Below are 48,470 nucleotides of genomic sequence, written 5' to 3' on the forward strand. Positions count from 1 at the left end.
CCGTTCCCATACCGAACACGGAAGTTAAGCTCTCTAGCGCCGATGGTAGTTGGGACCTTGTCCCTGTGAGAGTAGGACGTCGCCAAGCAAGATAAAAACACAAGTCTTTTGACTTGTGTTTTTTTGTTTTTAAACGGTACATGAAAGAAGTAAAGGGAATACATAAGTAATACAAACACGTTGCCCAAGAATAAATCATATTATATAAGAAATTGATGTATATTTTCCAGAAATTTGTTAAGGAATAGAGGTATATAATATGTTTATTTAAAAAGGGAGGAAAGATTATGAAATTACCAAGTGAAATTTGCATCGTTTGTGAGACAAAAAGAGGGGAAGGAATATATGTATATAATAATTTAATATGTTACGAGTGCGAAAGAAATCTGGTGAATACTGAGACAAATGACCCGAAGTATATACATTATTTAAAACAACTGCGAAAACTAGAAGTATCATATTTTTAAATAGGCATTATGCCTATTATTTTTTTTGCCCTAATATCTGTATAATAGATACACAATGAATAATAAGGAAGAGATATATATGAATCAAAATCGTATGCCTTTATATGAGGCGCTAATGGAATTTAAAGAAAGGCGACTACTATCTTTTCATGTTCCGGGTCATAAGAATGGTTTAAACTTCCCTCAGAAAGCTTCAGGGGGGTTTAAGGACATATTATCAATTGATGTAACAGAGTTAACAGGATTAGATGATTTACATAGCCCGTTTGAATGTATAGATGAAGCACAGCAATTATTAGCTGAAGTATACGGCGTGCACAAAAGTTATTTTTTAATTAATGGTTCAACAGTTGGAAATTTAGCAATGATTTTATCTTGCTGCGGCGAACATGATATTGTCCTCGTACAAAGAAATTGTCATAAATCGATCATTAATGGTTTGAAATTAGCAGGGGCGAATCCGGTCTTTTTAAATCCATGGATTGATGAAGTACATAACGTACCAGTAGGTGTTCGTGATGAAGTTATTAAGGAGGCAATTACAAAGTATCCAAATGCAAAAGCACTTATTTTAACACATCCTAATTACTATGGTATGGGCATTGATTTAGAGGCAAGTATCGCTTACGCACATGCACATAAAATTCCTGTTCTAGTAGATGAAGCCCATGGGGCGCATTTTTGTATAGGGGACCCCTTCCCGAAGTCAGCATTAGTTTATGGTGCGGATATTGTGGTTCATTCCGCACATAAAACATTACCTGCGATGACAATGGGATCTTATTTACATATAAATAGCCATTTGGTGAGCGAAGAAAAAGTTTCCTCCTATTTAAGTATGCTACAATCTAGTAGCCCATCGTATCCAATTATGGCTTCTCTTGATATAGCACGTTTTGCAATAGCGGTTATAAAGGAAGAGGGCCATGATGAAATCGTTGAGTTTTTACGCCGATTTAAGGAAGGATTGCGATCTATCCCACAAATAGCCATTTTGCAATATCCATCGCAAGATGAATTAAAAGTTACGGTGCAAACTCGCTGTCAGTTATCGGGGTATGAATTACAGTCTGTATTTGAAAAAGTCGGTATATATACGGAAATGGCAGATCCATATAACGTCCTACTTATATTACCGTTACAAGTAAATGAGGGGTATATGAAAGCTATAGAGATCATTCGATTAGCTATGCAGCAATATAAGGTAAAAGACAAGACAGCATCAATTCGTTATACTTATAAAGGGGAGATTTCCTCTTTACCGTATACGTATAAACAATTAGAGAGATACGAAACGAAGTTAGTATCTATAGAAGAAGCCGTTGGTATGATAGCTGCAGAAATGGTGATTCCGTATCCACCTGGAATTCCATTGATCATGTATGGAGAGAGAATTACTCAAGAACATACAAAGCAAATTACTCATTTAGAGAAAACAGGGGCTCGTTTTCAAGGTAGTACGAAATATATGAACGTGTATGATATAGAAAGTAGGTTTTAGGATGAAGGGATTATTTGTAACAATTGAAGGGCCAGAAGGTTCGGGTAAAACAACATTAATTAAAAGTTTATTACCATATTTTGAGCAAAAGGAACAAAAGGTAATGGCGACCAGAGAACCGGGTGGTATTGCAATTTCTGAAGATATTAGAACAATTTTACATAAACAAGAGTATACGATGATGGAAGCACGTACAGAGGCGCTCTTATATGCTGCTGCACGTAGACAACATTTAGTGGAAAAAGTTATGCCGGCACTTGAGGAAAAATATCTTGTACTATGTGATCGTTTTATAGATAGCTCTTTAGCATATCAAGGATATGCAAGGGGCTTAGGTATGGATAAAGTATTTGAAATTAATCGTTTCGCAACGGAAGATTGTATGCCTAGTTTAACAATCTATTTAGATATTGAGCCAGAGGTAGGTTTAGCACGAATTGGAAAAGATGCAGGACGTGAAGTAAATCGACTAGATATGGAAGATATCTCTTTCCATAAACGTGTGCGTGAAGGGTATTTACAAGTTGTAGAGCGTTTCTCTAATCGCATTGTATTAGTAAATGCTGATCAACCAATGAAAAAACTTATAGAAGAAGTTGTTCAGATTATAGAAGATAAATTGTTATAATAGAAGGAAAGAATGAAATAAGTGAGGTATGCAGTATGATAAATACGTGGGAGCAGCTTTCTGTTATACAGCCCATCGGTGTCAAAATGTTGATGAATAGCATTGCAAAAGAGCGTATATCCCACGCTTACTTGTTAGAGGGAGGGAAAGGGACTGGGAAGTTCGCCACAGCAATTCAAATGGCAAAAAGTTTTCTCTGTTCACAAAGAAATGGTGTAGAGCCTTGTCATGTATGTACGAATTGTCGCCGAATTGATTCAGGTAACTACCCAAACTTACATATTGTAAAACCAGATGGATTATCTATTAAAAAACAGCAAATTCATGATTTACAAGAAGAGTTTTCAAAAACAGGATTAGAAGCAAATAAAAAAGTATATATTATTGAGCATGCAGATCGTATGACAGCAAATGCAGCGAATACGCTCTTAAAGTTTTTAGAAGAACCAAGTAGTGATACAACAGCTATTTTACTTACTGAACAAAGTCATCAGATTTTAAATACAATCTTATCTCGTTGTCAAGTTGTTACGTTTAGGCCGTTGCCTACAGAATCTTTAATTAAGAGGTTAGAGGAAGAAGGTATTACAGTTTCTTTATCTACACTTGCTGCGCAGCTTACAAATAGTTTTGAAGAAGCTTTATTAATGTGTAATGATGAATGGTTTGCACAAGCGAGAGCTTTAGTGATAAAATTATGTGAAGCGCTCGAAAAAGATAAGGCCTCTATTTTTTTTGTACAAGAAAAATGGGGGAAGCACTTTGGAGAGAAAGAACAATTACAGCAAGGCTTAGATATGTTACTCCTTATTTATAAGGATTTATTATATGTTCAACTTGGAGAAGAAGATCGTCTTGTTTTTCATGAGCAGAAAGAGATGTTTGAATCCTTTTCTTATGCTCAGAAGCGCATTGTATCAGCTCTCTTTAATATATTAGAGGCAAAAAATAGAATCAACGCTAATGTAAATGCGCAGCTTGTGTTCGAACAGTTAGTGTTGCGGTTGCAGGAGGGATGACCGTTTTGTATGATGTAGTAGGTGTTCGCTTTAAGAAGGCCGGAAAGGTATATTACTTTGATCCAAATCAGTTCGATATCTCAGAAAATGAGTTTGTAATTGTAGAAACGGTAAGAGGTATTGAGTACGGAAAAGTAGTTATTACCAAAAAGCAAGTTGATGAAAATGACGTTGTATTACCGCTAAAAAAAGTTATTCGTATTGCAAATGAAAATGATCGTACCATTGTTGAAGAGAATAGGCATGCTGCGAAAGAAGCATATCAAGTTTGTCAACAAAAGGTAGGAGAACATAATCTTGATATGAAGCTTGTAGATGTAGAGTATACGTTCGATCGTAATAAGATTATTTTTTACTTTACTGCGGATGGCCGGATTGATTTCCGGGAACTAGTGAAAGACTTAGCGGCAATTTTTAGGACAAGAATTGAGCTGAGACAGATCGGCGTTCGTGACGAAGCAAAAATGCTTGGTGGTATTGGTCCATGTGGTCGTATGCTTTGTTGTTCTACTTTTTTAGGAGATTTTGAACCTGTATCCATTAAAATGGCAAAGGATCAAAATTTATCATTAAATCCTGCAAAAATCTCTGGTTTATGTGGTCGCTTAATGTGTTGCTTAAAATATGAGAATGATGAATATGAGGCAGCAAAGGAACAACTTCCTGATTTAGATCAACGTATACAAACACCGCACGGTACTGGCCGTGTTATCGGATTAAATATTTTAGAAAGATTAATTCAAGTGGAACTAGTAGACAAGGAACGGATAGTAGAATATACGTTAGATGAATTAATGAATAAAGGGGTCGTTTCGAGTCAAACCACAGATTAATGAGGTGGGTGCTTGTGGAGAAAAAGGATATTTTTGCATCGGTTTCTAGTATGGAAGAGCAAATTGGACATTTATACAAACAGTTGGGAGAATTAAAACAACATCTTGCAGAATTATTGGAAGAAAACCAACATATAAAAATGGAAAATGAAAATTTGCGACATCGTTTTGAAGAAGTGCAGAACAAGGAAAAACAAAAAACTCAAAAACGCAAAGAAATGAAGGCGAAGACAGATATTGGTGAAGGCTACGATAATCTAGCGAGACTATATCAAGAAGGTTTTCATATTTGCAATCTACATTATGGAAGTGTACGTAAAGAGGGAGATTGTTTATTCTGTCTGTCATTTTTAAATAAAAAGTGAGATTACCTTTCCAATATAATTGGAAAGGTAATTTTTTATACATGAGAGTAGAATGAAATTTATTTTTACATTAATAGAAGATGAAATAGGATAGGTTAAGTGTAAGAAAGGAAGCAATATATGAATTTATATGAAGATGAGCGTTTAGATTACTTATTAGCGCAAGATATGAAGATTGTACAAAGTCCATCAGTATTTAATTTTTCTTTGGATGCTGTTTTACTTGCAGATTTTGCTTGGGTGCCAATTCAAAAAGGTAATTTACTTGATTTGTGTACAGGTAACGCAGTTATCCCTCTTTTATTAAGTACAAGGACAAAAGGGAAAATTACAGGTGTAGAAATTCAAGAGCGCTTATATGATATGGGAATAAGAAGCGTTCAATACAATAATTTAGAAGAAAGAATTCATTTAATCCATGGAGATTTGAAAGATATGCCGGAGAAACTTGGACGTCATCAATATGATGTTGTAACATGTAATCCTCCTTATTTTCAAACACCACAAACTTCTGAGAAGAATATGAATGAACATTTAGCGATAGCTCGTCATGAAATTATGTGCACACTAGAAGATGTTGTATACGCAAGTAGCCAGCTAGTGAAACAGGGTGGGAAAGTAGCATTTGTACATCGTCCAGGTCGTTTGCTCGACATCGTCACATTAATGCGTAAATACAAAATTGAACCGAAACGTGTGCGATTTGTTTATCCTAAGGCTGGTAAAGAAGCGAATACATTGTTAATTGAAGGAATTAAGGATGGGAATGCTGATTTAAAAATCTTACCACCTCTTTTTGTATATGAAGAAAACAATGAATATACAAAGGAGCTTCGTTCAATTTTATATGGAGAAGAATAAGCATTGTTTTTATGTGGTGGAGTGTTCTGATGGAAGTTATTATGCTGGATACACGAATCATATAGAAAAACGGATTCAGACCCATAATAGTGGAAAAGGTGCTAGATATACACGCGCTAGACTTCCAGTTGTTTTAAAATATGTAGAGGATCACGAGGATAAACGAACGGCTATGCAAGCTGAGTATCACTTTAAGCAGTTAACGAGGAAAAAAAAAGAAGAATATATGCAAAAAGGAGAACGCTATGTGGCAGCAAAAAAGCTTTCAGCAAAATGAAAAGGGAGTTTTATATTTAGTACCGACTCCAATCGGAAATTTAGAGGATATGACATTTCGTGCAATCCGAATTTTAAAAGAGGCAGACATTATTGCAGCGGAAGATACAAGGCAAACGAAGAAACTTTGTAATTACTTTGAAATTGAAACACCAGTTATGAGTTATCATGAGCATAATAAAGGAGTAAGTGGACGGAAAATTTTAGATAAGTTAGAAGAAGGTAAGACTGTAGCCATTGTGAGCGATGCAGGTATGCCATGTATTTCAGATCCTGGTTATGATATCGTTGTAGAGGCTGTAGCAGAACAATATCATGTTATCCCGCTTCCTGGGGCAAATGCAGCCCTTACAGCATTGATTGCATCAGGACTTGAGACAAAACATTTTTATTTCTATGGTTTCCTGCAAAGAAATAAAAAGGGACGTAAGCTTGAATTAGAAAAACTACGCTATATTCCAACTACAATGATGTTTTATGAGGCGCCACATCGTTTAGATGATACTTTAATCTCTATGCAAGAAGTATTAGGAAATAGGGAAATCGTATTATGTCGTGAGCTAACGAAAAAATTTGAAGAGTTTATTCGTGGAACAATTGAAGAAGCGATTGAGTGGACGAAGCAAAATGAAGTTCGTGGTGAGTTTTGTATTTTAGTAGCAGGTTCAACAGAAGAACCTACTCCAGAAGAAAAATGGTGGGAAGCTATTTCAGTATATAATCATATTGAACATTATATAAATGAAAAAGGTATGAATTCAAAAGAAGCGATAAAAACAGTCGCTAAAGACCGAGATTTGTCGAAACGAGACGTATATCAAATCTATCATGTGGATAAAAAATAAGCTTCTCATAATTGAGAAGCTTATTTTGCTGTTTCGATATAATCTTGAAGTTCGTTTAAGACTTGTTCAGCGCCTTCTTTACTTAAGATAATTTTACCTTCAGCTAAAGATAGGTTACCATCAGATACTTCACCAGTTACTTGGCAAGTCATGTTTGGTTTATATTTCTTTAAGATGATTTTTTCATCATCAACGTAGATTTCAAGAGCATCCTTTTCTGCAATACCTAAAGTACGGCGTAATTCGATTGGAATTACTACACGACCCAATTCATCAACTTTACGAACGATACCAGTAGATTTCATAATTCTTTTCCTCCTAAATAAATAGTTTATAAGTTTCGAGTCTATTTTTTTGATTCGTCATTTTTCGACAAAATACCCTATGGACATATGATACCAATCATTTACATTTCCGTCAATTATTAAATTCTATATTTTAAAAAAAGATTTATAGATTTTTATACTTCTTATATATGATAGAATGTAAGTCATTTCTACAATTGTTTTGTATTATTTTTTGTAATATTTATACTTTTCGGGAAATATATTGTATATTTTTTGAATATGAGTAATAGATGATAAAGATATCGAGCATTAACTCGTTTTATCCCGCTATTTGCGAGCAGTAAGACTCCCACTTCAAAATTTAGCCGGAGCAAAGAAGTTAAGTGGGAGTCGGGCTGCTCGTAAAAGCCCGATTGGTGTGGGCTAATAATCCATGGGGGATGAACCCTCTCCACGGATTAAAGTTTCACTTTATATATGAGTTTTTGATATACTGTTTATAAATACATATGAGGTTATTCGGGAGGTCCAAAACGATGAAAGAGGAAAATAAGTCCTTTTATATTACTACCCCAATTTATTATCCAAGTGGAAAGTTACACATTGGACATGCTTATACGACAGTAGCAGGAGATGCGATGGCACGATATAAGCGTATGCAAGGATACAATGTTCATTATTTAACAGGAACTGATGAGCATGGACAGAAGATCCAAAAGAAAGCAGAAGAACTAAATGTTACACCACAGGCATATGTGGATAACATTGTATCAGGGATTAAAGAACTTTGGGAGAAGATGGATATCTCTTATGATGATTTTATTCGTACAACTGAAGATCGTCATAAAGATGTTGTTGAGAAAATCTTCAAGCAGCTAGTAGATCAAGGCGATATTTATCTTGATGAATATGAAGGTTGGTATTCTGTACAAGATGAAACATTCTATACAGCGCATCAATTAGTAGATCCAATTATGGAAGGTGACAAAGTAGTTGGTGGAAAAAGCCCAGATAGTGGTCACGCTGTAGAACTTGTTCGCGAAGAGTCTTATTTCTTTAGAATGGGTAAATATGTAGACCGACTATTAAAGTTCTATGAGGATAACCCTCATTTCATTCAGCCGGAGTCCCGTAAAAATGAAATGATTAATAACTTCATTAAACCAGGATTAGAAGATTTAGCGGTTTCTCGTACTTCATTTGACTGGGGAGTTCGTGTTCCAGGTAACCCAAAACACGTTATTTACGTATGGGTAGATGCGTTGTCTAATTACATTACTGCATTAGGATATGGAACAGAAAATGAAGAGAAGTATAAAAAATTCTGGCCAGCAGATGTCCATTTAGTTGGGAAAGAAATCGTTCGTTTCCACACAATTTATTGGCCAATTATTTTAATGGCTTTAGATTTACCACTTCCGAAGAAAGTCTTTGCTCATGGCTGGATTTTAATGAAGGATGGAAAAATGAGTAAGTCAAAAGGAAACGTAGTAGATCCAGTTACATTAATTGATCGTTACGGATTAGATGCATTGCGTTACTACTTACTTCGCGAAGTTCCATTTGGATCTGATGGAGTATTCACACCAGAAGGATTTGTTGAACGAATCAACTTTGATTTAGCGAATGATTTAGGTAACTTATTAAATCGTACAGTAGCTATGATTGATAAATACTTTAACGGGGAAATCCCTGCATTTAAAGCAAATGTAACTGAGTTCGATGAAACGTTAGTGACATTTGCCGAAGATACATTGAAAAAAGTAGAAGAGGCAATGGAGAATATGGAATTCTCTGTAGCGCTAAGTTCCATTTGGCAATTAGTTAGCCGTACGAACAAATATATTGATGAAACGCAGCCGTGGGTATTAGCGAAGGATGAGAATGATCGTGAAAAACTTGCGTCTGTAATGTCCCACTTAGCTGAGGTACTTCGTCAAACAGGTATTATGCTTATGCCATTCCTAACAGTAGCACCAAGTAAGATGTTTGCTCAACTTGGACTTACTGAAGAGGCGCATAAATCTTGGGAAAGCCTATCTACAATTGGATGTATTCCAGCTGGAACAAAAGTAGAAAAAGGAAACCCAATTTTCCCTCGTTTGGAAATGGAAGTAGAAGTGGGATATATTAAAGAACAAATGCAAGGTTCTGCTCCTAAAGTAGAAGAGAAAAAAGCAGAAGAACCAAAGGCAGAAGAAATTACAATTGATGATTTCTTTAAAGTAGAATTACGAGTAGCTGAAGTAATATCCGCTGAACCTGTGAAAAAAGCAGATAAGTTGTTAAAAATTCAGCTTGATTTAGGTACAGAGAAGCGCCAAGTGGTTTCTGGGATTGCTAAATTCTATTCCCCAGAAGAACTAAAAGGTAAAAAGGTTATTTGTGTAACGAATTTAAAACCTGTAAAATTACGTGGTGAATTATCACAAGGTATGATTTTAGCAGGTGAAGAGAATGGCGTATTGTCATTAGCATCAATTGACCAGAATTTACCAAATGGTACAAAAATCAAGTAATTGAGACAAGAAAAGAGATGTTTCACGTGTAACATTGGTGAAGCGTCTTTTTTCTTTTTACATTCCGTTTTTTGCATTAAAATTGAAGTATTGTTATCGTTAAGTTAGAAAGAGTGTAGTTTTTCTATGAGAGAATTGATTTCAATATAAAAGGAGTTATTTATTATGTTGTTTGATACACATTCACATTTAAATGCAGAGCAATTTGAAGAAGATTTACAAGAAGTTATCGCGAGAATGAAAGAAGCGGGAGTTACATATACAGTTGTTGTTGGATTTGATGAAGTAACGATAAAGAAAGCAATTGAATTAGCAGAGGCTTATGATTTTATTTACGCTGCAGTTGGATGGCATCCTGTTGATGCAATCGATATGAAAGAAGAACATTTAGCTTGGTTAGAAGAATTAGCGGCTCATCCTAAAGTAGTTGCAATTGGGGAAATGGGATTAGATTATCACTGGGATAAGTCTCCAAAGGAAATACAGAAGGAAGTATTCCGTAAACAAATTGCATTAGCGAAAAAGGTGAAATTACCGATTATTATACATAACCGCGATGCAACTCAAGATATTGTTGATATCCTAGAGGAAGAGAATGCAGCTGAAGTAGGGGGCATTATGCATTGCTTTAGCGGTAGTGTAGAAGTAGCGCAGCGATGTGTCGATATGAACTTTTTAATTTCATTAGGTGGGCCAGTAACATTTAAAAATGCCAAGAAACCGAAGGAAGTTGCTATGGAGATTTCGTTAGAAAAATTATTGATAGAGACAGATTGCCCGTATTTAACACCACATCCATTTCGAGGGAAACGAAATGAACCTAGTTATGTAAAACTGGTAGCAGAAGAAATTGCGAATTTAAAAGGAATTTCTTATGACGAAGTAGCACAAGTAACAACAAAGAATGCCAAAGCCTTATTTGGTGTTGAATAAAAAAGAATGGGGAGTCCCATTCTTTTTTTGTTTTTTGAGAAGAGAGATAATAGAAGTGATAAGAACCCACTATTTACGCATAACATAAGTGTAGAAATACTGCGGATAAATTAAGATGGAGATAGAAGTGTTACAATAAGGATAGTGAACAAAGATTTTTCTCTTCTACTTTTTAAAATGTAAGATTGGGAAAATAATAATGGAAAAGTCGTCATTTTTTTGTTTTACTAAGTAGAGATGAAAAGAGTGTGGAGGCAAGCATGAAAATTAAAGAGATTATCGTTGTAGAAGGTAAAGATGATACAGTTGCGATTAAACGTGCTGTTGATGCGGATACAATCGAAACGAACGGTTCAGCAATCGGTGATCACGTTATTGAGCAAGTTAAATTAGCGCAGCAAAAACGAGGCGTTATTATTTTCACAGATCCGGATTATCCTGGAGAGCGTATTCGAAAAATTATTTCTGACAAGGTTCCTGGATGTAAGCATGCTTTTTTAACGAAGGAAGAAGCACTTGCTAAAAGGAAAAAAGGTGTTGGAATCGAACATGCTTCTAATGAGTCGATTCGCCGTGCTTTAGAGAATATACATGAAGAAATGGAAGCTTACACAAGTGAAATTAGTTGGAGTGATCTAGTCGATGCGGGCTTAGTGGGCGGAGAAATGGCAAAGAGTCGCAGAGAAAGAGTGGGTAAGCTATTAAAGATTGGTTATACAAACGCAAAACAGTTACATAAACGTTTACAAATGTTTCAGGTTTCAAAGGAATCATTTGCAGAAGCTTATAAGCAAGTAATACAGGAGGAAAAAAAATGAAGGATATCGCAACACCAAATCGTACGAAAGACATTGTTGAAAAGTATGGATTTTCATTCAAAAAAAGTTTAGGACAAAATTTTTTAATTGATACGAATGTATTAAATCGTATCGTTGATCACGCAGAAATCGGTTCAGAAAGTGGCGCAATTGAAATTGGACCAGGTATTGGTGCGTTAACAGAGCAATTGGCAAAGCGTGCTAAAAAAGTAGTGGCTTTTGAAATTGATCAGAGATTATTACCAATTTTAGACGAGACGTTAGCTCCATATAGCAACGTTACAGTTATAAATAAAGATGTACTAAAAGCAGATGTACATGAAGTGTTTAGTGAGCAATTTGAAGAAGGACAAGATGTAATGGTAGTAGCTAACTTACCATACTATATTACAACGCCAATTTTATTTAAATTGCTTGAAGAAAAATTACCGGTTCGTGGATTTGTTGTTATGATGCAAAAAGAAGTTGGGGATCGTTTAGCTGCTAAACCAGGAACGAAAGAGTATGGTTCTTTATCAATTGCCATTCAGTATTATACAGAGGTAGAAACAGTTATGACTGTACCGCGTACAGTGTTTGTGCCACAACCAAATGTTGATTCTGCGATTATCCGTCTTCTAAAGCGTCCTAAACCAGTTGTAGAAGTGACAGATGAAACTTTCTTCTTTGAAGTAGTACGAGCAAGTTTCGCACAGCGTCGTAAAACTTTAATGAATAATTTATCAAATAATTTAAATGGTTTCCCGAAAGATAAAGAGCTGTTGGATCGAATTTTGACAGAAGTAGGAATTGATCCGAAGCGAAGAGGCGAAACGCTATCTATCGAAGAGTTTGCAACATTAAGTAATGCATTAATTCTTCATAAATTGTCATAAGAATATGAAAGGGACAGTTCAACTTGAGCTGTCCCTTTTGTCACCTTTCCTTTCCTAAATTCATACTTTAAAAACAGGTAAGATGGCCTAACGAGTTTGGAGTTTGGAGGTAGGAGAATGGCTTTACATGTTGGAGAATTAGTTGAACGATATTCTCATAATAGGGATATTCTTTTTCGTATTATAGAAATAAAAGGCGATATGGCAATATTATTTGGAGAGGAAATTAGACTTGTGGCGGATGCACCACTTGCAGATTTAGTTAGTATAGATCAACGAGAACATAAAAATAGAGTGAAGCGTGAAACAGAAACGATGGAGCGTACTTACCGGTTGTTTCAGCAAGATTACGTGTTGATGAAACAAAGACATGAACATACTTCAACTGGTGGATATACAAGTGAAGTGAATTATTTTCAAATGCCAGGACGTGTATTGCATATAGATGGAGATCCTTTATATTTGCGCAAGTGCTTAGATTTATATAATAAAATAGGCGTTCCTGTTCAAGGTATTCATTGTAAGGAAACGGAGATGCATGAAAAGGTAGTAGACTTAATAGATCATTTTCGCCCAGACATTTTAGTTATTACAGGACATGATGCATATACAAAGTCAAAAGGAGTTATGGGAGATTTAGCGGCATATAGACATTCTAGACATTTTGTACAGGCTGTTCGAGAAGTGCGAAAAAAATATCCATCATTGGATCAACTCGTTATTTTTGCTGGAGCGTGTCAATCACACTTTGAGGCGTTGATTCGAGCAGGTGCTAATTTTGCTAGTTCACCGTCTAGAATTAATATTCATGCTCTAGATCCTGTATATGTAGTTGGCAAAATTAGTTTCACTTCATTTATGGAAAGAGTAAATGTATGGGACGTTGTGCGTAATACAATTACTGGCGAAAAGGGACTAGGCGGAATTGAAACAAGAGGGATTTTACGAACAGGATTGCCCTTTCAACATTATGACGAATGAGCAAGGTACATACGTATCTTGCTTTTTTATGTGGAAATGATTTAAATGAGTCTGGATAAAAAGCGTCAAGAACGTGCAGACTATACAATGATACTTTTAGAATATAGTATTTCTTCTATCTATTTGAACGCATGATGCTTTTATAATGATATTGTCTGTGAATTGCGGTTAATAATTGGGATAGATATATCGTGTTTTAAGTGTTCAATCTAAATTACAGCGAGGTGTAGCAAAGTATATGTCAAAACGTTTAGATGAAATTAAAAGCGAATTAGATCACCATCTTGGACAGCGACTTATGTTAAAGGCAAATAGTGGGAGAAGAAAAACTGTGGAGCAATCAGGTGTACTTGCAGAAACGTATCGTTCTGTGTTTGTTGTACAATTAGACCAGCAAGAAGATGCATTGCAACGTGTATCTTATAGTTATGCAGATGTTTTAACAGAGACAGTAGAGCTAACATTTTACGATGAATCTCAAAATGAAGTATTTTATAATTAATGTATTTTTTTGTTACATATATTCCCATAAATGAAAAGCTATATTATTTTGCATACTAATTATACCGTAGCAAAATAAGGAGGGACTCTGCATTGAGTAGACGAAGAGGAGTCATGTCAAATCAATTTAAAGAAGAGCTTGCAAAAGAGCTTGGCTTTTATGATGTTGTTCAGAAAGAAGGATGGGGCGGAATTCGTGCGAAAGATGCTGGTAATATGGTGAAACGTGCTATAGAAATTGCAGAACAGCAATTAATGAAACGAAACCAGTAGTTGTAAGATACTTTCTATGCTACGGTAGCCGAGGAGAGATTCCTCGGCTTTTTGCACGCTAAAAGGTGCCATCATTTGACATAAGTAGTTTCATTCTGAATGCTTTTCGATATAATTAGGGAAGTGTCATCGTCTTACTATAAATTTATGGTAAAATAAACGATAAAAGATTGAGTACATAGAGTGGGTGAATAGATTGAAGCTACTAGTGAAAGCACCAGCAAAGATTAATCTGTCGTTAGATGTACTGGGAAAAAGACAAGATGGATATCATGAAGTGAAAATGATTATGACAACAATCGACTTGGCAGATCGTTTAGAGCTAACGGAATTAGCAGAAGACCGTATTGAAATTTTGTCCCATAATCGGTATGTCCCAGACGACCAACGCAATTTAGCTTATCAAGCAGCGAAATTATTAAAAGTGAAGTTTAATGTAAAAAAAGGTGTGTCTATTACTATTGAAAAAACGATTCCAGTAGCCGCTGGATTAGCAGGTGGAAGTAGTGATGCAGCAGCGACATTACGTGGCCTTAATAAGTTATGGAATTTAGGGCTAACAATCGATGAATTAGCAAAGCTTGGCGCAGAAATTGGGTCAGATGTATCGTTCTGTGTATATGGTGGAACTGCTATTGCCACTGGAAGAGGAGAAGAAATTGAACATATAAAGACTCCGCCTTCTTGTTGGGTTGTTTTAGCAAAGCCCCACATTGGTGTATCTACTGCTGACGTGTACGGAAATTTAAAATTAAATCGTGTTACTCATCCAAATGTAGATAAAATGGTTGAAGTCATTAACCATGGCGATTATAAAGGAATTTGTGATACTGTTGGTAACGTTTTAGAAGATGTGACGTTTGCGATGCATCCCGAGGTTGCACGTATTAAATCACAGATGAAACGCTTTGGGGCAGATGCCGTATTAATGAGTGGAAGTGGCCCAACTGTATTTGGTCTTGTACACCATGATTCGCGAATGCACCGCATATATAACGGGTTAAAAGGATTTTGCGAGCAAGTATATGCAGTGCGTTTATTAGGAGAGCGAGAAACGCTTGAATAAAGACGTATAATACGTTATGATTTGTTTAGAATATTCGTGATTTGAGGTGAGAGTATGAAAATTAGACGAAGTACAAGATTGGTCGATCTGACGTATTACTTGTTACAAAATCCTCGTCAGCTAGTTTCTCTCACTTTTTTTGCTGAAAGGTATCAATCGGCCAAATCTTCCATTAGTGAAGATTTGGTTATAATTAAGCAAACGTTTGAACAACAAGGTGTCGGCACATTGCAAACGGTACCAGGAGCAGCAGGAGGAGTGAAATATATTCCCTATATAAGTGAAGAAGAGGCAAATCTGATTATTAACGAGCTTTGTAGCTTATTTGAAAACCCAGACCGTATTTTGCCTGGCGGTTACTTATATATGACGGATCTTTTAAGTAATCCTCGCCAGATTAATGGCGCAGGTCGTTTATTTGCTTCTGTTTTTGCTAGGCAACCAATTGATGCGGTTATGACGGTAGCGACAAAAGGAATTCCGCTTGCTTATGCAGTAGCGAACTACTTAGATGTACCGGTAGTAATTGCGAGAAAAGATAATAAGGTAACAGAAGGACCCACTGTTAGTATTAACTATGTATCAGGTTCCTCTAAGCGAATCCAAACGATGACTTTAGCAAAGCGTAGCCTTCCAGAAGGGTCCAATGTTTTAATTATTGATGACTTTATGAAAGCTGGCGGAACCATTCAAGGTATGATGAGCATGCTAGAAGAGTTTAAAGCTAATGTTGTTGGGATTGGCGTATTAGTAGAGTCTACGGATATTGAAGAAAGACTTATTAATAACTTTGTATCATTAATTCGTTTGTCAGAAGTTGATGTGAAAGAAAAAGCGATTCAAGTGGAAAAGGGGAATTATGCACTTGCACCATTTGATAAAGGGCTTGTAGAGGCTGAGTAAAAAGGTAAAGCAGATAGCTTTACCTTTTTTTATTCCTATTTATAAATTACAAAATAGATGGACAAACTGCCTTTGGTACACTATTTTTAAAGAGTAAAAATAAATAATAAAAGGGTGAAAAGTATGAAAGTTGTTCAAACAAGCAAAGCACCACAGGCAATCGGACCATATTCACAAGGGATTATTGTAAATAATATGTTCTATAGTTCAGGACAAATTCCGTTAACGGCAAGTGGAGAACTTGTAACAGGAGATGTAACAGTACAAACAGAGCAAGTATTTGAAAATTTACAAGCGGTATTAGCAGAAGCAGGTGCTTCATTTGATACAGTGGTAAAAACAACAGTATTCTTGAAGGATATGGATGATTTTAATGCTGTTAATGAAGTATACGGTTCTTATTTCTCTACTCATAAACCAGCGCGTTCTTGTGTACAAGTAGCAAAATTACCGAAAGATGTTTCTGTTGAAATCGAAGTAATTGCCCTAGTTAAGTAACTCTTTGTAAGCGATAACCTCTACTAATCCTTATATTCAACTACAATAAAAATTTTTATCTTAAAAATTTTTAAAAAATTAAAGGGAAAATAGAAAATTTGTGGAATTTATACAAATATATCGCTTATTTAGAAAAGGGTGGTGAACACAAGATGGAAGTGACTGACGTAAGATTACGCCGCGTAAACACAGAAGGCCGCATGAGAGCAATTGCCTCTATTACTCTAGACCATGAATTTGTTGTTCATGATATTCGTGTAATTGATGGTAATAATGGATTATTTGTAGCAATGCCAAGTAAACGTACTCCAGATGGAGAATTCCGTGACATTGCACATCCAATTAATTCTAATACACGCTCTAAAATTCAAGATGCGGTTTTAACAGAGTATCATCGTTTAGGCGAGTTAGAAGAGGTTGAGTTTGAAGAAGCAGGCGCTTCGTAAAATTCGAATGAAAAGGGCTTTTGAAAGAAAGTCTTATAATTTTGTAGCAAACTCCTGTAAGCATTTACAGGAGTTTGTTTTTTTTTTTGAATAATACACGTTTCTAATTATAAAAATTCATATTTTGAAAAAATAAAGATGAAAAACTTCTAATTTTTTCATCTTTATTTAAAATAGTATAGCTTATTCCTTAAAAAAGATACTAAAGAGTAAAACATCTTATAAGAATTATGGTAAAATTTAATAGTTATAATGTGTTTCTTGAAATATATGATGATTTAGGATAATATCGTTAATGGATAAATAGGTTGCGATGGAGGGTCTATATGTCAAACAGATTTGCAGTGATTCTAGCTGCAGGTAAAGGCACACGTATGAAGTCCAAGCTATACAAAGTGCTGCATCCTGTATGTGGAAAACCAATGGTACAACATGTAGTCAATGAAGTATCTCAATTAGGATTGCAGAAACTTGTAACAGTCGTTGGACATGGTGCTGAAAAGGTACAAGAACAGCTAGGAAACGTAAGTGAGTTTGCATTACAAGCAGAACAACTTGGTACAGCTCATGCTGTCGATCAAGCTGCAAGTGTACTTGCAAATGAAGAGGGAACAACTTTAGTTATTTGTGGTGATACACCTCTAATAACTGCTGAAACGATGGAAGCATTACTTCAGCAACACGAAGAAGCGGGAGCAATGGCGACGGTACTAACAGCGTACATAGAAGAGCCTGCTGGATATGGCCGTATCGTTCGTAATGAGAATGGTCATGTTGAAAAGATTGTTGAGCATAAGGATGCGAATGAAAAAGAATTAGCTATTAAAGAAATCAATACAGGTACGTATTGTTTTGATAATAAAGCTTTATTTGCTTCACTTTCTAAAGTTTCAAATGATAATGTACAGGGCGAATATTACCTTCCGGACGTTATTGAAATTTTAAAAAATGAAGGTCATATTGTATCAGCTTATCAAACAGAGCACTTCGATGAAACGTTAGGTGTTAACGACAGAGTCGCTCTATCGCAAGCGGAAATTATTATGAAAAATCGTATCAACAGAAAGAACATGGTAAATGGTGTTACAATTATTGATCCAAGTAACACATACATTTCTGCGGATGCAATTATTGGTAGTGATACAGTTCTTCACCCAGGAACGGTTATTGAGGGGAACACTGTAATTGGTTCTGATTGTGAAATTGGACCGCATACAGTAATTCGCGATAGTGAAATTGGAGATCGTACGGTAATTCGTCAATCTACTGTACATGACAGCAAACTTGGTACAGAAGTATCAGTTGGTCCATTTGCACATATTCGCCCAGATTCAGTTATTGGAGATGAAGTGCGCGTTGGAAACTTCGTAGAAATCAAAAAAACTGTTTTTGGTAATAGAAGTAAAGCTTCACACTTAAGTTATATCGGGGATGCACAAGTTGGAGAAGACGTGAATCTTGGTTGTGGTTCAATTACGGTGAACTACGACGGCAAGAATAAATTTAAAACTGTAATTGGTAACGGGGTATTTATTGGATGTAATTCAAACCTTGTTGCTCCTGTAACAGTTGAAGATGGTGCTTATGTGGCAGCAGGCTCTACAATAACAGAGAATGTTCCATCAAAAGCATTATCAGTAGCACGTGCACGTCAAGTTAACAAAGAAGACTATGTTGATCAATTGCTGAATAAGAAAAAATCATAATGTGGAGGGTTAATCTAGATGTCGACTCAATATCTAAATTCTAATTTGAAAGTATTCTCTTTAAACTCTAATAAGGAACTTGCTGAGCAAATCGCAAAGCATATTGGAGTAGGACTAGGAAAATGTTCTGTTGATCGTTTTAGTGATGGAGAAGTTCAAATTAACATTGAAGAAAGTATCCGTGGTTGCGATGTATTCATTATTCAATCTACAAGCTTCCCAGTAAACGAACATATCATGGAATTACTTATTATGATTGATGCATTAAAACGTGCATCTGCAAAAACAATTAATATTGTTATTCCTTACTATGGTTATGCGCGTCAAGACCGTAAAGCGCGTTCTCGTGAACCAATTACATCGAAACTTGTAGCAAACTTGCTTGAAACAGCAGGTGCAACTCGTGTAATCACTCTAGATTTACATGCTCCGCAAATTCAAGGATTCTTTGATATCCCGATCGACCACTTAATGGGTGTACCGATTCTTTCAGACTACTTTGAAGCAAAAGGCCTTAAAGATATCGTAATCGTATCTCCTGATCACGGTGGTGTAACGCGTGCTAGAAAAATGGCGGATCGCCTAAAAGCGCCAATCGCTATTATTGATAAGCGTCGCCCTCGTCCGAATGTATCTGAGGTAATGAACATTATCGGTAACATCGAAGGCAAAACAGCAATTTTAATTGATGACATCATTGATACAGCTGGTACAATTACATTAGCGGCAAACGCTCTTGTTGAGAACGGTGCTTCTGAAGTATATGCTTGCTGTACACACCCAGTATTATCTGGTCCAGCAATTGAGCGTATTCAAAATTCGAATATTAAAGAGTTAGTTGTAACGAACTCTATCGTATTACCAGAAGAGAAGAAAATTGATAAAGTACATGAACTTTCAGTTGCTCCATTAATCGGAGAAGCAATCATTCGTGTATACGAAGAAGAATCTGTAAGTGTATTATTCAATTAATTGGATAGAATGAGACGTAACCAAGCTTGGTTACGTCTTTTCGTATCGAAAAAAGAAAGTAGTGGTACAAGAATGAAATTAATAGTAGGACTTGGGAACCCAGGTAGAGAATATGAATTAACAAGGCATAATATTGGATTTATGGCAATCGATGAACTTGCAAAACGTTGGAGTATTTCTTTGAATGAACAAAAGTTTAAAGGGGTATTTGGCGCAGGCTTTGTTAATGGGGAAAAAGTAATCTTACTAAAGCCACTTACATATATGAATTTATCTGGGGAAAGTATCCGTCCGCTCATGGATTATTATAAAATTGATGTCGAGGACTTCATTGTTATGTACGATGATTTAGATATTCCTGTAGGTAAATTACGCCTTCGCATGAAAGGTAGTGCGGGTGGACATAATGGTGTGAAATCAACAATTTCACATTTAGGAACACAAGAATTTCAACGTATCCGCATGGGAATCGATCGTCCGAAAAATGGGATGAAAGTAGTGGATTACGTATTAGGACGTTTTACATCTGAAGAAATATCTGGCGTTAATCAATCCATTGAAAATGCAGCAGATGCATGTGAGGAATGGTTAAATAAACCTTTTCTCCAAATCATGAATACTTTTAATAGTTAAGCGCACAATCAGGAATATTTTATTTTGTTTTATCCCATACTAGTAGCAATTGGATATTTAGGAGGCTAGTATGGAAGGTTATTATTACTGTAGACATTGTGGAAGTAATGTGGGCTCCATTATCGCAGAAAAAGTATATAGCGACGTTTTGTTTCAACTAACAGAGCAAGAAGTAGTGGATATGATTCATTTTCATGAGAATGGAAATATATATATAAAAACGATTTGTGAATCGTGTCAAGAAACGCTCGCATCTTATCCTGAGTATTATGAATATGAAAAATTTCTGCAATAAAATGTTGTCGCTTTGGCGTGTCCAAAGCATTTTTCTGTTTTCTTTTTCCAAAATATTTGCATAAAATATAGTAACTTGCTCTTTATGTTGAGAGGAGTTTTGAAAATGATAGGTTTATTAGAGCAATTTTATAAAAATGAAGAAATACAATCGGTTATTAATGGGCTAGAAGATGGGTTGAAAGAACAACTTGTATCGGGTATGGCAACATCCTCTCGTTCATTATTAATGGCAGCTTTATATAAAAAGACAAAGCAATCACAACTTATCGTGACGCACAATTTATACCAAGCACAAAAAGTACATGAAGATTTAGTGGCGTTACTTGGTGAAAAAGATGTTTGGCTATATCCGGTAAATGAATTGATAGCATCGGAGGTTGGTGTTGCAAGTCCAGAATTGAAGGCACAGCGTATTGAAGTGTTAAATCGCTTAGCTGCAGGAGAGAATGGGATTATTGTAGCGCCAGTTGCAGGGCTGCGTAGGTTTTTACCAATAAAAGAATTATGGAAGCAAAGGCAAATTGAAATCAATCTAGGGCAAGAGATTGATTTAGATGCACTCTTGCATACCTTACATCATATTGGTTATGAGCGTAAGTCGATGGTAGAAGCTCCAGGAGATTTTAGTCTACGCGGGGGAATATTAGATATTTACCCATTAACTGAAGAATTACCATTTCGTATTGAATTCTTTGATACACAGGTTGATTCTATTCGATTATTTGATGTGGAAGAACAGCGCTCTCAAGATAAAAGGGAAAGTGTTCGTTTTGGTCCGGCAACAGAGTTTTTATTTTCACAGGAAGAATTGAAATCGGGAATTAAGCATCTTGAAGAAGGTTTGACTAAGACGATGCAAAAGCTTTCCGATGATAAATTAAAGACTACTGTGCTTGAGACGGTTAGTCATGAACTTGAAATGTTGAAAAACGGGCAAAGTATAGAACAAATGTTTAAATATTTATCTATTTTCTATAAAGAACCTGCTAGTCTGATAGATTATTTACCAGAAAATGGTGTTGTGATTTTAGATGAGATTTCCCGTATTCAAGAAACAGCATCACATCTTGAAACAGAAGAAGCGGAATGGTATATCTCACTTCTTGGCGAAGGAACAATTATTCAGGATTTATCTTTCTCCCACTCGTTTGAGGAGTTTCTTCATAATAAAAAAAGAAGTTTTGTATATTTAACGTTATTCTTACGCCATATAGCACACACACATCCTCAAAATATTGTGAATGTGACATGTAAAACGATGCAAGATTTCCACGGACAGATGCATTTGTTAAAAACTGAAATTGATAGATGGAATGAAGGTAATTTTACGACCGTTGTGCTTGGAACAGATGATGAACGTGTAAAAAAACTACAACATATTTTAAGTGATTATGATATTGATGCAGACATTGTAGAGGCGACAGATATCTTATTGCCTGGAAGGTTACAAATTGCTGTAGGTGATTTACATGCAGGCTTTGAAATGCCGATGCAAAAGTTTGTTGTCATTACTGAAAAGGAGCTTTTTCATAAGAAGGTTAAAAAATCACAACGTAAGCAAAAGTTATCTAACGCTGAACGTATTAAAAGTTATTCGGAATTAAAAGTTGGAGACCATGTAGTTCATGTAAATCATGGTATAGGTAAATTTTTAGGTATTGAGACATTAGAGATTAATGGTGTTCATAAAGATTATTTAAATATTAAATATCAAGGTAATGATAAGTTATACGTTCCAATTGAACAAATTGATCAAGTGCAAAAATACGTAGGGTCTGAAGGTAAGGAACCAAAAGTTTATAAATTAGGCGGAAATGATTGGAAGAAGGTCAAAACGAAAGTTGAAAAATCTGTACAAGACATTGCAGATGACCTAATTAAATTATATGCCGAGCGTGAAGCCTCAAAAGGTTATGCATATACACCAGATACGGCAGAGCAACAAGAGTTTGAATCTTTATTCCCATATCAAGAGACAGAGGATCAATTACGTTCTATTGAAGAGATTAAGAAAGATATGGAACGCGGACGTCCGATGGATAGGCTTCTTTGTGGTGACGTAGGATATGGAAAGACTGAAGTAGCTATTCGTGCGGCATTTAAAGCAATTATGGATGAAAAACAAGTTGCGATTTTAGTACCAACAACAATCCTTGCACAACAACACTATGAAACAATTCGAGAGCGTTTTCAAGATTACCCGATTAATATAGGGTTACTAAGTAGATTCCGCACACGAAAACAACAAAATGAAACGATTAAAGGTTTAAAAGATGGAACGGTGGATATTGTAATCGGAACGCATCGTATTTTATCTAAAGATGTTACTTATAAAGATTTAGGACTTCTTATTATTGATGAAGAACAGAGATTCGGCGTTACACATAAAGAAAAAATTAAACAATTAAAAGCAAATGTTGACGTGTTAACATTAACGGCAACTCCGATTCCACGTACACTTCATATGTCTATGCTTGGTGTGCGCGATTTATCTGTTATTGAGACACCACCAGAGAATCGTTTCCCAGTACAAACATATGTAGTAGAGTATAATCCGGCGTTAATGCGAGAAGCGATAGAGCGAGAGTTGGCAAGAGGCGGTCAAATTTACTTCCTATATAACCGTGTGGAGGATATTGAAAGAAAAGCAGATGAAATTTCGATGTTGGTTCCAGATGCTCGTGTAACATACGCACATGGGAAAATGAATGAAGGTGAATTAGAGTCTGTTATGCTATCGTTTTTAGAAGGGCAGCATGATGTTCTTGTAAGTACAACAATTATTGAGACGGGTGTAGATATTCCGAATGTAAATACATTAATTGTATTTGATGCAGATCGTATGGGATTATCACAGTTGTATCAGCTTCGTGGTCGTGTTGGACGTTCTAATCGCGTCGCGTATGCATACTTTGCATACAAACGTGATAAAGTGTTATCGGAAGTTGCAGAGAGGCGTCTGCAAGCAATTAAAGAGTTTACAGAGCTTGGATCTGGTTTCAAAATTGCGATGAGAGACTTATCAATTCGTGGTGCGGGTAATTTGTTAGGGGCAGAACAACATGGATTTATTGATTCTGTTGGATTTGATCTATATTCTCAAATGTTAAAAGATGCAATTGAGCAACGTAGAGGAACAGACGGAGTTGAAAATACCGTTAATGTTGAAATTGATTTAGAAGTAGATGCATATTTACCGGATGCGTACATTTCAGATAGTAAACAAAAAATTATGATGTATAAACAATTTAGAGGTATTTCTGCAATTGAAGATATTGAAGAGTTGCAGGAAGAGATGATCGACAGATTTGGTGATTATCCACAAGAAGTTGGTTATTTATTACAAATTGCAAACATTAAAGTGTTGGCAATGAAAGAACAAATTGAGTTAATTAAGCAAAATAAATTTGAAGTAACATTCCTGTTTTCTGAACAAGCGAGCCAAAATATAGATGGTGGAAAATTATTCATGCTAGGAAGTAGTTTTGGCCGTATGATCGGTCTTGGTATGGAGGGGTCACAATTGAAAATTGTGATGAAAACGAATGGATTAGAGACGTCGAAATGGTTAACAATTGCTGAAAATTTATTAAAAGGCTTGCCAGATGTAAAAAAAGAAGTAATAAATGCCTAATATAAGATAAAAAATACAATTCGACGTGCATAGAAGAACTAATGTGTAAAATACTATGTTTAATAGTTGGTGATTTTTACATGAACAGGTAAATTCACCACTTTGATCATCAGTAGAAAGTGAGGCAGCATTAGAATGAAAGCAACTGGAATCGTACGTCGAATTGATGATTTAGGCAGGGTAGTAATTCCGAAGGAAATTCGTAGAACTTTACGTATTCGTGAGGGAGATCCACTAGAAATATTTGTTGATCGCGATGGAGAAGTGATTTTGAAAAAATATTCTCCAATTAGTGAACTAGGTAATTTTGCAAAGGAATATACGGAAGCTTTATACGATAGCTTAGGACATAATGTGCTTGTATGCGATCGTGATTCTATTATCGCAGTAGCAGGCGCATCTAAAAAAGAATACTTAAATAAAAGTGTTGGCGATTTAATTGAGAAGACAATGGAAGAGCGTAAGTCTGTAATTATGACAGATGAAAGCGAAATTTCAATTATTGATGGAGTAACAGAAAAAGTGAGCTCTTATACAATTGGCTCGATTATTGCAAATGGAGATCCAATCGGAGCTGTCGTTATCTTCTCTAAAGAGGCTATTATAAGTGAAGTAGAGCATAAATCAGTAAATACAGCTGCAAGCTTTTTAGCGAAACAAATGGAGCAGTAGCGAAGTGTAATTTCTATAAGTAGCAATCTTTCCTAATTATGATATTTCTATTTGAGAAATTAACTATTTGGAGATATAAGTATATTGAACGAAGGTAGCGCTTTGCTACCTTTTTTCATTGAATATTTTTGCTGTTGAAAGAAGTCAGTGAATGTAAGGAATATGAAGGAGAGCCAGTTTTTCTTTGTGATATAATACGAGGGGTGAGAATAGAAAAAGGAGTTTTCTTGTATGGAAGCGAAGAAGTACCAAGCCTTTTGGCGTGGGGCTATTATATTAACAATCGCAAGTTTTGTTACGAAGGTATTAAGCGCTTTTTACCGTATTCCATATCAAAATATAGCGGGTGATGTTGGTTTTTATATTTACCAACAAATTTATCCGTTTTATGGATTTTGTTTGATTTTAGCTACTTATGGGTTTCCCATTATTATTTCAAAAATGGTCGCAGAAAGATTAGAACGAGGAAAACAAAAAGAAGCAGAAGAAATTATTTGTGTATCTTTTTGGTTTTTATTAGGAATTGGCTTTATAGGATTTTTCACATTATTCTTTGGGGCCAAAACAATTGCATCGGCTATGGGCGATATACATTTAGATAAATTATTACGTGTTATTTCGTTTTCATTCCTACTAATGCCATTTTTATCTGTAGCGAGAGGATATTTTCAAGGTTTCAATAATATGATGCCGACGGCTGTTTCGCAAGTAATTGAACAAACGATTCGTGTTTCTATTATTGTATTTTTATCACTATTCCTTATTGCTCATGGATTTGATTTATATACAGTTGGTGCGGGTGCCATGCTAGGTTCAATTGCAGGCGGGCTTATTGGGATTATCGTACTTTTACTTTATATGCGTCATGATTTCCATGCTATTTTCTTCAAAGGATGGAAGGGAATTAGAAATAAAAAAGGGATTGTTCGAATCCTTTTTTGGCAGGGATTAGCGATTTGTGTTAGTAATTTAGTCCTTATTTTTATACAAATGGCGGATTCTATTTCCTTGTATACTTTGCTTATTCGTGCGGGAGAGCAAGTTGAAAATGCAAAGGTACTAAAAGGTGTTTATGATAGAAGTATCCCGCTTATGCAATTAGGTACTGTTGTGACAACTTCTTTCTCATTGTCACTTATTCCTATTATTACAGCGGCGAAAGAAAGAGGAGATCTTTCTTTTATTCAAGAAAAGGTAAAGTTAGCAATGAAAATAACATTCGTTATTGGATTTGCAGCTGCTATTGGATTAACTTGTATTATTCAACCTACAAATATTATGTTGTTTGAAAATAGTGATGGATCAGATGTGTTATCGATTTTATCTTTATCTATTTTATTTAGCTCATTGTCAATTACAACTGCTTCTATTTTGCAAGGGTTGGGACAAACATTAAAACCAGCAATATTCGTTGTATTTGGAGGTTGTTTGAAGCTAGCTTTAAACTATATATTAATGCCTTATTTTGGTGTGAAGGGAGCTGCAATTGCAACTTTAGTTGCGCTTATTGTAATTGCCTTGCTAAATAGTGTGTTGCTTATGCGAGCTGTATCAGATCCGCTTATTGATAAGCGGAATATGTTAGGTGTAGTTATTAGTGGTATCTGTATGGGGTTTGTATTAATAATCTTTATGCGTGTGTTGCGAATGTCTGGATTAGTAATTGATACAGGACATAGAGGAATTGCGACGCTTGAAGCGCTGCTAGGTGTAGCTATCGGCGGATTAGCATATATGTTTTTAATTTTAAAATTACGTGTATTTACAAAAGAAGAATTAGGAACCGTTATGAAACAAGAGAAAAAAGAAGGTTCATTGAAGAAGAGTGGATAGAGGTGACTGGTTGTGAGTGGAATCATTACTGTTTTAGGATTAGGTGCTGGTGAGTTAGATCAGTTAACGATGGGTGTATATCGAAAGATAAAAGAAGCAGACCATATGTTTGTTAGAACGAAGGAACACCCAGTTATAGAAGAATTGGAGAAAGAAGCTATAAAGTATACGGCCTTTGATAATGTATATGAGGCACATGATACATTTGAAATCGTATATGAAACAATCGCGAATACATTGCTAGAACAAGCTAAAGGCGCAGAAATTATTTATGCTGTTCCAGGTCATCCGCTTGTAGCAGAAAGAACAGTTCAGCTACTTTTGGAAAAAGGAGAAGCAGCAAATATTGAAGTGCGAATTGAAGGTGGACAAAGTTTCCTTGATCCGATGTTTGCAAGTCTAAAAATTGATCCGATCGAAGGGTTCCAATTAATTGATGCTACATCATTTGAAAGAGGGCAATTAGAATTACGTCAACATTTAATCTTTTGCCAAGTGTATGATGCATTCGTTGCTTCAGATGTGAAGCTAACGTTAATGGAGATTTTGCCAGATGATTACGAAGTGTATATCGTAACAGCTGCAGGGACTTCATTCGAGCAAGTGAAAAAGGTATCGTTATACATGTTAGATCACGAAACAGAATTAAATAATTTAACGAGTGTGTATGTACCGCCGGTTAAGGAACGTGCGTCCTTATATCAGCAGTTTGATGTGCTTAGAGCAATTATTGCTGATCTTCGTGGACCGAATGGTTGCCCATGGGATAAAAAGCAAACTCATCAATCTTTAAAGAAATACTTAATTGAAGAAGCGTATGAAGTGCTAGAAGCAATTGATGAAGAGGATGATGATCATTTAGTAGAAGAACTAGGTGATATATTATTACAAGTTATGCTTCATGCCCAAATTGGAGAGGATGAAGGTTGGTTCTCTATAGATGACATTATTCGGACTTTAGCTGAGAAAATGGTTCGTCGTCATCCGCATGTGTTTGGGGATACGGATGTAAATAATGCTGATGAAGTGATTGCAAATTGGGAAGAAATTAAAAAACAAGAAAAGGGATTCGTGAAAGAATCTGTTTTAGCGGGTATTCCAAAAAGCTTGCCACAACTAATGCGTGCTTATGAAATTCAGAAGAAAGCTGGAAAGGTTGGATTTGATTGGGTTGATGTGCAGCCGATGATAGAGAAGGCCTTAGAAGAATGGCAAGAATTCCAACAAGAAGTTGTAAACATGGATGAGAAAAAGATGCTAGGTGAATTTGGTGATTTACTATTTGCATTTGTTAATATAGCTCGTCATTATAAATTAGATCCAGAAGAAGCGTTACGTTCAACTAATGAGAAATTTATGGCTCGCTTTTTATACATGGAAGCAAAAGTAGCTGAAATGAATAAGGAAATGCAAGATTTATCATTAGAACAGTTAGATGTTTTATGGGAAGAGGCAAAACAAACAGAGCGTTAATAGGGGGATTTGATATGCGTCTAGATAAATTTTTGAAAGTATCACGTTTAATTAAAAGAAGAACATTAGCAAAAGAAGTGTCTGACCAAGGAAGAATTTCGATTAATGGCCAAGTGGCAAAAGCGAGTTCAGATGTGAAGGTAGAGGATGAATTAACAATTCGTTTCGGGCAAAAAATAGTAACTGTGAAAGTAAATGAATTGAAAGAAACAACTAAAAAAGAAGATGCAGCAAACATGTATAGTCTTGTTCGTGAGGAAAAAGTGAAAGCGGAAGAAGGCTTGTTCTAAAATAGGTTAGCCCTTCATACATTACTATTAGCTAGTATAAAGCTATGGGGGGATTTTCGTGAATAATGGTTACTCACCTATGTCTTCTAATCAACAAAATGTTTCTGTAGAGCATGATATTATCATGCGTGGCAGGCGTGTAATCGATATTACTGGTGTAAAGCAAGTAGAGAGTTTTGATAGCGAAGAGTTTTTACTCGAGACTGTAATGGGTTTTTTAACAATTCGTGGTCAAAATTTGCAAATGAAGAATTTAGATGTAGAAAAGGGTGTTGTATCAATTAAAGGGAAAGTTCATGAAATGTTGTATATTGATGAGAACCAAGGGGAGAAAACTAAAGGCTTCTTTAGTAAGCTGTTTAAATGAGCCTAACAATTCAGTTGTATACAATGCTTTCGATGATTGGAATGGGTGCTTGGATTGGTGCTTCTTTAGATACATACCAACGGTTTTTAAAACGCCAAGAGCGTAAACGTTGGCTTGTATTTATACATGATATACTATTTTGGATTGTCCAAGCATTATTCGTTTTTTATGTATTACTGCGTGTAAATGAAGCCGAACTACGTATATATGTATTTTTGGCGTTACTATGTGGTTTTGCAGCATATCAAAGCTTATTGAAAGTACTATACATGAAGATGTTAAATTTTCTCATCTATATTTTTGTACAAACAACACAATTTTTTGTTCGAATTATACAGCTACTCATGATAAAACCTGTTATTATTATAGCACAGCTATTTATTGCATTTATATTATTCTTATTTCGTATACTGCTTTCAATTGGACATGTGTTATGGAAAATGGTGATTTGGATATTACTTTTCATATGGAAAGTTTTTTTCTCGCCTGTTCGGTTTATTGCTTCGCTCATATGGAAACTTCTCCCTAATCGTGTTAAACTTTTTATAATGAAGCATGTAGGGTTCCTGCAATATGTAGCAAAATTGAAGGGACATATCTTCCAATTATGGGTGCGTATAAAAAAGAAGTTAGGGGGACCTCGGAAATGAGGGAACTGAGACAAAGAACAATCGAAAAACAGAGTCCAAATCCTGTTAAAGAACATATAATACAAACGGATGAGAACAGGAAGCGACTTTATCGCCGTTTAGCGGTTTTTCTTGTCTTTGCTTTTACAATTATTGCTAGTATTAGTGTGACGTTTTATCAACAAAACAGTTCCATTAAAGCAAAAGAAGCAAAAGTTAAGGACATGAAAAAAGAACTGGATTCATTAACGAAAAAAGAAAAGAATCTAAAAGATGAAGTTCAAAAGTTGAATGATGAAGAGTACGTTTTAAAGATTGCTAGAAGGGATTATTTCTTCTCCGGAAAAGGGGAGATAATTTTTCCTGTTTCTAAGTAGAGTATGTCTTATTGACACTACATTTTAGGATTATATATAATAAAGTAAAATTTGACTTTTTAACCACTAAGGAGGAGCATTTTTTTTATGTCAATCGAGGTAGGCAGCAAGTTACAGGGTAAAGTAACAGGTATTACAAATTTTGGGGCTTTTGTGGAGCTGCCAGAAGGCTTAACAGGTCTTGTTCATATTAGTGAAGTTGCTGATAATTATGTGAAAGATATTAACGATCACTTAAAAGTAGGCGACCAAGTAGAAGTAAAAGTTATCAATGTTGAAAAAGATGGCAAAATTGGCCTATCTATTAAGAAAGCGAAAGAACGTGAAAAAACAGAAGGAGATCGTCCGCGTGGTGAATACCAACGTGGTGGTGATCAACAACGTTCTGGACGTCCACAACGTAATAATAATCGTTCTTCCAACAGAGATAACCGCGGTGGCGGTAACGAACGAGCTCCAAAAGAAACATTTGAGCAAAAGATGGCACGCTTTTTAAAAGATAGTGAAGATCGTTTAACTTCTTTAAAGCGTAACACAGAATCTAAACGTGGTGGTCGTGGCGCACGTCGCGGATAATAAGTCCGTTTAATTCTTAACATATAGAGAGGTACCCAGAGTAATTACTCGGGTACTTTTTTATGTGAGAGAATATATTTTTAAAAAAGTTTTTGAGATGTATTGACTTTAAAATATATCTGATGTAATATACTAATTGTCCGTTAAATACGACGACATGGCGGTGTAGCTCAGCTGGCTAGAGCGTACGGTTCATACCCGTGAGGTCGGGGGTTCGATCCCCTCCGCCGCTATATTTAATTTAACGGCCCGTTGGTCAAGTGGTTAAGACACCGCCCTTTCACGGCGGTAACACGGGTTCGAATCCCGTACGGGTCATCTAAAAAGATCATGCAAACTTGCATGGTCTTTTTTTGTTAAATATAAATTAAGACGTACAATACTTCTACAAAATCACCCTATATTTTCTGAACATTCTTTCAACTATCTTTAAATAATTTAAATACTATGTATATATGTAGATTTATTTCGAATAAAAAGTCGAACGATTATAAAAGTCAAAACTGTTGTTTTGACAAAAAAACCAATAATCATCTTTTATAATAACAGTAATTAAACTATGCAGGTGGTGTTAAAAATATGCCTAAAGCAGGAAGGAATACTATGAATACAAGTGCATTGGCGATGAATGAAAGTCAGCTTGGAACAATAAAGTGGACGAGTAAGTTGCGAATGAAGTTTGAAAAAGTTTTCTTTAGATGGGGATTCATTATTGCTGTTATTGGTTTTCTTTTGGGACGAGCATATATATTAACAAACATTTTACCGTTTGCATTGCCGTTTTTTGCTGCTGTTTATGTTATGAAGCGAGATAAAATGCCGCTCGCGTTCTTAGCCCTAATGGGGGGAGCACTTTCAGTTTCAATAGATAATTTATTTTTTACTTTTGCATCTATCTTTACCTTCTTTATTTATAATATCTTCTTTAGTCGGTTTACACGTAAAACTGTTGGACTTGTACCATTCCAAGTATTTATCTCCGCATTAACCGCACATTTAGTTGTTGTATATTTTGCACAGCAAACCGTCACCATGTATGATCTGCTCGTCAGTACGATCGAAGCGGGGCTTAGCTTCGTATTAACGATGATATTTTTACAAAGTGTTCCGCTTTTAGTGGAAAGGAAAGGGAAGCAACAAGCGTTAGAAACAGAAGAAATTGTTTGTTTAATTATATTACTAGCATCTGTTTTAACGGGCACAACGGATTGGTTTGTTTATGATGCTTCTATTCAACATATTTTCACTAGATATTTAGTATTAGTATTTGCCTTTATTGCAGGGGCAGCTACAGGGTCCACGGTAGGAGTTGTCACTGGGTTAATATTAAGTTTAGCAAATGTGGCGAGCTTGTCTCAACTTAGTCTCCTTGCCTTTTCAGGATTGCTTGGGGGATTGTTAAAAGAAGGGAAGCGTATAGGAGTTAGTTTAGGTTTATTAATTGGTACAAGCTTAATTACATTATATGTAGACAAGCAAACAAGTATTGTAACAACTTTAATTGAATCTGGTGTAGCAATTGTTTTTTTCTTATTAACACCGAAGCTTATTATGGATCGTATTGCTAAATTTATGCCGGGTACACAGGAACATTCACAGGATCAACAACAATATTTAAGAAGAGTGCGCGATGTTACAGCAAACAAAATCAATCAATTTGCTAATGTATTTGCTGCTTTGTCTAATAGCTTTTCTGTATACGGGTATGTGGAGGAGGAAGATAAAGAAACAGAAGCTGATTTATTTTTAAGTACAATTACTGCAAAAACATGTCAAACATGCTTTAAGAAGGATCAATGTTGGGTAGTTAATTTTGATAAAACATACGATTATATGAAACAAATAATGAGTGAAACAGAAGAAGGAACGCTGCAGCATAATCGGAAGTTAGTTCGTGAATGGGACAAGCATTGTGTGAGAGGGAAGAAAGTAACGGATTTGGTAGCGGGTGAATTAGATCACTTCTATGAGGGGCAGAAGTTAAGAAAACAAATGAAGGAAAATCGTAGAATTGTAGCGGAGCAATTACTAGGTGTATCAAAAGTGATGGAGGATTTCGCTAAGGAGATACAACGAGAAAGAGAGAACCATCAAGCGCAGGAGGAGCAAATTTTACAAGCGTTTCGTGATTTTGGTGTCGAAGTGGAGCATGTTGATATTTATTGTTTAGATAGAGGAAGTATTGATATTGAAATGTTGATTCCGGCTGCATCTAATGAACATGGGGAATGTGAGAAGTTGGTTGCTCCAATGCTTTCAGATATTTTAAAAGAGAATATCGTCGTTAAGCATGAAGAGAAATCCTCATATCCAAATGGGCACAGTTTAATATCATTTGGTTCAGCGAAGACGTATTCTCTTGATACAGGATTGGCCACAGCTGCAAAAGGTGGTGGGTTTATTTCAGGTGATTCCTACGCGATGATGGATTTGAGCGTTGGTAAATATGCACTTGCGATTAGTGATGGTATGGGAAATGGACAAAGGGCTCATATGGAGAGCAGGGAAACGGTAAAATTATTACAAAAGATACTTCAATCAGGTATTGATGAAGAAATAGCGATTAAGTCCATCAATTCGATTCTTTCTTTAAGGACGACAGAGGAGATGTATACAACGCTTGACTTGGCTATGGTAGATTTAAGGGATGCGAGTGCGAAGTTTTTAAAGGTTGGATCGACGCCGAGCTTTGTTAAACGCGGAAATAATATTTTGAAAATTGAGGCAAGTAATTTGCCGATGGGAATCATTGAAGATGTTGAAGTTGATGTGGTTGGTGAGCAATTAAAAACGGGTGATCTTCTTATCATGATGAGTGACGGCATCTTTGAGGGAGCGCAACACGTGGAGAATCACGAATTATGGATAAAACGTAAAATTAAAGAACTACAAACAGAGGACCCACAGGAAATCGCTGATATTATTATGGAAGAAGTAATTCGCTCTGGTGATGGTTATATAAATGATGATATGACTATTGTGGTGGCGAAAGTAAAGAAAAATATGCCGAAGTGGGCTACGATTCCAATAGTAGGAATGCAGGCGCAATAAAATAATCAAAAAACCTAGGTAGATGCCTAGGTTTTTTTGATTAAAAAGGTAATGTGATTACTTTGTTAAATATACAGGAGGGATGTAAGATAAAAATATGGATTTTGTACATCTTTTTTTTGCACAATGTTTGTAAAAGTTGTACCATTATATACAAGGTAACTAATGTTGTTGTTCTTGTTTAATGAAAGGTGATTGCGAAGTTGAAAGATGCATTTGTTGAAAAAGTAGATGACTTTGTAAAGCAGCATGATGTATTAAAGAAACATTCAACAATTGTTGTAGGGGTTTCTGGTGGTCCTGACTCTTTGGCTCTTTTATATTATTTGTTAGAAAAAAGGGCAGAAAAACAGCTAGAAATTGTAGTAGCACATGTGGACCATATGTTTAGAGGTAATGAATCTTATGAGGATTTACAGTTTGTACAGGGTCTTTGCAAAGAGCTAGGAGTTATTTGTGAAACGCTAAGGATTAATGTGTCGCAATATCAACAGCAATATGGAATGAATGCACAAGTTGCAGCTAGAGAATGCAGATATGCATTTTTGGAAAGAATAATGAAGAAATATGATGCGAGATATGTAGCTCTTGGTCACCATGGAGATGATCAAGTAGAGACGATTTTAATGCGCCTTGTACGAGGGAGTACTCCGAAAGGATACGCAGGAATTGCAGTGAAGCGATCTTTTCATAATGGATATTTAATTAGGCCGTTACTTGGGGTAACTAAGGAAGAAATTGTTGATTACTGTAATAAATTAAAAGTTATTCCGCGTATAGATCCGAGTAATAAAAAAGAAGTATATACAAGGAATCGATTACGTAAATATGTCCTTCCTTATTTGAAAGAAGAAAATCCACAAATGCATGAGAAATTTCAAAAATTTAGCGTGCAGATGCAAGAGGATGAGGCTTATTTGCAGGAATTAGCTTTTGAGAAAATGAATAAAGTAATTACAAAAAAAAGCGATAAACAAATTAGCTTATCAATTCCTGCCTTTGAATCCATGTCTATGCCTTTACAAAGAAGAGGGATTCAACTAATATTAAACTATCTTTATGAATATAAGATTCCATCTTCGCTTTCTTCTATACATATTGACAAGGTGATTGAATTTTTTAAGCGGGCACAACCTTCAGGTTCACTAGATTTTCCAGGTGGTTTGAAAATTGTTCGCACATACGAAGAATGTGGTTTTGGATTTAAACAAGAAATTGTTTCTCCTTTTTCGCAAGATTTATCAGTACCTGGGACAATTATATTGCCGAATGGGGATAAACTTGTAACAGAGGTGAGCGAAGATATACCGAGTAACATGAATGAAACAGTATTTGTTGCTAAGTATAATGATATATCGTATCCACTTCGTATTCGGTCTAGGGAAAATGGAGATCGCATGTCAATGCAAGGTATGGATGGTACAAAAAAGATAAAAGCTGTTTTTATCGAAGCAAAAGTACCAAAAGAAAAAAGAGAAGAATGGCCGATCGTTTGTGACGCAAGTGGAAATATTATTTGGGTACCCTTGTTGAAACGATCTGCGTTTGCTACTTCGAAAGAGCTAGCAAAGAAGGGTAAATACATGATTATTCACTACAAAAGCAAGGAGTCTTCCGGGAGGATAATGAAATGATGAATCAAGATATCGAAAAAGTATTAATTTCTGAAGAACAAATACAAGAAAAGGTACACGAACTAGGTGCAGTTATTGCAGAGGATTACAAAAATACAGTACCTCTTGCGATTGGTGTACTAAAGGGTGCAATGCCATTTATGGCAGATTTATTAAAGAGAACAGATACATATCTTGAAATGGATTTTATGGCTGTATCTAGCTACGGTCACTCTACAGTTTCGACAGGCGAAGTAAAAATCTTAAAAGATCTTGATACTTCGGTAGAAGGTCGCGATATTTTAATCGTTGAAGATATTATTGATAGCGGTCTTACACTAAGCTATTTAGTGGACCTGTTTAAATATCGTAAAGCGAAATCTGTAAAAATTGTTACTTTATTAGATAAGCCAACAGGCCGTAAGGTTGATCTGAAAGCAGATTATGTTGGATTTACTGTTCCTCATGAATTTGTTGTAGGATATGGATTAGATTATAAAGAGCAGTACCGTAATCTTCCTTATGTAGGAGTATTAAAACCAAGTGTTTACTCAAATTAATTAAATATAGGCGTTACAATTGTATAGGAAATTTTTTTTATGTTACGATTTACTATAGTGTTTATGCCGTGAGAGGAGGTTAGGAATGAATCGTATCTTCCGTAATACCATCTTTTATTTACTGATATTCCTAGTAGTAATTGGAATCGTGAGCTATTTTAATGGTTCGACGCAAAAAACGACATCAGTTAGCTACGATAAATTCATTACTCAACTTGAAAAAGGTGAAGTGCGTAATGTGCAGCTTCAACCGAAAAATGGTGTGTTTGAGGTAAAGGGACAATTCAAGACTTCTAGCCAAGGAGAACAATTTGTTACTTATGCACCAAATACTGAGGAATTACAAAAGAAAATTAATGATAAAGCGCAAGGGGCTGAAGTTAAGTATCAACCAGCAGAAGAAACAAGTGCTTGGGTAACGTTCTTTACTTCTATCATTCCGTTTGTCATTATCTTCATTTTATTCTTCTTCTTATTAAACCAAGCTCAGGGCGGCGGTAGCCGTGTTATGAACTTCGGGAAAAGTAAGGCGAAGCTATACAATGATGAAAAGAAAAAAATTCGTTTCAGAGATGTTGCTGGAGCGGATGAAGAGAAACAAGAACTTGTTGAGGTAGTTGAATTCTTGAAAGACCCTCGTAAGTTCGCTGAAGTTGGTGCCCGTATTCCGAAGGGTGTTCTATTAGTGGGACCTCCAGGTACAGGTAAAACTTTACTAGCACGTGCTGTTGCAGGTGAAGCAGGCGTTCCGTTCTTCTCTATTAGTGGTTCTGACTTCGTAGAGATGTTCGTCGGTGTCGGTGCATCCCGTGTACGTGATTTATTTGAAAATGCAAAGAAAAATGCTCCTTGTATCATTTTCATTGATGAAATTGATGCAGTAGGACGTCAACGTGGCGCGGGTCTTGGCGGTGGTCATGATGAGCGTGAACAAACGTTGAACCAATTGCTTGTTGAAATGGATGGATTCGGTGCAAACGAAGGTATTATTATCATCGCTGCGACAAACCGTCCTGATATTCTTGATCCAGCGTTATTACGTCCAGGTCGTTTTGACCGTCAAATTACAGTAGATCGTCCAGATGTAAATGGTCGTGAAGCTGTACTTAAGGTACACGCTCGTAATAAACCGCTTGATGAGAATGTCAACTTAAGAGCAATTGCAACTCGTACACCAGGATTCTCTGGTGCCGATCTTGAAAACTTATTAAACGAAGCTGCTTTAGTAGCTGCGCGTCAAGATAAGAAGAAAATTGATATGAGTGACATCGATGAAGCGACGGATCGTGTTATTGCAGGTCCAGCTAAGAAAAGTCGCGTTATCTCTGAAAAAGAACGTAATATCGTTGCATTCCATGAGGCTGGCCATACTGTAATTGGTGTTGTCCTTGATGAAGCAGATATCGTTCATAAAGTAACAATTGTCCCTCGTGGTCAAGCTGGTGGATATGCGGTAATGCTTCCGAAGGAAGATCGTTACTTCATGACAAAACCAGAGTTACTTGATAAAATCACTGGTTTACTTGGTGGTCGAGTAGCTGAGGAGATTGTATTTGGTGAAGCAAGTACAGGTGCTCACAACGACTTCCAACGTGCGACTGGTATTGCAAGACGTATGGTTACAGAATTCGGAATGAGTGATAAGCTTGGACCGATGCAATTTGGTAGCTCACAAGGTGGTCAGGTATTCTTAGGAAGAGACTTCCATTCAGAACAAAACTACAGTGATGCAATCGCGCATGAAATTGATGTGGAAATGCAAATAATTATTAAAGACTGTTATGCTCGTGCGAAACAAATTCTTACTGAAAAACGAGATAAGCTTGATATTATCGCGAAAACGTTACTTGAAGTAGAAACATTAGATGCAGAGCAAATTAATCATTTATATGATTATGGCAGATTACCTGAGCGTCCAACATCTTCAGATGATGTGAAAGTAAACATCAATATGAAGAAAGACGATGAAGATACAGAAGATAAGTAAGAAACGAAGGAGTGACAATAGTCACTCCTTTTTTTTGTGGAATGAATTTAAGTGGCAAAAAAAATTGAATGAAACTATTATTAAAAATTGAAATAGAGAGTAATCTTTTTGTACAATGATGAGTATAGAAAAACTGATTATATAAGTATGTGTGATATGATGTTTTTATAAGTTTTATACATACTGCGCAAATATAGATTAAATAAGATAAGTGGTGAGAATATGATTTTTGTATTGGATGTAGGGAACACAAATGCGGTACTAGGTGTGTTTGAAGAGGGGGAACTTCGTCAGCATTGGCGCATGGAAACAGATCGTCATAAAACAGAAGATGAGTATGGGATGCTTGTAAAGCAGTTACTTGAGCATGAAGGTCTTTCTTTTGAAGATGTGAAAGGTATTATTGTGTCTTCAGTCGTACCGCCAATTATGTTCGCTTTAGAGCGTATGTGTGAAAAGTATTTTAAAATTAAACCGCTTGTAGTGGGGCCTGGGATAAAAACTGGCTTGAATATTAAATATGAAAATCCACGTGAAGTAGGCGCGGACCGAATTGTAAATGCAGTAGCAGGAATCCACTTATATGGAAGTCCGCTTATTATTGTTGATTTTGGTACGGCTACTACATATTGTTATATTAACGAAGAGAAGCATTATATGGGTGGCGTTATTACGCCAGGAATTATGATTTCGGCAGAGGCTTTATATAGCAGGGCAGCAAAGCTTCCTCGTATTGAAATTACAAAACCGGGCAGTGTTATCGGGAAGAATACAGTAAGTGCAATGCAATCAGGTATTCTTTATGGATACGTTGGACAAGTGGAAGGTATTGTTAAGCGTATGAAGGAAGAAGCTAAGCAAGAACCGAAAGTTATTGCAACAGGTGGATTGGCAAAATTAATTTCAGAAGAATCAAATGTAATTGATATTGTAGATCCGTTTTTAACGTTAAAAGGTTTGTATATGTTATATGAGCGTAATGCAAATTTACAACATGAGAAGGGTGAGTAAATAAGTATGAAAGATTATTTAGTAAAAGCGTTAGCGTTTAATGGAGAGGTTCGTGCTTATAGTGTACGTACAACAAATACAGTAAGTGAGGCGCAAAAGCGTCATGATACATGGAGAACAGCTTCAGCGGCACTTGGTCGTTCTTTAACTGCGGGTACAATGATGGGTGCTATGTTAAAAGGCGAGCAGAAGTTAACGATTAAAGTAGAGGGTAACGGCCCGATTGGTCCTATCTTAGTCGATGCTCATGCAAATGGGGATGTACGTGGTTATGTAACGAATCCGCATGTTGATTTTGAAGGAACGGAACAAGGGAAATTACGTGTATATCAAGCGGTAGGTACAGAAGGATTTGTAACGGTAATTAAAGATATCGGTATGCGTGAACCGTTTATTGGTCAATCTCCCATTGTTTCAGGAGAACTAGGGGAAGATTTCACATATTATTTCGCGGTTTCTGAGCAGACACCTTCTTCTGTAGGTGTTGGTGTTCTTGTGAATGGAGATGATAGCGTATTAGCGGCGGGTGGATTCATTCTTCAAATTATGCCAGGTGCGCAGGAAGAGACAATTTCATTTATTGAAGAGCGTCTTCAACAAATCCCGCCAGTATCACAATTAATCGAACAAGGTCTTTCTCCAGAAGAATTACTGTATGAAGTGCTTGGAGAAGATAAAGTGAAAGTGCTAGAAACAATGGATGTTCAATTTAATTGTACATGTTCACGTGAGCGTATTGAAAGTGTGCTAATTAGTTTAGGGAAAGCGGAGCTAGAACAAATTCGTGCAGAAGAAGAAGAGACGGAAGTTCACTGTCACTTCTGTAATGAACGACATAAATTCGCTAAAGAAGATATTACAAGTCTAATTGAGAACCTGTAATAAAGAAGTTTAGGCGGAGAATCAGCCACCCGAATAGATTGACAAACAGGGAATTTTCTGACAAAATCTAAATATAGATAAAACCAATAAAAATACTCGGTGTTAGGAGTGACAGGAATGCGAGTGGCACAATCAGTTTCAGAATTAATCGGGAAAACGCCGATCGTTAAGTTGAACCGCATCGTAGAATCAGACAGCGCAGATGTATACTTAAAATTAGAATTTATGAATCCGGGGAGCAGTGTTAAAGATCGTATCGCGTTAGCTATGATTGAAGATGCTGAAAATAAAGGATTATTAAAAGAGGGCGATACAATCATTGAGCCGACAAGTGGTAACACAGGTATTGGCTTAGCGATGGTAGCAGCTGCTAAAGGATATAAGGCAATTTTAGTAATGCCAGAAACAATGAGTATTGAGCGTCGTAATTTATTACGCGCTTACGGTGCTGAATTAGTATTGACTCCAGGACCTGAAGGAATGGGCGGAGCAATTCGAAAGGCAACTGAATTAGCAGAAGAACATGGGTACTTTATACCACAACAGTTCCAAAATCAAGCGAATCCAGAAATCCATCGTATAACAACAGGTCCAGAAATTGTTGAACAGATGGGGGATCAATTAGATGCGTTTATCGCAGGTATTGGTACAGGTGGAACAATTACAGGTGCCGGTGAAGTACTGAAAGAAGCTTATAAAGATATCAAAATTTACGCGGTAGAACCTGCGGATTCACCAGTATTATCTGGTGGAAAGCCAGGGCCACATAAGATCCAAGGAATTGGAGCGGGGTTTGTTCCGGAGACATTGGATGTAAAGGTATATGATGAAATTATCCAAGTGAAAACAGAACAAGCGTTCGAATATGCAAGAAGAGTGGCTAAAGAAGAAGGTATTTTAGTGGGTATCTCTTCAGGAGCGGTCGTTTACGCAGCGACAGAAGTTGCGAAGAAATTAGGTAAAGGGAAAAAGGTACTTGTTATTATCCCAAGTAACGGTGAACGTTATTTAAGTACACCGCTTTATCAATTTGAGTCATAATTGAATGTGATTTGAAAAAGCATCCTTAAAAAAGGATGCTTTTTCTTTTTGATTGGAAAAAGGAAAAGAGTGAATGACTAGAAAACTTCATGTAAAATAAGAAGTAGTATAATTAATTTATTTTCACTAGCCCTCAAGTATAATCATTCTCTATATAAATAATTTTATGTAGTTTGAGTTGATTGGCTTAAGAGGGTGGGATAACAGAAGACGGGGTGTTGATATGCAACGAAGAAAATCTTTAGCGCTTTCTATTCCATATCAGTTAGATTTCTTTAAGCAATATAAATTTCTTTCTCAGGATAAGCCGCAACATATTTTGTTAGAAAGTGGACGTGGTGGTCGTTATAACATTGTTGGGCTGGATCCAGTAGCGGTAATTCAGGGTAAGAATGAGACGTTACATATAAGTGAAAGTGGTAAGGAAACAATAGAGCGAGGGAATCCATTAGATTTAATGCAAGCGTATATGGAGAAATGGAAAACGGATTATAATCCGGAGTACCCACCTTTTCAGGGTGGGGCAATTGGATACTTTAGTTATGATTGTATCCGTTATATTGAAAAACTTTCTTCTCTTGCGGAGGATGATATTAATATACCTGACATATTATTTTTGTTATTTGATGACGTGTTTGTGTATGATCAACAGGAGAAAGTATTATGGATTATTACGCATTATGTAGATGAGTGTGAAGAGGCAGAAGAACGATTAAATGAATGGAAGGGTCTTTGGATGAAAGAAGCCCCCGAAGTGACTATGCCGTTTGAATGTCCTGAAAAGAAAAATGAAGCAGTCGCTTTTACGGAAGAGGGCTTTATGAAGGCCGTTGAACGTATTCAAGAATATATTGGAGCGGGTGATGTGTTTCAAGTAAACTTGTCGACAAGACAAGAAAGAACATTACAAACACATCCACTAGAAATATATACAAGTCTTCGTGAAATTAATCCATCTCCATATATGGGTTACTTGGAGTTTGGAGATTTTCAAATTGTTAGTGCTTCGCCTGAATTGCTAATTAAAAAGCAAGGAAAAGAAGTGAGTACAAGACCGATTGCTGGTACGCGCTCTCGAGGAGCAAGTGAGCAAGAGGATGAAGAATTAGCGAAAGAATTAATTGAAAATGAAAAGGAAAGAGCAGAGCATGTAATGCTTGTGGATTTAGAACGAAATGACTTGGGCCGGGTTTGTAAATATGGCACTGTTGAAGTAGATGAATTTATGGTAATTGAAAAATACTCACACGTTATGCATATTGTTTCTAATGTGCGTGGTGAGGTGGAAGCAGATAAAGATGCTTTCGATTTGGTGAAGGCTGTATTTCCTGGTGGGACAATTACCGGTGCCCCGAAAATACGTACGATGGAAATCATTGAGGAATTAGAACCTGTTCGCCGAGGAATTTATACGGGTTCAATTGGTTGGATTGGTTATTCTGGAGATACGGAATTGAATATTGTAATCCGAACACTACTTGCTAAAGATGGACAAGCGCATGTGCAAGCTGGAGCGGGTATTGTAATTGATTCAAATCCAAAAGATGAATATAAAGAGTCGTTAAAAAAAGCAATCGCTTTATGGCGTGCAAAAGAAAGTAGCGAAGAAACGGTTAGGTGAGAGAAATGATATTAATGATTGATAATTATGATTCTTTTACATTTAATTTAGTGCAATTTCTTGGAGAACTTGGACAAGAGCTTGTTGTTAAGCGTAATGATGAAGTGACTATTTCGGATATTGAGAATATGAAACCAGATTTTTTAATGATTTCGCCAGGTCCATGTAGTCCTAATGAGGCGGGAATCAGTATGGATGTTATTAAATATTTTGCAGGTAAGCTTCCGATTTTTGGGGTCTGTCTTGGACATCAATCAATTGCACAAGTATTTGGAGGGGATGTTGTCAGGGCAGAGCGTTTGATGCATGGAAAAACATCTTTAATGCATCATGATGGGCAGACGATTTTTTCTGATATCCCAAATCCATTTACCGCGACACGTTATCACTCTCTTATCGTTAAAAAAGAGACGTTACCGAATTGTTTAGAGATAACATCTTGGACTGAAGAAGGTGAAATTATGGCGCTTCGTCATAAAACGTTGCCGATTGAAGGGGTACAATTTCATCCGGAATCTATTATGACTTCTCATGGGAAAGAGTTGCTACAGAATTTCATTCGCAAATATAGCCCAAGTGTGACATCGTGTTAATTTACGTAAATGGCGCGTATGTAGAAGCAAGTGAAGCGGAAATTTCTCCTTATGACCACGGTTACCTATATGGGCTTGGGGTTTTTGAGACATTTCGTATTTATAATGGTCATCCCTTTTTATTGGATGATCATTATGAACGCTTAATGGATGCGCTCGATATATTGCAAATCAAATGGACAATGACAAAAGATGAAGTGATGCTTATTTTAAAGAATCTACTTGTTAAGAATGAGTTAAAGCATGCGTATGTGCGCTTAAATGTATCGGCGGGTATAGATGAAATAGGATTACAAACGGAAGTATATGAAGAACCGTCTGTTATTGTTTTTATAAAACCTTTAGCAGCTCCAGGGAATGTAGTGGAAAAAGAAGGAGTTATTTTAAAGCAAGTGAGAAATACACCTGAGGGTGCATTTCGCTTGAAGTCCCATCATTATTTAAATAATATTTTAGGGAAACGCGAAATTGGAAATGTTGTGAATAAGGAAGGTATTTTTCTTACCGAAACAGGTTATGTTGCAGAGGGTATTGTTTCGAATCTCTTTTTTGTTAAAGGAGGTATTTTATATACTCCTTCATTAGAAACAGGGATTTTAAACGGAATCACTCGTGCGTTTATTATAAAGGCTGCTGAAGAGCTAGATATAGAAGCAAAGGAAGGTTTCTTTACAAAAGATGAATTACTTTCAGCGGATGAAGTGTTCGTAACGAACTCTATTCAAGAGATTGTCCCCCTTTATCGTATAGAGGAGAAAGATTTCCCGGGTAAAGTGGCAGTGGTTACAAAAAGACTTATGGATCTTTATGGAGTGCAGAGAGAGAAATTGTGGAGCAGAAATGAATTGCGAAGAGGAGATGTGTAGTTTGAAGTGGGATTATGATTTGCGCTGCGGCGAATATACATTGAACTTAAATGAAAAGACATTAATTATGGGGATTTTAAATGTAACGCCAGATTCATTTTCTGATGGTGGGAGTTACAACGAAGTAGATGCTGCGGTGCGACATGCGAAAGAAATGAAAAATGAAGGTGCTCATATTATTGATATTGGCGGCGAATCTACCCGCCCGGGTTTTGCTAAAGTTTCGGTAGAAGAAGAAATAAAGCGAGTCGTTCCGATGATTCAGGCGGTTTCGAAAGAAGCGAAATTACCTATTTCTATCGATACGTATAAAGCTGAAGTTGCAAAACAAGCGATTGAAGCTGGTGCTCATATTATTAATGATATTTGGGGAGCGAAGGCGGAACCGAAGATTGCTGAAGTTGCAGCCTATTATGATGTACCTATTATCTTAATGCATAACCGAGATAATATGAACTATCGCAACTTAATGGCTGATATGATTGCTGATTTGTATGAAAGTATTAAAATTGCTAAAGATGCTGGTGTACGAGATGAGAATATTATTTTAGACCCAGGTATCGGTTTTGCGAAAACACCTGAACAAAATTTAGAAGCGATGCGTAATTTAGAACAGTTAAATGTACTGGGTTATCCAGTCCTCTTAGGTACTTCAAGAAAGTCCTTTATTGGTCATGTATTAGATTTGCCAGTGGAGGAGCGTCTTGAAGGAACGGGTGCTACCGTTTGTCTTGGTATTGAAAAGGGCTGTGAATTTATCCGTGTTCATGATGTGAAAGAAATGGCGCGTATGGCTAAGATGATGGATGCGATGATTGGTAAGGGGGTAAAGTAATTGGATAAAATTTATATCCATGATATGGAGTTTTACGGTTATCATGGTGTATTCCCAGAAGAGAATAAATTAGGTCAGAGATTTAAAGTAGATTTAACGGTGGAGTTGGATTTAAAACGCGCAGGAGAAAGTGACGACTTAGAGCATTCTGTCAATTACGGGGAACTTTTTGAGCTGTGTAGAAAAGTTGTTGAAGATAGAACGTATAAGCTTGTAGAGAGTATCGCTGAAAATATCGCTACAGATATATTGAAACAATATGAGAGTATTTCACGGTGTACAATTAAGGTAATTAAACCGGATCCGCCGATACCAGGACATTATCGTGCTGTAGCGGTAGAAATTACGAGAGAGCGTCCATGAATAATATAGCGTACATTGCATTAGGTTCCAATATTGGGGAGCGTTATACTTATTTAACTGAAGCAATTCAGTTTTTAAATAAAAACCAGCATATCCAAGTTGATGATGTTTCATCTGTATATGAAACCGATCCGGTTGGCTATACTGACCAAAATTGCTTTTTAAATTTAGTTATAAAAATTTCTACCAATTTATCACCGCAAGAATTATTGAAAGTAACACAAAGGGTAGAGAATGACCTAGGAAGAAAAAGGGAAATTAGATGGGGCCCGAGGACCATCGACCTTGACATTTTACTATATAATCAAGAAAATATTGAAGCAGAGAATCTTATTGTTCCGCATCCGCGGATGTTCGAAAGAGCTTTTGTTATCGTTCCGTTGTTAGAAATCAATCAAGATATAAAACAAGACATTTCACGTTCACAAGTAGAAGAAATGAAAAGGCGAGAGGGAGTAACGGTATGGAAGCAGAAAAATGGGGAAGACGCATTCGTGCTTTTCGAAAGCTAAAAGGCTATACACAAGAAGGTTTTGCGAAAGAATTAGGGGTATCTGTATCTGTTTTAGGTGAAGTTGAGAGAGGGAATCGATCGCCTTCCCAAGATTTTGTAGTAGAAGTTGCTAAAGCATTAAAGGTCTCGATAGATGAATTAATGCCGAAGTGACTATGAAGGAAGGAGTAAATCGAGTGTTAAAGATTGCAAATATTCAGATGAAAAATCCGGTTGTATTAGCACCGATGGCGGGAGTGTGTAACTCTGCATTCCGTTTGACAGTAAAAGAATTTGGTGCAGGTTTAGTTTGTGCCGAAATGGTAAGTGATAAGGCAATATTACTTAATAACAAAAGAACATTAGATATGCTATATATCGATGAGAGAGAAAAGCCATTAAGCTTACAAATTTTTGGTGGAGAGAAAGAAACTCTTGTGGATGCTGCGAAATACGTAGATAAATATACGACAGCAGACATTATTGATATTAATATGGGGTGCCCAGTACCGAAAATCACTAAGTGTGATGCAGGAGCAAAGTGGCTTTTAGACCCAAATAAAATATATGAGATGGTAGCGGCGGTTGTAGATGCTGTTGAAAAGCCAGTTACAGTTAAAATGCGTATTGGTTGGGATGAAGAACATATTTTCGCAATAGAAAATGCTAGAGCTGTTGAGCGTGCTGGTGGACAAGCGATAGCGGTTCATGGGCGTACACGAGTACAAATGTATGAAGGTAAAGCAGATTGGAATATTATTAAACAAGTAAAGCAGGCTGTAAATATTCCGGTTATCGGAAATGGTGATGTCGAAACACCACAAGATGCAAAGCGTATGCTTGATGAAATTGGTGTAGATGGTGTTATGATTGGTCGCGCTGCTCTTGGAGATCCGTGGATGATTTATCGTACGGTAAAGTATTTAGAGACAGGTGAGTTAATGCCGGAACCAACAGTGCGTGAGAAAATTGATGTATGTATGTTGCATCTAGATCGTCTTATCGATTTAAAGAACGAAAATGTTGCCGTAAGAGAGATGAGAAAGCATGCAGCTTGGTATTTAAAAGGTGTTCGTGGTAATGCGAGTGTGCGTAATGGTATCAATACTTGCGACACACGTGAAGACCTTGCGAATGTATTAGGTGCATTTGTAGAAGAAGTAGAAGCGAAACAACAAACAATTTATGTTGGTTAATAAGGGGGCATAGGAGATTGACATTCTTCTATACACTTCCTATAATTACGTGAAAGAAAGAAGAACTGCCAGTTAGTTGCTGGCAGTTTTTCTAGTTGAGTAGAAAATGCTATACTGTATATATTGTAAAAATTAATAGAGCTGGAGTGATATTAATATCATGGATAACATGAACCACGAAGAATTAAACGACCAATTGCTTGTTCGTCGTGAAAAGCTACATAATTTGCGTGAGCAAGGAATCGATCCGTTCGGTAAACGATTTGAACGCACAAATTCAACAACTGACTTAGTAAGTCTATATGGAGAATTCTCTAAAGAAGAATTAGAAGAGAAAGAAATCACTGTTTCTATCGCTGGTCGTATTATGACAAAACGCGGTAAAGGAAAAGCAGGATTTGCGCATATTCAAGATTTACAGGGGCAAGTTCAAATTTATGTTCGTAAAGATACTGTTGGAGATGAAGAGTACGAGTTATTTACGACAGCAGATTTAGGTGACTTAGTAGGTATTGAAGGTAAAGTGTTCAAAACAAACGTTGGAGAACTTTCAGTAAAAGCAATAGGATTTACACTTTTAACGAAATCCCTTCGTCCATTACCGGATAAATACCATGGATTAAAAGATGTTGAACAACGCTATCGTCAACGTTACTTGGACTTAATTACAAGTATGGAAAGCCGTGAAACGTTCGTTACACGTAGTAAAATCATTCGTGAAATGAGAAGATATTTAGATGACAACGGTTATCTTGAAGTAGAAACGCCTATGATGCACGCGATTGCAGGTGGAGCGTCTGCTCGTCCTTTCACTACACACCATAATGCGTTAGATATGGAATTATATATGCGTATCGCAATTGAACTTCATTTAAAACGTCTTATTGTGGGTGGATTAGAAAAGGTTTATGAGATCGGCCGTGTATTCCGTAATGAGGGTGTATCAACTCGTCATAACCCTGAGTTTACGATGATTGAATTATATGAAGCGTACGCTGATTATAATGATATTATGAAGCTGACAGAAAATATGGTTGCTCATATCGCGAAAAAAGTATTGGGTACAACAACAATCCAATATGGTGATTATGAAATTAATTTAGAGCCAGAATGGACACGTCTTCATATGGTAGATGCAATTAAGCAACACTCTGGAGCAGATTTCTGGAATCCAATGAGTGTAGAAGAAGCGCGTGAACTTGCAAAAGAACATAATGTGGAAATTAAGAATACAATGGAAGTTGGTCATATTATTAATGAGTTCTTCGAACAAAAAGTAGAAGATAAATTAATCCAACCAACATTTATTTACGGTCATCCGGTAGAAATTTCGCCACTTGCGAAAAAGAATGACGAAGATCCACGATTCACAGATCGTTTCGAGTTATTTATCGTTGCACGTGAACATGCAAATGCATTCACTGAGTTAAATGATCCAATCGATCAAAAAGAACGTTTTGAAGCTCAACTAAAAGAGCGCGAGCAAGGTAATGACGAAGCTCATATGATGGATGATGATTATATCGAAGCTCTTGAGTACGGTATGCCTCCTACGGGCGGGTTAGGAATCGGTATTGATCGTCTTGTTATGTTATTAACAAACGCACCATCTATTCGTGACGTATTATTATTCCCAGCTATGCGCCATAAACAAGACTAAGCTTTGGAGATTTCTCCAAAGCTTTTTTTATTTCTTTATTTGAGGGGAGAGAAACCTTCTATTAAAAGGAACGCGAGATTAAATGGATGCCAGATTAAAAAAACTATACTTATATAGAAGAAAGGTGCTGTTTTTATGCTTTTTTACTAAGTTAAAAATTTTATTAGAAAAACTATTGCATTTCATTTTTCTACATGATATATTAATAACCGTCGCTGATGCGGAAACGCAGAAAACGACAAAAAAGAAATTAAAAAACTTAGTTGACATCGAAAAATGAAGATGTTAACATAAGGAAGTCGCAAATGAGCGACTAAGTAGTTCTTTGAAAACTGAACGAAACA

At 36.3% G+C, this 48,470-nt stretch carries 50 protein-coding genes, 2 tRNA genes and 1 rRNA gene; 52 read left to right on the forward strand and 1 reads right to left on the reverse strand.

Features of this window, described 5'->3' with window-relative positions; genetic code table 11:
• The 10 genes from rrf to rsmI form a co-directional block, all read left to right on the forward strand.
• A 5S ribosomal RNA gene (gene rrf, locus MR155_RS26855) occupies positions 1 to 88 on the forward strand; the annotation flags it as partial.
• A gap of 199 nt (positions 89 to 287) precedes the next feature.
• Positions 288 to 467, forward strand: coding sequence for a sigma factor G inhibitor Gin (locus tag MR155_RS26860; protein WP_002091596.1), 180 nt, complete (start codon positions 288 to 290; stop codon positions 465 to 467).
• 79 nt (positions 468 to 546) lie between these two features.
• A complete protein-coding gene (locus MR155_RS26865; protein WP_242311558.1) occupies positions 547 to 1,968 on the forward strand; it encodes an aminotransferase class I/II-fold pyridoxal phosphate-dependent enzyme in 1,422 nt (473 codons plus the stop codon).
• A 1-nt stretch (position 1,969) separates the two neighbouring features.
• Entirely contained in the window at positions 1,970 to 2,596 is a 627-nt protein-coding gene (gene tmk, locus MR155_RS26870) for a dTMP kinase (protein WP_215551292.1), read from the forward strand.
• Positions 2,597 to 2,631: 35 nt separating this feature from the next.
• Positions 2,632 to 3,615 carry a DNA polymerase III subunit delta' gene (gene holB, locus MR155_RS26875; RefSeq protein ID WP_113938530.1) on the forward strand — a complete coding sequence of 328 codons (984 nt, stop codon included), beginning with the start codon at positions 2,632 to 2,634 and terminating at the stop codon, positions 3,613 to 3,615.
• 5 nt (positions 3,616 to 3,620) lie between these two features.
• Entirely contained in the window at positions 3,621 to 4,448 is an 828-nt protein-coding gene (locus tag MR155_RS26880; protein WP_002009637.1) for a PSP1 domain-containing protein, read from the forward strand.
• A gap of 14 nt (positions 4,449 to 4,462) precedes the next feature.
• A complete protein-coding gene (gene yabA / locus MR155_RS26885) occupies positions 4,463 to 4,813 on the forward strand; it encodes a DNA replication initiation control protein YabA (protein WP_002009639.1) in 351 nt (116 codons plus the stop codon).
• Positions 4,814 to 4,933: 120 nt separating this feature from the next.
• A complete protein-coding gene (locus tag MR155_RS26890; protein WP_002138893.1) occupies positions 4,934 to 5,674 on the forward strand; it encodes a tRNA1(Val) (adenine(37)-N6)-methyltransferase in 741 nt (246 codons plus the stop codon).
• Positions 5,661 to 5,951, forward strand: a complete 291-nt coding sequence (locus MR155_RS26895) for a GIY-YIG nuclease family protein (protein WP_002130207.1) — start codon at positions 5,661 to 5,663, stop codon at positions 5,949 to 5,951. Before MR155_RS26890 ends, MR155_RS26895 begins: the two co-directional genes overlap by 14 nt.
• The gene (gene rsmI / locus MR155_RS26900) at positions 5,920 to 6,795 is read left to right on the forward strand and encodes a 16S rRNA (cytidine(1402)-2'-O)-methyltransferase (protein WP_219300699.1); all 876 of its coding nucleotides are present in this window, start codon (positions 5,920 to 5,922) and stop codon (positions 6,793 to 6,795) included. Before MR155_RS26895 ends, rsmI begins: the two co-directional genes overlap by 32 nt.
• Before the next feature lie 20 nt (positions 6,796 to 6,815).
• Here rsmI and MR155_RS26905 read toward each other — a convergent pair whose 3' ends face one another.
• Complete coding sequence (locus MR155_RS26905) at positions 6,816 to 7,100, reverse strand: AbrB/MazE/SpoVT family DNA-binding domain-containing protein (RefSeq protein ID WP_000843037.1); 285 nt, start codon at positions 7,098 to 7,100, stop codon at positions 6,816 to 6,818.
• A 518-nt stretch (positions 7,101 to 7,618) separates the two neighbouring features.
• Here MR155_RS26905 and metG point away from each other — a divergent pair.
• From metG to lysS, 42 genes are all read left to right on the forward strand, one after another.
• Entirely contained in the window at positions 7,619 to 9,601 is a 1,983-nt protein-coding gene (gene metG / locus MR155_RS26910; RefSeq protein ID WP_235661827.1) for a methionine--tRNA ligase, read from the forward strand.
• Between the two features lie 165 nt (positions 9,602 to 9,766).
• The gene (locus MR155_RS26915; protein WP_242311559.1) at positions 9,767 to 10,534 is read left to right on the forward strand and encodes a TatD family hydrolase; all 768 of its coding nucleotides are present in this window, start codon (positions 9,767 to 9,769) and stop codon (positions 10,532 to 10,534) included.
• Between the two features lie 260 nt (positions 10,535 to 10,794).
• A complete protein-coding gene (rnmV, locus tag MR155_RS26920) occupies positions 10,795 to 11,352 on the forward strand; it encodes a ribonuclease M5 (RefSeq protein ID WP_002029323.1) in 558 nt (185 codons plus the stop codon).
• Positions 11,349 to 12,227 (forward strand): 16S rRNA (adenine(1518)-N(6)/adenine(1519)-N(6))-dimethyltransferase RsmA, encoded by an 879-nt coding sequence (gene rsmA, locus MR155_RS26925; protein ID WP_002091590.1) that lies wholly within the window; start codon positions 11,349 to 11,351, stop codon positions 12,225 to 12,227. The genes rnmV and rsmA overlap by 4 nt, the downstream gene beginning before the upstream one ends.
• Before the next feature lie 117 nt (positions 12,228 to 12,344).
• A complete protein-coding gene (gene yabG / locus MR155_RS26930; RefSeq protein ID WP_113938526.1) occupies positions 12,345 to 13,208 on the forward strand; it encodes a sporulation peptidase YabG in 864 nt (287 codons plus the stop codon).
• A gap of 238 nt (positions 13,209 to 13,446) precedes the next feature.
• A complete protein-coding gene (veg, locus tag MR155_RS26935; RefSeq protein ID WP_002009653.1) occupies positions 13,447 to 13,710 on the forward strand; it encodes a biofilm formation stimulator Veg in 264 nt (87 codons plus the stop codon).
• Between the two features lie 92 nt (positions 13,711 to 13,802).
• A complete protein-coding gene (gene sspF / locus MR155_RS26940; protein ID WP_002094215.1) occupies positions 13,803 to 13,982 on the forward strand; it encodes an acid-soluble spore protein SspF in 180 nt (59 codons plus the stop codon).
• A gap of 196 nt (positions 13,983 to 14,178) precedes the next feature.
• Positions 14,179 to 15,048, forward strand: a complete 870-nt coding sequence (gene ispE / locus MR155_RS26945) for a 4-(cytidine 5'-diphospho)-2-C-methyl-D-erythritol kinase (protein WP_012260164.1) — start codon at positions 14,179 to 14,181, stop codon at positions 15,046 to 15,048.
• Between the two features lie 54 nt (positions 15,049 to 15,102).
• On the forward strand, positions 15,103 to 15,951 hold the full coding sequence (purR, locus tag MR155_RS26950; RefSeq protein WP_002091587.1) for a pur operon repressor: 849 nt from the start codon (positions 15,103 to 15,105) through the stop codon (positions 15,949 to 15,951).
• A 123-nt stretch (positions 15,952 to 16,074) separates the two neighbouring features.
• On the forward strand, positions 16,075 to 16,449 hold the full coding sequence (locus MR155_RS26955) for a RidA family protein (RefSeq protein WP_000869819.1): 375 nt from the start codon (positions 16,075 to 16,077) through the stop codon (positions 16,447 to 16,449).
• 152 nt (positions 16,450 to 16,601) lie between these two features.
• Positions 16,602 to 16,895 (forward strand): septation regulator SpoVG, encoded by a 294-nt coding sequence (spoVG, locus tag MR155_RS26960; protein ID WP_000454042.1) that lies wholly within the window; start codon positions 16,602 to 16,604, stop codon positions 16,893 to 16,895.
• Positions 16,896 to 17,221: 326 nt separating this feature from the next.
• Positions 17,222 to 18,601 (forward strand): bifunctional UDP-N-acetylglucosamine diphosphorylase/glucosamine-1-phosphate N-acetyltransferase GlmU, encoded by a 1,380-nt coding sequence (gene glmU / locus MR155_RS26965; protein ID WP_002091584.1) that lies wholly within the window; start codon positions 17,222 to 17,224, stop codon positions 18,599 to 18,601.
• Between the two features lie 18 nt (positions 18,602 to 18,619).
• A complete protein-coding gene (locus MR155_RS26970) occupies positions 18,620 to 19,573 on the forward strand; it encodes a ribose-phosphate diphosphokinase (protein ID WP_002091580.1) in 954 nt (317 codons plus the stop codon).
• Positions 19,574 to 19,645: 72 nt separating this feature from the next.
• Positions 19,646 to 20,206: an aminoacyl-tRNA hydrolase gene (gene pth, locus MR155_RS26975; RefSeq protein ID WP_002144538.1), complete on the forward strand. Its 561-nt coding sequence runs from the start codon at positions 19,646 to 19,648 to the stop codon at positions 20,204 to 20,206.
• 70 nt (positions 20,207 to 20,276) lie between these two features.
• Positions 20,277 to 20,501: an anti-sigma-F factor Fin family protein gene (locus MR155_RS26980; RefSeq protein WP_002091576.1), complete on the forward strand. Its 225-nt coding sequence runs from the start codon at positions 20,277 to 20,279 to the stop codon at positions 20,499 to 20,501.
• Between the two features lie 105 nt (positions 20,502 to 20,606).
• Positions 20,607 to 24,137 (forward strand): transcription-repair coupling factor, encoded by a 3,531-nt coding sequence (gene mfd, locus MR155_RS26985; protein WP_002009668.1) that lies wholly within the window; start codon positions 20,607 to 20,609, stop codon positions 24,135 to 24,137.
• Between the two features lie 135 nt (positions 24,138 to 24,272).
• Complete coding sequence (gene spoVT / locus MR155_RS26990) at positions 24,273 to 24,809, forward strand: stage V sporulation protein T (RefSeq protein WP_002009670.1); 537 nt, start codon at positions 24,273 to 24,275, stop codon at positions 24,807 to 24,809.
• Between the two features lie 231 nt (positions 24,810 to 25,040).
• The gene (locus tag MR155_RS26995) at positions 25,041 to 26,642 is read left to right on the forward strand and encodes a putative polysaccharide biosynthesis protein (RefSeq protein ID WP_219300693.1); all 1,602 of its coding nucleotides are present in this window, start codon (positions 25,041 to 25,043) and stop codon (positions 26,640 to 26,642) included.
• Positions 26,643 to 26,654: 12 nt separating this feature from the next.
• Positions 26,655 to 28,115 carry a bifunctional methyltransferase/pyrophosphohydrolase YabN gene (gene yabN / locus MR155_RS27000; protein WP_219300691.1) on the forward strand — a complete coding sequence of 487 codons (1,461 nt, stop codon included), beginning with the start codon at positions 26,655 to 26,657 and terminating at the stop codon, positions 28,113 to 28,115.
• A 14-nt stretch (positions 28,116 to 28,129) separates the two neighbouring features.
• Complete coding sequence (locus MR155_RS27005; RefSeq protein ID WP_002009677.1) at positions 28,130 to 28,405, forward strand: RNA-binding S4 domain-containing protein; 276 nt, start codon at positions 28,130 to 28,132, stop codon at positions 28,403 to 28,405.
• A gap of 58 nt (positions 28,406 to 28,463) precedes the next feature.
• Positions 28,464 to 28,772 carry a sporulation protein YabP gene (gene yabP, locus MR155_RS27010; RefSeq protein WP_001059101.1) on the forward strand — a complete coding sequence of 103 codons (309 nt, stop codon included), beginning with the start codon at positions 28,464 to 28,466 and terminating at the stop codon, positions 28,770 to 28,772.
• Positions 28,769 to 29,422: a spore cortex biosynthesis protein YabQ gene (gene yabQ, locus MR155_RS27015; RefSeq protein ID WP_113938522.1), complete on the forward strand. Its 654-nt coding sequence runs from the start codon at positions 28,769 to 28,771 to the stop codon at positions 29,420 to 29,422. The genes yabP and yabQ overlap by 4 nt, the downstream gene beginning before the upstream one ends.
• A complete protein-coding gene (divIC, locus tag MR155_RS27020) occupies positions 29,419 to 29,778 on the forward strand; it encodes a cell division protein DivIC (protein ID WP_002124547.1) in 360 nt (119 codons plus the stop codon). Before yabQ ends, divIC begins: the two co-directional genes overlap by 4 nt.
• Positions 29,779 to 29,865: 87 nt before the next feature.
• On the forward strand, positions 29,866 to 30,354 hold the full coding sequence (locus MR155_RS27025) for a S1 domain-containing RNA-binding protein (protein ID WP_002063394.1): 489 nt from the start codon (positions 29,866 to 29,868) through the stop codon (positions 30,352 to 30,354).
• A gap of 159 nt (positions 30,355 to 30,513) precedes the next feature.
• Positions 30,514 to 30,587, forward strand: a tRNA-Met gene (locus MR155_RS27030).
• A 13-nt stretch (positions 30,588 to 30,600) separates the two neighbouring features.
• Positions 30,601 to 30,672 (forward strand) — tRNA-Glu (locus tag MR155_RS27035).
• Between the two features lie 261 nt (positions 30,673 to 30,933).
• Positions 30,934 to 33,405: a stage II sporulation protein E gene (spoIIE, locus tag MR155_RS27040; RefSeq protein WP_242311560.1), complete on the forward strand. Its 2,472-nt coding sequence runs from the start codon at positions 30,934 to 30,936 to the stop codon at positions 33,403 to 33,405.
• 203 nt (positions 33,406 to 33,608) lie between these two features.
• A complete protein-coding gene (gene tilS / locus MR155_RS27045; protein WP_002107305.1) occupies positions 33,609 to 35,039 on the forward strand; it encodes a tRNA lysidine(34) synthetase TilS in 1,431 nt (476 codons plus the stop codon).
• Positions 35,036 to 35,578 carry a hypoxanthine phosphoribosyltransferase gene (gene hpt, locus MR155_RS27050; RefSeq protein WP_002124550.1) on the forward strand — a complete coding sequence of 181 codons (543 nt, stop codon included), beginning with the start codon at positions 35,036 to 35,038 and terminating at the stop codon, positions 35,576 to 35,578. Before tilS ends, hpt begins: the two co-directional genes overlap by 4 nt.
• A gap of 85 nt (positions 35,579 to 35,663) precedes the next feature.
• Positions 35,664 to 37,565, forward strand: a complete 1,902-nt coding sequence (gene ftsH / locus MR155_RS27055; RefSeq protein ID WP_002091565.1) for an ATP-dependent zinc metalloprotease FtsH — start codon at positions 35,664 to 35,666, stop codon at positions 37,563 to 37,565.
• Positions 37,566 to 37,787: 222 nt separating this feature from the next.
• Positions 37,788 to 38,576: a type III pantothenate kinase gene (locus MR155_RS27060; protein WP_002009692.1), complete on the forward strand. Its 789-nt coding sequence runs from the start codon at positions 37,788 to 37,790 to the stop codon at positions 38,574 to 38,576.
• A 6-nt stretch (positions 38,577 to 38,582) separates the two neighbouring features.
• Positions 38,583 to 39,458: a redox-regulated molecular chaperone HslO gene (gene hslO, locus MR155_RS27065; RefSeq protein ID WP_002091564.1), complete on the forward strand. Its 876-nt coding sequence runs from the start codon at positions 38,583 to 38,585 to the stop codon at positions 39,456 to 39,458.
• Positions 39,459 to 39,575: 117 nt separating this feature from the next.
• Positions 39,576 to 40,499, forward strand: coding sequence for a cysteine synthase A (cysK, locus tag MR155_RS27070; protein ID WP_113938519.1), 924 nt, complete (start codon positions 39,576 to 39,578; stop codon positions 40,497 to 40,499).
• Between the two features lie 223 nt (positions 40,500 to 40,722).
• Entirely contained in the window at positions 40,723 to 42,120 is a 1,398-nt protein-coding gene (gene trpE / locus MR155_RS27075) for an anthranilate synthase component I (protein WP_242311561.1), read from the forward strand.
• Between the two features lie 5 nt (positions 42,121 to 42,125).
• Positions 42,126 to 42,713: an aminodeoxychorismate/anthranilate synthase component II gene (pabA, locus tag MR155_RS27080; protein WP_002113273.1), complete on the forward strand. Its 588-nt coding sequence runs from the start codon at positions 42,126 to 42,128 to the stop codon at positions 42,711 to 42,713.
• Positions 42,707 to 43,579 (forward strand): aminodeoxychorismate lyase, encoded by an 873-nt coding sequence (pabC, locus tag MR155_RS27085; protein WP_242311562.1) that lies wholly within the window; start codon positions 42,707 to 42,709, stop codon positions 43,577 to 43,579. Before pabA ends, pabC begins: the two co-directional genes overlap by 7 nt.
• A complete protein-coding gene (gene folP, locus MR155_RS27090; RefSeq protein ID WP_113938516.1) occupies positions 43,554 to 44,414 on the forward strand; it encodes a dihydropteroate synthase in 861 nt (286 codons plus the stop codon). Before pabC ends, folP begins: the two co-directional genes overlap by 26 nt.
• The gene (gene folB / locus MR155_RS27095; RefSeq protein ID WP_000358063.1) at positions 44,415 to 44,777 is read left to right on the forward strand and encodes a dihydroneopterin aldolase; all 363 of its coding nucleotides are present in this window, start codon (positions 44,415 to 44,417) and stop codon (positions 44,775 to 44,777) included.
• The gene (folK, locus tag MR155_RS27100; protein ID WP_002138868.1) at positions 44,774 to 45,289 is read left to right on the forward strand and encodes a 2-amino-4-hydroxy-6-hydroxymethyldihydropteridine diphosphokinase; all 516 of its coding nucleotides are present in this window, start codon (positions 44,774 to 44,776) and stop codon (positions 45,287 to 45,289) included. Before folB ends, folK begins: the two co-directional genes overlap by 4 nt.
• Positions 45,241 to 45,444 carry a helix-turn-helix domain-containing protein gene (locus MR155_RS27105; RefSeq protein ID WP_000387027.1) on the forward strand — a complete coding sequence of 68 codons (204 nt, stop codon included), beginning with the start codon at positions 45,241 to 45,243 and terminating at the stop codon, positions 45,442 to 45,444. The genes folK and MR155_RS27105 overlap by 49 nt, the downstream gene beginning before the upstream one ends.
• A 23-nt stretch (positions 45,445 to 45,467) precedes the next feature.
• A complete protein-coding gene (dusB, locus tag MR155_RS27110; protein WP_113938515.1) occupies positions 45,468 to 46,466 on the forward strand; it encodes a tRNA dihydrouridine synthase DusB in 999 nt (332 codons plus the stop codon).
• A 160-nt stretch (positions 46,467 to 46,626) separates the two neighbouring features.
• Entirely contained in the window at positions 46,627 to 48,126 is a 1,500-nt protein-coding gene (gene lysS / locus MR155_RS27115; protein WP_002009709.1) for a lysine--tRNA ligase, read from the forward strand.
• Positions 48,127 to 48,470 lie beyond the last annotated feature (344 nt).

This window comes from Bacillus cereus group sp. BfR-BA-01331 (genome assembly GCF_022663915.1).
Taxonomy (GTDB): Bacteria; Bacillota; Bacilli; order Bacillales; family Bacillaceae_G; genus Bacillus_A; species Bacillus_A mycoides.

Bases quoted from the DNA above. Each gene is read 5' to 3' on its own strand.
- MR155_RS26860 (WP_002091596.1), top strand. From the start codon at position 288: ATGAAATTACCAAGTGAAATTTGCATCGTTTGTGAGACAAAAAGAGGG.
- MR155_RS26865 (WP_242311558.1), top strand. From the start codon at position 547: ATGAATCAAAATCGTATGCCTTTATATGAGGCGCTAATGGAATTTAAA.
- tmk (WP_215551292.1), top strand. From the start codon at position 1,970: ATGAAGGGATTATTTGTAACAATTGAAGGGCCAGAAGGTTCGGGTAAA.
- holB (WP_113938530.1), top strand. From the start codon at position 2,632: ATGATAAATACGTGGGAGCAGCTTTCTGTTATACAGCCCATCGGTGTC.
- MR155_RS26890 (WP_002138893.1), top strand. From the start codon at position 4,934: ATGAATTTATATGAAGATGAGCGTTTAGATTACTTATTAGCGCAAGAT.
- MR155_RS26895 (WP_002130207.1), top strand. From the start codon at position 5,661: ATGGAGAAGAATAAGCATTGTTTTTATGTGGTGGAGTGTTCTGATGGA.
- rsmI (WP_219300699.1), top strand. From the start codon at position 5,920: ATGTGGCAGCAAAAAAGCTTTCAGCAAAATGAAAAGGGAGTTTTATAT.
- MR155_RS26905 (WP_000843037.1), bottom strand. From the start codon at position 7,100: ATGAAATCTACTGGTATCGTTCGTAAAGTTGATGAATTGGGTCGTGTA.
- metG (WP_235661827.1), top strand. From the start codon at position 7,619: ATGAAAGAGGAAAATAAGTCCTTTTATATTACTACCCCAATTTATTAT.
- MR155_RS26915 (WP_242311559.1), top strand. From the start codon at position 9,767: ATGTTGTTTGATACACATTCACATTTAAATGCAGAGCAATTTGAAGAA.
- rnmV (WP_002029323.1), top strand. From the start codon at position 10,795: ATGAAAATTAAAGAGATTATCGTTGTAGAAGGTAAAGATGATACAGTT.
- rsmA (WP_002091590.1), top strand. From the start codon at position 11,349: ATGAAGGATATCGCAACACCAAATCGTACGAAAGACATTGTTGAAAAG.
- yabG (WP_113938526.1), top strand. From the start codon at position 12,345: ATGGCTTTACATGTTGGAGAATTAGTTGAACGATATTCTCATAATAGG.
- veg (WP_002009653.1), top strand. From the start codon at position 13,447: ATGTCAAAACGTTTAGATGAAATTAAAAGCGAATTAGATCACCATCTT.
- purR (WP_002091587.1), top strand. From the start codon at position 15,103: ATGAAAATTAGACGAAGTACAAGATTGGTCGATCTGACGTATTACTTG.
- MR155_RS26955 (WP_000869819.1), top strand. From the start codon at position 16,075: ATGAAAGTTGTTCAAACAAGCAAAGCACCACAGGCAATCGGACCATAT.
- spoVG (WP_000454042.1), top strand. From the start codon at position 16,602: ATGGAAGTGACTGACGTAAGATTACGCCGCGTAAACACAGAAGGCCGC.
- glmU (WP_002091584.1), top strand. From the start codon at position 17,222: ATGTCAAACAGATTTGCAGTGATTCTAGCTGCAGGTAAAGGCACACGT.
- MR155_RS26970 (WP_002091580.1), top strand. From the start codon at position 18,620: ATGTCGACTCAATATCTAAATTCTAATTTGAAAGTATTCTCTTTAAAC.
- pth (WP_002144538.1), top strand. From the start codon at position 19,646: ATGAAATTAATAGTAGGACTTGGGAACCCAGGTAGAGAATATGAATTA.
- MR155_RS26980 (WP_002091576.1), top strand. From the start codon at position 20,277: ATGGAAGGTTATTATTACTGTAGACATTGTGGAAGTAATGTGGGCTCC.
- mfd (WP_002009668.1), top strand. From the start codon at position 20,607: ATGATAGGTTTATTAGAGCAATTTTATAAAAATGAAGAAATACAATCG.
- spoVT (WP_002009670.1), top strand. From the start codon at position 24,273: ATGAAAGCAACTGGAATCGTACGTCGAATTGATGATTTAGGCAGGGTA.
- MR155_RS26995 (WP_219300693.1), top strand. From the start codon at position 25,041: ATGGAAGCGAAGAAGTACCAAGCCTTTTGGCGTGGGGCTATTATATTA.
- MR155_RS27005 (WP_002009677.1), top strand. From the start codon at position 28,130: ATGCGTCTAGATAAATTTTTGAAAGTATCACGTTTAATTAAAAGAAGA.
- yabQ (WP_113938522.1), top strand. From the start codon at position 28,769: ATGAGCCTAACAATTCAGTTGTATACAATGCTTTCGATGATTGGAATG.
- divIC (WP_002124547.1), top strand. From the start codon at position 29,419: ATGAGGGAACTGAGACAAAGAACAATCGAAAAACAGAGTCCAAATCCT.
- MR155_RS27025 (WP_002063394.1), top strand. From the start codon at position 29,866: ATGTCAATCGAGGTAGGCAGCAAGTTACAGGGTAAAGTAACAGGTATT.
- spoIIE (WP_242311560.1), top strand. From the start codon at position 30,934: ATGCCTAAAGCAGGAAGGAATACTATGAATACAAGTGCATTGGCGATG.
- hpt (WP_002124550.1), top strand. From the start codon at position 35,036: ATGATGAATCAAGATATCGAAAAAGTATTAATTTCTGAAGAACAAATA.
- ftsH (WP_002091565.1), top strand. From the start codon at position 35,664: ATGAATCGTATCTTCCGTAATACCATCTTTTATTTACTGATATTCCTA.
- MR155_RS27060 (WP_002009692.1), top strand. From the start codon at position 37,788: ATGATTTTTGTATTGGATGTAGGGAACACAAATGCGGTACTAGGTGTG.
- hslO (WP_002091564.1), top strand. From the start codon at position 38,583: ATGAAAGATTATTTAGTAAAAGCGTTAGCGTTTAATGGAGAGGTTCGT.
- cysK (WP_113938519.1), top strand. From the start codon at position 39,576: ATGCGAGTGGCACAATCAGTTTCAGAATTAATCGGGAAAACGCCGATC.
- trpE (WP_242311561.1), top strand. From the start codon at position 40,723: ATGCAACGAAGAAAATCTTTAGCGCTTTCTATTCCATATCAGTTAGAT.
- pabA (WP_002113273.1), top strand. From the start codon at position 42,126: ATGATATTAATGATTGATAATTATGATTCTTTTACATTTAATTTAGTG.
- folP (WP_113938516.1), top strand. From the start codon at position 43,554: ATGAATTGCGAAGAGGAGATGTGTAGTTTGAAGTGGGATTATGATTTG.
- folK (WP_002138868.1), top strand. From the start codon at position 44,774: ATGAATAATATAGCGTACATTGCATTAGGTTCCAATATTGGGGAGCGT.
- MR155_RS27105 (WP_000387027.1), top strand. From the start codon at position 45,241: ATGGAAGCAGAAAAATGGGGAAGACGCATTCGTGCTTTTCGAAAGCTA.
- lysS (WP_002009709.1), top strand. From the start codon at position 46,627: ATGGATAACATGAACCACGAAGAATTAAACGACCAATTGCTTGTTCGT.